The 55202-nt window shown below is 71.3% G+C and carries 58 protein-coding genes and 1 tRNA gene (2 of these 59 cut by a window edge); 12 read left to right on the plus strand and 47 right to left on the minus strand.

Annotated elements, in window-relative coordinates:
* From ACZ37P_RS17020 to ACZ37P_RS17130, 23 genes are all read right to left on the minus strand, one after another.
* On the minus strand, window positions 1-1549 hold the 5' portion of the coding sequence (locus tag ACZ37P_RS17020) for an AAA family ATPase (protein WP_467347084.1). Its footprint begins 80 nt before the window's first position; only the first 1549 of its 1629 coding nucleotides appear in the window; it begins with the start codon at window positions 1547-1549; its stop codon lies off the left edge, out of view.
* Between the two features lie 338 nt (window positions 1550-1887).
* On the minus strand, window positions 1888-2232 hold the full coding sequence (locus tag ACZ37P_RS17025) for a hypothetical protein (RefSeq protein ID WP_467347086.1): 345 nt from the start codon (window positions 2230-2232) through the stop codon (window positions 1888-1890).
* The gene (locus ACZ37P_RS17030) at window positions 2229-2429 is read right to left on the minus strand and encodes a hypothetical protein (protein ID WP_467347088.1); all 201 of its coding nucleotides are present in this window, start codon (window positions 2427-2429) and stop codon (window positions 2229-2231) included. Before ACZ37P_RS17030 ends, ACZ37P_RS17025 begins: the two co-directional genes overlap by 4 nt.
* On the minus strand, window positions 2426-2722 hold the full coding sequence (locus ACZ37P_RS17035) for a WhiB family transcriptional regulator (RefSeq protein WP_467347089.1): 297 nt from the start codon (window positions 2720-2722) through the stop codon (window positions 2426-2428). Before ACZ37P_RS17035 ends, ACZ37P_RS17030 begins: the two co-directional genes overlap by 4 nt.
* The gene (locus ACZ37P_RS17040; RefSeq protein WP_467347091.1) at window positions 2719-4044 is read right to left on the minus strand and encodes a DNA cytosine methyltransferase; all 1326 of its coding nucleotides are present in this window, start codon (window positions 4042-4044) and stop codon (window positions 2719-2721) included. Before ACZ37P_RS17040 ends, ACZ37P_RS17035 begins: the two co-directional genes overlap by 4 nt.
* Window positions 4041-4664: a hypothetical protein gene (locus tag ACZ37P_RS17045; RefSeq protein ID WP_467347093.1), complete on the minus strand. Its 624-nt coding sequence runs from the start codon at window positions 4662-4664 to the stop codon at window positions 4041-4043. The genes ACZ37P_RS17040 and ACZ37P_RS17045 overlap by 4 nt, the downstream gene beginning before the upstream one ends.
* Window positions 4661-4921 (minus strand): hypothetical protein, encoded by a 261-nt coding sequence (locus tag ACZ37P_RS17050; RefSeq protein WP_467347095.1) that lies wholly within the window; start codon window positions 4919-4921, stop codon window positions 4661-4663. Before ACZ37P_RS17050 ends, ACZ37P_RS17045 begins: the two co-directional genes overlap by 4 nt.
* Window positions 4918-5289 carry a hypothetical protein gene (locus ACZ37P_RS17055; protein WP_467347096.1) on the minus strand — a complete coding sequence of 124 codons (372 nt, stop codon included), beginning with the start codon at window positions 5287-5289 and terminating at the stop codon, window positions 4918-4920. The genes ACZ37P_RS17050 and ACZ37P_RS17055 overlap by 4 nt, the downstream gene beginning before the upstream one ends.
* The gene (locus tag ACZ37P_RS17060; protein ID WP_467347098.1) at window positions 5289-5666 is read right to left on the minus strand and encodes a hypothetical protein; all 378 of its coding nucleotides are present in this window, start codon (window positions 5664-5666) and stop codon (window positions 5289-5291) included. Before ACZ37P_RS17060 ends, ACZ37P_RS17055 begins: the two co-directional genes overlap by 1 nt.
* Window positions 5666-6400, minus strand: coding sequence for an exonuclease domain-containing protein (locus ACZ37P_RS17065; protein ID WP_467347100.1), 735 nt, complete (start codon window positions 6398-6400; stop codon window positions 5666-5668). The genes ACZ37P_RS17060 and ACZ37P_RS17065 overlap by 1 nt, the downstream gene beginning before the upstream one ends.
* Window positions 6397-7440, minus strand: a complete 1044-nt coding sequence (locus ACZ37P_RS17070; protein ID WP_467347102.1) for a recombination directionality factor — start codon at window positions 7438-7440, stop codon at window positions 6397-6399. Before ACZ37P_RS17070 ends, ACZ37P_RS17065 begins: the two co-directional genes overlap by 4 nt.
* Before the next feature lies 1 nt (window position 7441).
* The gene (locus tag ACZ37P_RS17075) at window positions 7442-8272 is read right to left on the minus strand and encodes a hypothetical protein (RefSeq protein WP_467347104.1); all 831 of its coding nucleotides are present in this window, start codon (window positions 8270-8272) and stop codon (window positions 7442-7444) included.
* Entirely contained in the window at window positions 8269-9288 is a 1020-nt protein-coding gene (locus ACZ37P_RS17080; protein WP_467347106.1) for a hypothetical protein, read from the minus strand. Before ACZ37P_RS17080 ends, ACZ37P_RS17075 begins: the two co-directional genes overlap by 4 nt.
* The gene (locus ACZ37P_RS17085; protein WP_467347108.1) at window positions 9285-9638 is read right to left on the minus strand and encodes a hypothetical protein; all 354 of its coding nucleotides are present in this window, start codon (window positions 9636-9638) and stop codon (window positions 9285-9287) included. The genes ACZ37P_RS17080 and ACZ37P_RS17085 overlap by 4 nt, the downstream gene beginning before the upstream one ends.
* Window positions 9638-9919 carry a hypothetical protein gene (locus ACZ37P_RS17090; RefSeq protein ID WP_467347110.1) on the minus strand — a complete coding sequence of 94 codons (282 nt, stop codon included), beginning with the start codon at window positions 9917-9919 and terminating at the stop codon, window positions 9638-9640. Before ACZ37P_RS17090 ends, ACZ37P_RS17085 begins: the two co-directional genes overlap by 1 nt.
* Window positions 9919-10047 carry a hypothetical protein gene (locus tag ACZ37P_RS17095; protein WP_467347112.1) on the minus strand — a complete coding sequence of 43 codons (129 nt, stop codon included), beginning with the start codon at window positions 10045-10047 and terminating at the stop codon, window positions 9919-9921. The genes ACZ37P_RS17090 and ACZ37P_RS17095 overlap by 1 nt, the downstream gene beginning before the upstream one ends.
* Window positions 10044-10700: a DNA cytosine methyltransferase gene (locus ACZ37P_RS17100; RefSeq protein ID WP_467347114.1), complete on the minus strand. Its 657-nt coding sequence runs from the start codon at window positions 10698-10700 to the stop codon at window positions 10044-10046. The genes ACZ37P_RS17095 and ACZ37P_RS17100 overlap by 4 nt, the downstream gene beginning before the upstream one ends.
* Complete coding sequence (locus ACZ37P_RS17105) at window positions 10700-10987, minus strand: hypothetical protein (RefSeq protein ID WP_467347116.1); 288 nt, start codon at window positions 10985-10987, stop codon at window positions 10700-10702. The genes ACZ37P_RS17100 and ACZ37P_RS17105 overlap by 1 nt, the downstream gene beginning before the upstream one ends.
* Window positions 10988-11047: 60 nt before the next feature.
* A complete protein-coding gene (locus tag ACZ37P_RS17110; RefSeq protein WP_467347118.1) occupies window positions 11048-11599 on the minus strand; it encodes a hypothetical protein in 552 nt (183 codons plus the stop codon).
* Complete coding sequence (locus tag ACZ37P_RS17115; RefSeq protein WP_467347119.1) at window positions 11596-12042, minus strand: hypothetical protein; 447 nt, start codon at window positions 12040-12042, stop codon at window positions 11596-11598. The genes ACZ37P_RS17110 and ACZ37P_RS17115 overlap by 4 nt, the downstream gene beginning before the upstream one ends.
* On the minus strand, window positions 12039-12602 hold the full coding sequence (locus tag ACZ37P_RS17120) for a DUF6197 family protein (protein ID WP_467347121.1): 564 nt from the start codon (window positions 12600-12602) through the stop codon (window positions 12039-12041). The genes ACZ37P_RS17115 and ACZ37P_RS17120 overlap by 4 nt, the downstream gene beginning before the upstream one ends.
* A 94-nt stretch (window positions 12603-12696) precedes the next feature.
* The gene (locus ACZ37P_RS17125; protein WP_467347123.1) at window positions 12697-12963 is read right to left on the minus strand and encodes a helix-turn-helix domain-containing protein; all 267 of its coding nucleotides are present in this window, start codon (window positions 12961-12963) and stop codon (window positions 12697-12699) included.
* Window positions 12960-13304: a helix-turn-helix domain-containing protein gene (locus ACZ37P_RS17130; RefSeq protein ID WP_467347125.1), complete on the minus strand. Its 345-nt coding sequence runs from the start codon at window positions 13302-13304 to the stop codon at window positions 12960-12962. The genes ACZ37P_RS17125 and ACZ37P_RS17130 overlap by 4 nt, the downstream gene beginning before the upstream one ends.
* A 209-nt stretch (window positions 13305-13513) precedes the next feature.
* Here ACZ37P_RS17130 and ACZ37P_RS17135 point away from each other — a divergent pair, with 209 nt between their 5' ends.
* Both ACZ37P_RS17135 and ACZ37P_RS17140 read left to right on the plus strand, forming a co-directional pair.
* Window positions 13514-13936, plus strand: a complete 423-nt coding sequence (locus ACZ37P_RS17135; protein WP_467347127.1) for an XRE family transcriptional regulator — start codon at window positions 13514-13516, stop codon at window positions 13934-13936.
* Window positions 13937-14098: 162 nt separating this feature from the next.
* Window positions 14099-14344, plus strand: coding sequence for a hypothetical protein (locus ACZ37P_RS17140; RefSeq protein ID WP_467347129.1), 246 nt, complete (start codon window positions 14099-14101; stop codon window positions 14342-14344).
* Here ACZ37P_RS17140 and ACZ37P_RS17145 read toward each other — a convergent pair.
* From ACZ37P_RS17145 to ACZ37P_RS17160, 4 genes are all read right to left on the minus strand, one after another.
* A complete protein-coding gene (locus ACZ37P_RS17145) occupies window positions 14341-15591 on the minus strand; it encodes a tyrosine-type recombinase/integrase (protein ID WP_467347131.1) in 1251 nt (416 codons plus the stop codon). The two genes, ACZ37P_RS17140 and ACZ37P_RS17145, sit on opposite strands and share 4 nt — an antisense overlap.
* A gap of 118 nt (window positions 15592-15709) precedes the next feature.
* A tRNA-His gene (locus tag ACZ37P_RS17150) sits at window positions 15710-15785 on the minus strand.
* 136 nt (window positions 15786-15921) lie between these two features.
* Window positions 15922-16524, minus strand: a complete 603-nt coding sequence (orn, locus tag ACZ37P_RS17155; protein WP_355336979.1) for an oligoribonuclease — start codon at window positions 16522-16524, stop codon at window positions 15922-15924.
* Between the two features lie 5 nt (window positions 16525-16529).
* On the minus strand, window positions 16530-17828 hold the full coding sequence (locus tag ACZ37P_RS17160) for a helix-turn-helix domain-containing protein (RefSeq protein ID WP_355336981.1): 1299 nt from the start codon (window positions 17826-17828) through the stop codon (window positions 16530-16532).
* A gap of 831 nt (window positions 17829-18659) precedes the next feature.
* On the opposite strand from ACZ37P_RS17160, the gene ACZ37P_RS17165 reads away from it, so the two are divergent.
* Window positions 18660-19181: a universal stress protein gene (locus ACZ37P_RS17165; protein ID WP_355336983.1), complete on the plus strand. Its 522-nt coding sequence runs from the start codon at window positions 18660-18662 to the stop codon at window positions 19179-19181.
* A gap of 201 nt (window positions 19182-19382) precedes the next feature.
* Here ACZ37P_RS17165 and glmS read toward each other — a convergent pair whose 3' ends face one another.
* The 10 genes from glmS to ACZ37P_RS17215 all read right to left on the minus strand — a co-directional run bounded on the left by glmS (window position 19383) and on the right by ACZ37P_RS17215 (window position 33224).
* On the minus strand, window positions 19383-21197 hold the full coding sequence (gene glmS / locus ACZ37P_RS17170; RefSeq protein ID WP_391046926.1) for a glutamine--fructose-6-phosphate transaminase (isomerizing): 1815 nt from the start codon (window positions 21195-21197) through the stop codon (window positions 19383-19385).
* Window positions 21198-21365: 168 nt separating this feature from the next.
* A complete protein-coding gene (locus ACZ37P_RS17175) occupies window positions 21366-21641 on the minus strand; it encodes a hypothetical protein (protein WP_188280294.1) in 276 nt (91 codons plus the stop codon).
* 159 nt (window positions 21642-21800) lie between these two features.
* Window positions 21801-23744, minus strand: coding sequence for an IucA/IucC family protein (locus ACZ37P_RS17180; RefSeq protein WP_467347135.1), 1944 nt, complete (start codon window positions 23742-23744; stop codon window positions 21801-21803).
* Window positions 23741-24343, minus strand: a complete 603-nt coding sequence (locus ACZ37P_RS17185; protein WP_467347137.1) for a GNAT family N-acetyltransferase — start codon at window positions 24341-24343, stop codon at window positions 23741-23743. Before ACZ37P_RS17185 ends, ACZ37P_RS17180 begins: the two co-directional genes overlap by 4 nt.
* Complete coding sequence (locus ACZ37P_RS17190; protein ID WP_391046919.1) at window positions 24340-25686, minus strand: lysine N(6)-hydroxylase/L-ornithine N(5)-oxygenase family protein; 1347 nt, start codon at window positions 25684-25686, stop codon at window positions 24340-24342. The genes ACZ37P_RS17185 and ACZ37P_RS17190 overlap by 4 nt, the downstream gene beginning before the upstream one ends.
* The gene (locus ACZ37P_RS17195) at window positions 25670-27118 is read right to left on the minus strand and encodes a pyridoxal phosphate-dependent decarboxylase family protein (RefSeq protein WP_467347139.1); all 1449 of its coding nucleotides are present in this window, start codon (window positions 27116-27118) and stop codon (window positions 25670-25672) included. Before ACZ37P_RS17195 ends, ACZ37P_RS17190 begins: the two co-directional genes overlap by 17 nt.
* Window positions 27119-27230: 112 nt before the next feature.
* Entirely contained in the window at window positions 27231-28397 is a 1167-nt protein-coding gene (locus ACZ37P_RS17200) for an acyl-CoA dehydrogenase family protein (RefSeq protein WP_355336996.1), read from the minus strand.
* Window positions 28398-28399: 2 nt separating this feature from the next.
* A complete protein-coding gene (locus tag ACZ37P_RS17205; protein WP_467347227.1) occupies window positions 28400-29338 on the minus strand; it encodes a hydroxymethylglutaryl-CoA lyase in 939 nt (312 codons plus the stop codon).
* A gap of 101 nt (window positions 29339-29439) precedes the next feature.
* Complete coding sequence (locus tag ACZ37P_RS17210) at window positions 29440-31548, minus strand: acetyl/propionyl/methylcrotonyl-CoA carboxylase subunit alpha (RefSeq protein WP_467347228.1); 2109 nt, start codon at window positions 31546-31548, stop codon at window positions 29440-29442.
* 47 nt (window positions 31549-31595) lie between these two features.
* Window positions 31596-33224 carry a carboxyl transferase domain-containing protein gene (locus tag ACZ37P_RS17215; RefSeq protein WP_355336998.1) on the minus strand — a complete coding sequence of 543 codons (1629 nt, stop codon included), beginning with the start codon at window positions 33222-33224 and terminating at the stop codon, window positions 31596-31598.
* An 84-nt stretch (window positions 33225-33308) separates the two neighbouring features.
* On the opposite strand from ACZ37P_RS17215, the gene ACZ37P_RS17220 reads away from it, so the two are divergent.
* The 3 genes from ACZ37P_RS17220 (at window position 33309) to ACZ37P_RS17230 (ending at window position 36091) form a co-directional block, all read left to right on the plus strand.
* Window positions 33309-33929: an SACE_7040 family transcriptional regulator gene (locus tag ACZ37P_RS17220; protein ID WP_355337000.1), complete on the plus strand. Its 621-nt coding sequence runs from the start codon at window positions 33309-33311 to the stop codon at window positions 33927-33929.
* Window positions 33930-33996: 67 nt separating this feature from the next.
* Window positions 33997-35154: an acyl-CoA dehydrogenase family protein gene (locus ACZ37P_RS17225; RefSeq protein ID WP_355337002.1), complete on the plus strand. Its 1158-nt coding sequence runs from the start codon at window positions 33997-33999 to the stop codon at window positions 35152-35154.
* Window positions 35155-35206: 52 nt separating this feature from the next.
* Window positions 35207-36091, plus strand: coding sequence for an acyl-CoA thioesterase (locus ACZ37P_RS17230; protein ID WP_467347143.1), 885 nt, complete (start codon window positions 35207-35209; stop codon window positions 36089-36091).
* A gap of 111 nt (window positions 36092-36202) precedes the next feature.
* On the opposite strand, the gene ACZ37P_RS17235 is transcribed toward ACZ37P_RS17230, so the two are convergent.
* From ACZ37P_RS17235 to ACZ37P_RS17245, 3 genes are all read right to left on the minus strand, one after another.
* Window positions 36203-37504 carry a sensor histidine kinase gene (locus ACZ37P_RS17235; protein WP_467347145.1) on the minus strand — a complete coding sequence of 434 codons (1302 nt, stop codon included), beginning with the start codon at window positions 37502-37504 and terminating at the stop codon, window positions 36203-36205.
* A 2-nt stretch (window positions 37505-37506) separates the two neighbouring features.
* Window positions 37507-38196, minus strand: coding sequence for a response regulator transcription factor (locus ACZ37P_RS17240; protein ID WP_467347146.1), 690 nt, complete (start codon window positions 38194-38196; stop codon window positions 37507-37509).
* A 90-nt stretch (window positions 38197-38286) separates the two neighbouring features.
* The gene (locus tag ACZ37P_RS17245; RefSeq protein ID WP_355337010.1) at window positions 38287-39105 is read right to left on the minus strand and encodes a phosphatase; all 819 of its coding nucleotides are present in this window, start codon (window positions 39103-39105) and stop codon (window positions 38287-38289) included.
* 172 nt (window positions 39106-39277) lie between these two features.
* On the opposite strand from ACZ37P_RS17245, the gene speB reads away from it, so the two are divergent.
* Both speB and ACZ37P_RS17255 read left to right on the plus strand, forming a co-directional pair.
* Window positions 39278-40237, plus strand: coding sequence for an agmatinase (gene speB / locus ACZ37P_RS17250; RefSeq protein WP_467347148.1), 960 nt, complete (start codon window positions 39278-39280; stop codon window positions 40235-40237).
* A gap of 343 nt (window positions 40238-40580) precedes the next feature.
* Complete coding sequence (locus tag ACZ37P_RS17255) at window positions 40581-44396, plus strand: ABC transporter ATP-binding protein (RefSeq protein ID WP_467347230.1); 3816 nt, start codon at window positions 40581-40583, stop codon at window positions 44394-44396.
* A 105-nt stretch (window positions 44397-44501) separates the two neighbouring features.
* On the opposite strand, the gene ACZ37P_RS17260 is transcribed toward ACZ37P_RS17255, so the two are convergent.
* The 6 genes from ACZ37P_RS17260 to ACZ37P_RS17285 form a co-directional block, all read right to left on the minus strand.
* Window positions 44502-45119: a hypothetical protein gene (locus ACZ37P_RS17260; RefSeq protein WP_467347149.1), complete on the minus strand. Its 618-nt coding sequence runs from the start codon at window positions 45117-45119 to the stop codon at window positions 44502-44504.
* Between the two features lie 112 nt (window positions 45120-45231).
* The gene (locus ACZ37P_RS17265; RefSeq protein WP_467347150.1) at window positions 45232-46155 is read right to left on the minus strand and encodes a LysR family transcriptional regulator; all 924 of its coding nucleotides are present in this window, start codon (window positions 46153-46155) and stop codon (window positions 45232-45234) included.
* A gap of 5 nt (window positions 46156-46160) precedes the next feature.
* The gene (locus ACZ37P_RS17270; RefSeq protein ID WP_391160497.1) at window positions 46161-46958 is read right to left on the minus strand and encodes a sugar phosphate isomerase/epimerase family protein; all 798 of its coding nucleotides are present in this window, start codon (window positions 46956-46958) and stop codon (window positions 46161-46163) included.
* An 85-nt stretch (window positions 46959-47043) separates the two neighbouring features.
* Window positions 47044-47754, minus strand: a complete 711-nt coding sequence (locus tag ACZ37P_RS17275) for a VWA domain-containing protein (RefSeq protein ID WP_401853570.1) — start codon at window positions 47752-47754, stop codon at window positions 47044-47046.
* 54 nt (window positions 47755-47808) lie between these two features.
* Window positions 47809-48774 (minus strand): bifunctional helix-turn-helix transcriptional regulator/GNAT family N-acetyltransferase, encoded by a 966-nt coding sequence (locus tag ACZ37P_RS17280; protein ID WP_467347152.1) that lies wholly within the window; start codon window positions 48772-48774, stop codon window positions 47809-47811.
* 86 nt (window positions 48775-48860) lie between these two features.
* Window positions 48861-49946, minus strand: a complete 1086-nt coding sequence (locus ACZ37P_RS17285) for a LacI family DNA-binding transcriptional regulator (RefSeq protein WP_467347154.1) — start codon at window positions 49944-49946, stop codon at window positions 48861-48863.
* Window positions 49947-50215: 269 nt separating this feature from the next.
* Between ACZ37P_RS17285 and ACZ37P_RS17290 the strand changes: the two genes are divergently transcribed.
* From ACZ37P_RS17290 to ACZ37P_RS17300, 3 genes are all read left to right on the plus strand, one after another.
* On the plus strand, window positions 50216-51367 hold the full coding sequence (locus ACZ37P_RS17290; RefSeq protein WP_355337026.1) for a Gfo/Idh/MocA family protein: 1152 nt from the start codon (window positions 50216-50218) through the stop codon (window positions 51365-51367).
* A complete protein-coding gene (locus ACZ37P_RS17295) occupies window positions 51364-52518 on the plus strand; it encodes a dihydrodipicolinate synthase family protein (RefSeq protein ID WP_467347155.1) in 1155 nt (384 codons plus the stop codon). The genes ACZ37P_RS17290 and ACZ37P_RS17295 overlap by 4 nt, the downstream gene beginning before the upstream one ends.
* A gap of 65 nt (window positions 52519-52583) precedes the next feature.
* Window positions 52584-53417: a sugar phosphate isomerase/epimerase family protein gene (locus ACZ37P_RS17300; RefSeq protein ID WP_467347232.1), complete on the plus strand. Its 834-nt coding sequence runs from the start codon at window positions 52584-52586 to the stop codon at window positions 53415-53417.
* Window positions 53418-53646: 229 nt separating this feature from the next.
* Here ACZ37P_RS17300 and ACZ37P_RS17305 read toward each other — a convergent pair whose 3' ends face one another.
* Window positions 53647-54075 (minus strand): DUF937 domain-containing protein, encoded by a 429-nt coding sequence (locus ACZ37P_RS17305; protein ID WP_467347156.1) that lies wholly within the window; start codon window positions 54073-54075, stop codon window positions 53647-53649.
* 206 nt (window positions 54076-54281) lie between these two features.
* On the opposite strand from ACZ37P_RS17305, the gene recD2 reads away from it, so the two are divergent.
* On the plus strand, window positions 54282-55202 hold the 5' end (the start) of the coding sequence (recD2, locus tag ACZ37P_RS17310) for an SF1B family DNA helicase RecD2 (protein ID WP_467347157.1). 1299 nt of this gene lie beyond the right edge of the window; the window shows 921 of its 2220 coding nt (coding positions 1-921); the start codon lies at window positions 54282-54284; the stop codon falls past the right edge of the window.

Below are 55202 nucleotides of genomic sequence, written 5' to 3' on the forward strand. Positions count from 1 at the left end.
CCTGGGGTTTCTTCCGGGGGTCCCCGGCTTCGGGGGAGGTTTCTGTTACCGGGGAGTAGGGGAGGTGCGGGGGGAGGTCGACGACAGGGCGGTTCTTCCGGATTCGTACCGCTTCTTCGATCTTGGATTTGGCGGCCTTGATCCCGAGGTCGATGCACTTCTTGATCACGCGCGGGGAGCCCCACTCGGAGGGCACAGCAGCGGCGTCGAGCTGCGCCACGATGTTCTCGACCGTCCCCGGAATCGCGGCCAGGCCCGTCCCCGCGGCGGCGCCGAAGCCATAGGGCTCGGGAGCGGCGATCACGTGCTTCGTCGCACCGGGCACCCAGCTGTCGCCGTCGCGGCGCGCCTCGCGGCGGATCGCGAACTCGTCGGGCCCGATGCCGGTACGGGTGTGGGTGCGCTTGAGGGAGAGGATGCCGCCGCCCTGCGCGGACAGGGTCCACACGTGGTCAACGTCCTGGTTCTTCGCCGACGAGCCGCGGGCCCCGCGGTCGCCGTCCTTCCCGAGGTGGTCCAGACGGATGGACGCGACCCGGTCGCGCTTGAGGGGCAGGAGGGTGTGCCGGTACAGCGACAGCCAGGTGTCGGCGTCGTTCTCCGGACCGGAAATGAACCGGGAGACGGTGTCGAGGACGACGAGTTCCGCGCCGGTGGCCTTCACCATCGCCATGAGGTCGGCGCCGCCGCCGGCGGTGTCCAGGGGCCGCACCGGGGGGAAGGAGGCGTAGCGGAGTTCGCCCATGCGGCCGGGGCCGGCGCCGAAGGAGTAGAAGCGTTCCTGGACCTGCTCCTGCCCGTTCTCCGCGTCGAGGTAGAGGATCCGCAGGGGCATGCCGGGTTTGTCGTCGAGGAAGCTGCGGCCGGTCGCGGCCCGCCACATCCACTCCTGCGTGAACAGGGACTTGCCGGCTTTGCCGTCGCCGACGATGGTGATCTGCTGGCCGGGGGCCATGAGTTTGCCGGGGAGGAGGACGACGTTCCCGAAGTCGGTGGCGAAGAACTGGTCCCAGTCGAGGATGCTGCTGACGAGGTGGGCGGGGCCGTGGCCGGTGTTGGCGCGGAGCGTTTCGCGTTGCTGGAATTCGGCGACGAGTTTGTCGAGTTCGTCGCCGCTGGCTTTGCGGATGAGGGCGTTTTTGAGTTCGTTGGCGTGTTCGTCGTAGCGGCGTTCGTGGGCGCGGTCGGCGATGATCTGCGCGAAGTGGCTGACCATGCCGGGGGTGATCGGCTGGGTGCCGAGGCGGTCGATGAGGAGGCCGTTGTCGACGAGGTGGAGTTGGCTCATCTGGCCGATGTGGGCGCGGACGGCGACGGGGTGGACGCCGGTGCCTTCTTCGATGAGCTGGGTGACGACGTCCCAGATGAGGCGGTGTGCGGGCCGGTAGATGTCGGTGCGGTCGATGTGGGCTGCGGCTTCGGCGTAGGCGTCGGGGTAGTGCATGATCGCGCCGATGACGAGCTGTTCGGCCTCGGTGTCGTGGGGGACGGAGGCGCGGTCGTCATCGTCCCCGGGGCTGGTGCTGGGGTGGCGGATGACGTTGTCCACGGGTCTCCTTGGTGCTTAGAACAGGCGGTCGGTGGCGGCCGGTTCGTTGTGGTTGGCGGGCGGTCGCTGGGGGGTGCAGTGGTGGTCTTGGTGGTGGGGGTGGGGGCAGTTGGGTGGGTGTGTGGATTGGTAGATGAAGCGGAGCCGTGGGGTGCCGTAGCGGACTGGTGGGAGGCACCAGGTGAGGTGGTGGGGGTCGTCGTGGGGGTCTGCGCCGGGCGGCCGGGGTGTGGTGTCGGCGGTGACGGTGAGGACTTCGACTTGCTGACGGAGGATCGGGGCGCGGCAGGACGGGCACCGGTGGGTGGTGGCGGCGGTGCCCGTCCTGCGCGCGGCCATCAGACGAGGAGTCCGGAGCCGTTGCGGAGGATGTCCCCGGCGCGATGCTCGCTGGCGACCTCGTCGAGCGTGCCGCCGGACGTCCGCGCGGTGTACAGGGACTGCTGGGCCTCGCGCAGCCGCTCCTCCGCGACCGCTCCGCCCGCGACTTCGACGCCGACGATGCGGATCTTCACGGACGGGTCCTTGTCTTCCTCCGGGCCGGGTTCGGTGCGCTCGGAGTGGGCGAACTCGACGACAGCCATCCAGCGGCCGACGCGGCGCTTGAACATCTCGTCGGCGAAGGGTTCGAGGGCTTCGGCGACGTCGGTGAGCACCTTGGAATCGATCTTGATGTCGGTCATGCGCTGGTCCTTTCGGGGTGGAGTCCGGGGCAGGTAACCCGGTGGTCGGTGCGGATCGAGGCCACGAGGGCTCTGGTGCGCTCGCGGCCCTTCACCGAGGCGGTGTAGGGGCAGACGGCGCAGGCGTAGTACGCGGCGGGGCTCGGGTCAGCGACGATGCGGAGGACCGCGTCAACGACCTGGCGGCGCCCGCTCACGCCGCGTTCCTCACAGCCGTGCGGGCGGCGGCCCGGCGGCGGTTGCGGAGGATGCTGGCGCGCTCGTCCTCGGTGAGGCCGCCCCAGACCCCGTAGGGCTCGCGGACGGCGAGGGCGTGGGTGGCGCATTCGGCCAGGACGGGGCAGCGGTCGCAGACGGCGATGGCCTTGGCGGTGTCGGCCTTGGCGGTGAAGTTCTTGCCGACCGGGTACCACCATTCGTGGGGGTAGGAGCGGGCGCACTCGGCGCGCAGGCGCCAGGAGCGGGGCGGGGTGTCGGGGCGGGCGTTCATGCAGCAGCTCCGATCCGCTCGCGCAGGTCGATGCCGAGTGCGGCGGCAGCGATGTGGGCGGCGAGCAGCGGCGGGACAGCGTTGCCGATCTGCCCGAACTGCTTGGTCTTGGTGCCCTGCCACGGGTAGTCCGCGCGGAACGACTGGAGGACTGCGGCCTCGGCCGGGGAGATCCGGATGCTCTCGGCCACGGAGGCGTTGGCGTTCGTGTTGTTGCGCAGGGACCACGAGTTCAGGTCGGCGCGGCCGGTGATGGTGACGGCCGGTTCGTCCAGGGGGCGTTCGGCACGGCCTTCGCCGGCCACGGACTGGCCAGAGCGCAGCACCCACGACCAGCGGTGGGCTTCTCCGGTGAAGGTGGGGGCGGGTTCGTCTCCGGTGCGGTTGGGCCGTTCGCCATCGCTGGCGACCCATGCCTCGGAGTCCCGGCGGGACTTCAGCACCCACTGCCCACCGGTTTTCGTGGTCACTACGGGCACAGGCTGAACTTGCGGGTTGACGAGCTGCCGTTCGCCGTCGGCACGGACGTTGCCGCGGTTGGTGTGGAGCACCCAGTCACCGCGGTCACGGGAGGCCAACAGCGTGGCTCTGGCCTGGGATGGGAAGGGCTCGGCACCGCCGGTCCTCCCGCCGTCAGCGGTGACGGTCGGGACGGGGCGGTCGGTGACGCCCCAGCCGAGGGCTTCGGCCATGGTCACCCACGGCGTCCCCCAGAGTTGGAGCCCGCCCTTCGGGTCGTAGTGGGTGAGCTCGGGGGCAGCGACATCGCGGACACGTGAGGCGATGAGGATGGCCCGGCGACGGGTCTGCGGGACGCCGAAGTCGGCGGCGCAGAGGATCCCGCACCAAGTGCTGTAGCCCCAGCCGCGGAGAATCTGCGCGTACTGCCGCCACAGTGGGAGGACATCGGCGACCTCCTCCATCAGGATCGTCTCGGGCCGCAGCGCCTGGTGCCACCGCATCGGCTCGGCGGCGAGGATCGAGCGTGGGTCGAGGCAGGCGGCCTTGAGCTGCTCGCGCGTGTCGCGGCCGCGTGCCAGGTCGGCGACGGCCTGGTGCACGAGCGGCTGGTCGGCTTTGCCGAGGCCCTTTCCGGCGCGGGAGTACGGCTGGCACGGCGGGGAGTCGACCTTCACGGTGACCCGCCCGGCGAACGGCGCGGTCGGGTAGGCGGCCACGTCGCAGCGGACCGTCATGCGGTGTCCGGCCGCTACCCGCGTCGCGCAGGCCGCCGCATCCCATTCCAGGCCGACCTCGGACAGGCCGAGCATCCGCAGTCCTTCGGCCCAGCCGCCGGGTCCGGCGAATCCGTCGAGGATCATCGGGCCACCGCCGGTACGGTCTGCGGCCAGGCGACGCCGTCCAGCGCCCGGGCGTGTGTGGCCGGTACCTCGGCGAGGGGGTAGCCGAGCCAGTGCAGGCCCATCGCGGCGAGGACGAACGCGTCGGCCTGGTCGTGGCGGGTGGGCCCCTCGGTGTGGATGCCGTACCGCTCGGCGACCGCTGTACGTACAGCACCTTTGGCCTCTGCGGCGGTGAGTAGCCGCCCGGACTCGGAGTGCCGGGGCCGAGCGGTGCCGGTGGCGTAGATAGTGCGGCTGGACGGCGGGGCGACGGCGAAGGGGATGCCGGCGCGGTGGCAGTCGAGGCGGATGATCCACCGGGCGGCGGCCAGCTCGTCGTGGCCGCCTTGCATGGCGTTGCCGTAGGAGGCGCCTTCGATGACGACGAGGTCGGCGCGGCGGTAGAAGGTCTGGGCGGTGGTGAGGATCATGTCGAGGCGCGCTTCGCCGCGGAGCTGCTTGGTGCGGATGTGGTCGGTCCAGTCGGGGCCGGCTACCCCCGAGTTGACGAGGGCGATGTCGAGGCCGATGACGAGCGGGAGGGGCCGGGGCCCGGCCGTCGGGGAGGTGACGGCCGGGAGCTGGGGTGCGGTGGTCACTGGGGGGCCTCCGTTCGTGCGGTGCCGCAGTACCGGCAGGCGCGGCCGCCGAGCGGGGTGGGGTCGTGTGGGGTGGCCATGTGCCCGCAGGACGGGGAGTGGCACGGGTAGTACGGGCTGCTGCCGATATCCGCGGTCGCGGGCTCGTTGGGGATCTCGCCGCGGCGAAGGAAAGCGGCCAAGAGGGCGAGGCCCCCGAGGAGGAGGCCGCCGATCCCGCCGGTGCGGACGATCAGCCACACGGTGTCGGGGCTCACCGGGTCACCGCCTCGGCGCCGAGCACCAGTTGGCCTGCCGCCTCGACGGCCGCGCGCCGGGTGGCGGCGGCCGTCTCGCGGTGGTGATCGCGGTCGTAGTGCAGGTGACAGCCGTTGCACATCGCGCGCAGGTTGGCGTCGTCACAGTGCTCCGGGGTGTGGTCGAGGTGCGCGACCGTCAGCACGACGCGGCTGCCGGTGCCGTACGCCCGCCCGCCGTTGACGTTGGGGCAGCGGCCGGTGTGGGTGCCGCGCCCGCACTCGCCCAGGCATTCGCAGCGCCCGGCGGCACGGACGGTGCGGATGTTCAGCGAGATCTCCGGCCAGTCGGCGGGGTAGCGGTCGCGGTTCTCGGGGCGGATCGGCATCAGAGCACCGCCTGGGTAGCAAGCGTCCCGGCGCGGGTGACGGCTTCACGCGACAAGTCGTCGTTGCAACGCCGCAACTCCCCGACCTGCTCGACGAGTTGCCCGCGAGCGCGCTCCGACGCGGCGAGCTGCCGCTTCAACGCCGACCGTTCGGCGGCCCACGCGTCAGGCCCGACGGGCGCGGGCAGTTGGGCTGCGAGTTCACGGCGGAGGTCATCGATCTCGTTGCGGGCCTCGGTGAGCTGCTTGGCGAGCCGGGTGGTGGTGAACTGCTGGCTGCCCGCGTCGCCGACGGCGGTGTCACGCTGGTCAACGAGGTCGCGGACTTGGGCGCGTGCTTCGGCGAGTTGGCGGGTCAGGGTGCGCTTGGTGGGCATCACACCTCACCGCCCCGCGGCACCGGAACCAGCGGCCACTCCGGGCGCACCGTGTCGGCAAGGTGCTCCTTGCCGGGCGTCTTCCGGAAGTACGCAGCCAGCCCTTCGGCCTGCTCGCGCGCCCACTCGATCTGCGCGTGATGCAGCGCCTCCACGCCCATCGCGGCCAGTTCGGGCCGGGTCGACCCCAGCCGCCACGCCACTCGGGCCGCGGCGATCGCGTCCGCCGCAGAGTCGTGCGCACCGTCGAGCGCCACCTCGTAGTGCTCACACAGGGCAGTCAGCGTCCGCGAGCCGCGCCGGTACCGGTCGACCTTCTTGTCGATGACGAACGGATCGATGACCGGCCAGATGACGTCGTCGACGTACCGGTCGGCCAGCGTGTGCAGGCCGTTGCGGCGGCACTCGCGGTCCAGGACGGTCAGGTCGTAGCGGGCGTTCATTGCGACGATCGGGATGCCGACCTGGAGTACCTGTCCGAGCGCCGCCGTGATCTCCTCGATCACGTCGACGGCCGGGCGGCCTTCCGCGCGGGCCCGCTCCGTGGTGTAGCCGTGGATCTTCGCAGCTTCCTCGGGGATTTCCATACCGGGGTCGGCGACCCAGTTGCTGACCTGCGGGGGCTTGCTGCCGCCGACGAGCGCGACGCACGCGGTGACGATGCGGGCCTGCTCGGGGTCGGCCGCGGTGGTTTCCAGGTCGAAGGCGCACATGCGCTTCAGGTGCCAGCTCATCGGGTCGCCCCCGTTCCGGGCGCGGTGACCGTCGGCCACGCGGCGGGCGGCTCGGTGCCGTCGTCGATGACTTCGCCCTCGTACACACCGTCGTCGTCCGGACCGTCGCCCTCGACGCCGGTTTCGCCGGTGCGGGTGTCGATGCCCCTGGCGATGTCGTCGGCGATCCGGATCAGCTCGACGGACAGCGGGTCCTTGCCGTCGGCCTGGACGTGCCCGGCCTTGCGGGCGCGGTGCCAGACCTGCCGGGCGTCCTCGACGGTCTTGCAGGCGCGGGCGTCGGCGGCGTAGTCCGGACGCGGCGCCTCGATCGCGGGGCGGTCGATCACCGACGGGTCCAGGGCGGCGGCCGTCGACAGCGGCCCGGACAACGCCTGCCGCAGCCGCGGCACGTTCGGGACGACCATGACCACCGGGAACCGCTTCGTCTTGCCCTCGGCGACCCGGGTGCGCTGCTCGATCCACATGCGGACCGGCATGAACGACCGGCCCTCGGTGGCCTGGAGGACGGTGTCGATGACCCCGGCCAGCACGTCTGCGGCGTAGTAGGAGTGGGTCTCCAGGCGCCACACGCCGACGTCCGGCATGTCGGGGAGCATCACGTTGATGCGAGAGGTCGGGCGGCACACGGTGTCCGGTCCGAGGCGGTGGAAGTCCTCGCCGTACCGGGCGCGGCAGACGCAGGGGGTGCGGCCGATCTGCTCGGTCTGGCCGTCGCAGCGGCGGGCGCAGCCGCCGCCGGTCCACATCTCGTAGGACTGCGACAGCGGATCGCCGGTGGGCAGGACGGCGAGGAGTTCGCTGGTCTTGGTGATGACCCGGTACTGGGCGACCTTCTGATTGTTCGGGGTCCAGGTCTCGACGTCGCCTCCGTAGAGGGCGGCGGCGGCTTCGATGTACGCCTTGGAGTGGGAGGTGAGGATGAAGTGCGCGGAGCGGGCGGGGCGGGTTTTGCCGTTGGCGGTCGGCTCGGTGGTGCCGGTACGGATGCGGCCGAGCTCGGCGGCCTGCCGCTTCATGGTCAGGATGCGGGAGCCCATGTCAGGCTGCCTTTCGGTCGGCGGCCGGGGCCCACGACGGAACGACCGTCGGGCACGCGCTGGCCGCGGGTGCGGAGTGCAGGTAGCGGGAGGTGGCCAGCGCGCCGAGGAAGCCCCGGAACTGGGCGCGGCCGGACGGCACTTCGATGAGCCGGTGCGAGCGCGGCCGGAGGTTGAGCAGCGCGGTGCGGGTCGCCTTCGGCGCGGGCTCCTCGGTGTCGTCGGGGAGGATGATCAGCGGGGCGTGGCGCAGGGCGGCGAGCTGGAGCGGCTGCTCGTCGTAGACGACGCTGTCGGGCTTCTTCGCGCTGCTCTTGTAGTCGACGAGCCAGAGCTGACGCCGGGCGTGCGGGCCGGTGGGAAGCCAGATCCACAGGTCGCCAGTCCCGGCGTACCCGTACTTCCGGTTGAAGACGGTGGACTCGGTGGCGACGATGTCCCGCTCGAAGTCCACCTTCCACAGGCGGAACCACCTGGCCAACTGGACGGCGTACGGCTCGACTTCCGGGTCGTCGGCGTACGGGGTGCCGAGGACGGCGGCCTGCGCGCGGACGTGGATGCGGGTGCCGAGCTTCTTCGCCCGCTCGCTGTTGTTGTACGGCAGGGCCACCAACTCCTTGCGGAGGGCGGTGCGTTCGGTGCGGGCGCGGCGGGCGGTCTCGATCGGTGCGGCGATGATGTGGTCGGCGACGAGCCCGGCGCCCCACGGCACGAGGGCCGGTTTGTGGATCGAGCCGAGGGCGTTGGTGACGGAGATGAGGTCGGGTCCCCCGGCGGGGTCGCGGTAGTAGCGACCCCGCTCGGTGGCGACCGCGAGACGCGGATCGGTCATGCGTCACCGCCGGGTTCGCCGCGGGTGCCCGCGTAGCCGTCGGCGGGGGCGGGCGGGGGCTGCTCGGCGTGGTACTGGCAGTGGGTTCCGCCCGTGACGGCCGGGTAGTCGCAGGACTCGCCGTGGCCTTCGTAGACGCCGCAGCGCTCCGCCTCGGCCGTGGCTTCGCCGTCGCCGTCCGGGTCGACGAGGAGCAGCCCGAGGGCTTCGCGCAGCTCGTCGTCGAGGAGCAGGGCGACGGGGCGGCCGGTGTCGGTGAGGCAGCAGACGATGGTGTCGTCGTCGCTGTCCGCGCCGGGGTGGATGACGGTGCGATCCCAGCGGACGGTGAGCGGCGTGGTGTCGGTGGCCGTGCTGGTGTCGTCCTGCCCGGCGGCGGGGGCGGGTGCGGTGGCCCGGTGGCGGACGACGATATCCGTGCCGCAGACGAGGCGGCCTTCTTCGCCGACCTCCACCAGCGTGTCCCAGACGTCCCACTCGCCGGTCGCAAGCTGCGGGTCGGCGATCCAGTCGGTGTTGTTCTCGGTCTCCCGGTTTGCGCGGAACCACGCCTCGGCGGCGCGCTTCGCCGTCATCTCATCGGTCAGGTGGCCGATCAGGTGCGGGGTGAAGGTGGCGCTGTCGTAGGACGCCACCCACGCGGGGATGGCCTCGGCCTGCTCGGCGCCCGGCGCGGCACGTTCAACGTGATCCCACTTGACGAGGTCCCAGCAGTCCGGGCACGAGCCCGAGTTGACGGGGATGGTGTGCACGCACGTCCTGGTGCCGTCGGTACGCATGTAATGGGTGGGCGGCGTGTACGCCTCGGCTGGCTGGGCCGGGTCGACGTGAGTGAGGGCGATCCACGAGCCGCAGTTGTGGACCATCACGACGGGCGTGCCGTGGAACGTCTGCGCCGGGGTTCGGGTGGTGGTCTCGACGCGCTTGGCGTTGGGGGTCAGTTCCGGTCGGGCGCCGGGGTAGGCGGTGACGCGGGTGCCGACGGGGTACAGGCGGTTGAACTCACTGGCATTCATGCCGCCACCTGCTCGTCGGCCGCCGTGCTGTGGGCCTGCTGCCGGGCGATGCCGGTGAGCGTGGCCCCGAGCGCGGCGGTGGCCTTCCGCTCCAGCCGGACCCCGGTGGGCAGGTGCGCGGCGATCCGCTCGACCAGGTCCTCGGTCGGCATGCTCTGCTCGGGCCGGTACGGGTCCGGCGGCGCCGGGGGGTTGTCAATGAGCGCGGTGAGGTCGTCCCAGAGCACGCCGTTGTTGCGGAGGAGGTTGATCAGGTCGACCAGGCTCTGGTGGATGAAGCCCTCCAGCTCGACGGTGGACCCGTCGGGGCGGGGCGTGGCGTGGATGCGGTGCTGGCGGGGCTCGGGCATCACGCACCCGCCGTCTCGGCGTCGTAGGCGCTGGTGCGCACGTCCGGCGTGTGGGCGGTGGCGCGCCAGGCGTTGTAGTCGGCGATGGGCATATGCCCGGCGGGGCTGGCGGCCAGCGCGGTCGCGGCGGCGAGCGCGAGGATGGCGTGCACCTGCGCCTGGGCGATGTCGTCGGCGGTCGCCGGGTGATAGCTGGCCGGGTCGCCCAGGTCGGGGTCGGCGGGGAAGTGCCGCCCGGCAATCAGGCGTTCAGCTTCGGTGTAGTGCTCGGGTCCGGTCATCAGTTGCCCCCCTTGGGCGGGTGGTTGGTGGGCTGCTGGCGGCGCAGACGGCGACCAAGCCAGCAGGCGGAAGGAATGGCGACGGCGAAGTAGGCCAGGGCGGCGGAGACGACCCACACGGCGGTCACGAAGCCACCCCCGCCCGGTCGTCGCGGTGGTGCGCCAGCCACTGCTCGGCGATCCACTGTGAGTACGCAGGCGGCACCGCCTTCCGGGCCTCGACGTTCGTCATCCACGTGCAGCCCATCGCGTCCGCGTACGCCCGCTCCTGCGAGTGGTCGAACGCGTGCAGCCACGACGGGTGCCAGCACGGCGACAGCAGATCCCCGCCGCCACCCCACGACGTCTCGAAGGCGCGGTGACGCTTGACGTGCAGCCCGAACTGGGTTCCGCACAGCTCGTAGTCGGCGCGAAGCGGCGCCTCGGGCACGTTCTCCACGACGTACGGGCGGCCCGAAGCCACGAGCAGCGGGCGGCCGGGCGTGAGCAGGTCCGGGTGGTTCGCCGGGTTGCCGCGCCACCTGGTGACGGTAGCGAAGCCCTCACACGGAAAGCTGGCGTGGATCATGGCGTAGCGGGCGGCCTCGCCGGACGCAGTGGCCGCAGCCACGTACTCCAGTGCGTCGGCCTGGACGAAGGTGAACGGGTAGCGCGGCTGCGGGCGGATGTCGACGCCGACGACATCGAACCCGGCGAGGTAGTAGCCCATGGACAGGCCGCCCGCGCCGCAGCACAGGTCCAGCACGGTCAGCCCGTTGGGCTCGCGGCCGGGGAGTGACATCACGCCACCCCCGCCCGGTGTCCCCGGTGGTGCCCGTGAGCAGGCCACCGCACCGCGCACAAGGTGCACTTGACCGCGCGGGCCGCGACCAGCACGGCGGCGAGGCACCTGCGGGACAGGCGGACTACCTGCGCCCGCCGTACGGCCAGCCATTCGCACCCGTCCGTCCACGCGGCGGCGATCTGCTCCGTACGGCCCGCCTCGTACCCGACGAGCAGGGAGGCACCAACGGAGCCCAGGACCACGGTCGTGGACACGACCAGCAGCACGTCACTGGTCATCGTCATCACCCGGCTTCGGCGTGCTCGGCGTGCTCGGCGGCCACCAGTTCCAGCACACGGCGGCCATCACGACGCATCCCAAGCAGCCGTCGTGCCCAACGCTTCGGCCAGCTCGTGCGCATCCGGGTCCCCGCCGTGGCAGTAGGCGCGCTCGATGATGTATTCGGCCGTGTTCCACCGGGACGCTGCGGCACGGTGCCGTACGGCGTCCGCCTCCAACTCGGCGACCCGCTCGTCCCGCGCCCGCAGCGCCTTCGCCGCCGTGTCCAGCGACGCGTTCGCCGACGCCAACTCCTGCTCCAGCGCGACGATCCGGGCGTTCGCATCGTCGCGGAGCAGGTTCAGGGCGTTGTGGGTGTCGATGAACGCCTTGTGCTCTCGATCGGCGACGCGCTGAAGGCGGGCGCCGTCCTCCCTAAGCCGCTCGACCTCGGCCAGCAGCGCGGGCACACCGGCACGGACACCGCCCACGAGCTCGGCCAGCGACTCCTCGCCATAGAGACCGAGGGACTCCCGAATGGTGGACCGGCTGCGGGTGCACAGCTCCTCGACGTCCTGCGCCTGCGTGAGCAGCGCCGCGATCTCCGCGAGCCGCTCCGGGCTCAGCGGGGCGCTCACAGGGCACCGCCCGACTGCGCGACCCACTCGGCCTGCATCCGGTCCCGGCACGGCACGCAGATCACCGGCGCCTCGCGGTCGCCCTCTCCCAGCCGCACGAACCGCACGCCGGGGTCACCGAGCTTCGTCGGGCACGTCGCGCACGTCTCCGGCGTGATCCACCGCATGATCGGACGCAGCCACCACACGCGCACCGGGACCTCGTAGTCCGCCTCCACGAAGTCGACCACCATCAGCCGCTCAGTGGCCTCAACGACCTCGCCGCCGACGTCCGCCGCGAGCTTCTTCAGCGTCGCCATCGCGGACATCGACCCCTCTGCGGCCAACTCCCCGTGAGCACCCCAGACACCGTCGGTCTCCGCGATCTCCCACGAGCTGATACGCGGCATCCACGACCGAGCAGCCAGCGGGCCGATCGCGGCCCCCACCGTCCCGGCGCTCACCATGCACTCCCCACGGCAACGGGGCCGAACTGGGCCGACAGATCCGCCGCAGTGGCCTGCGGCGCACCCGGACCACCGCGCACCCCAGCCACCGTGTACAGCGGCTCACCGTCAGCCGGAACCGACCACAACTCCCACGCCGTCCCGTCGCCCAACGTCACCGTGCGCGGCACCACCACGGTCCCGGCCGACGGCGCGGCCTCAGCCGCAGCCAGCAGCACGTCGACCACCTCCGCGACCGTGCGCCCCGCCACGTCACCCCACGCCGCAACGTGGAGCTCCATCCACGTGTCGTCCGGCCAGGACGGCAGCTCGCCGTCGACCTCCAGGCGCTCCGCGAGGAAGCGGATGCCGCCGGTCGACGCCGGACCGAACCGCTGCGGGTGACCGGTCTCCGCGCAACGCAGCGCGGCCACGATCGACATCGGCCGCTCGGCGGGCAGCGCGTGCAGGACCCGGTTGCGCGGGTCGGGGATGTAGTCACCCTGGTGGTGACCGTTGGTCTGGATGATCTCTGCGGCCCTGCGGAACAGGTCCGGCAGCTCGATACGATTCGTCAAGGCGTTCGCCTTCCTTCGTGATGTGCGGTGGGTGGCGCCGAGTGGGGTCGTCGGCCGGACAGGGCAGGCGGCCCCGCGCCACGTGGGGGCGGGATCAGGACGCGCGACTGCGCGACGGAATCGGCTTCAGCCACCCCAGCGGGTGACCGGACGGCGTCTCAGGGACCGACACCGGCCGGGCGACCGGCCCGGACTGCGGCTCGTGGTGGAACAGCTCGTCGATCCGCTCCAGGTCGGCTTCCGTGAAGTACACGAACCGGCCGAGCTTTCCGTGGGGCAGCTTGGTGATGTGCCTCTGGAGCCACGTCACCGTCACGCCGAGCTCGGCGGCAGCCTCGTCGTAGGACAACCGCCGCTTCACGCTGGCACCTGCTCCGGCGCAAAGCCCGCTGCCACAACTGCCGTTGTGCTGCGGCAGACCGGCTCGAAAACGACCAGGAGGTCCACGCCCAACCGGTGGGCAAGGGCGTGAGCGGTCTGCTCGTCGACCTCTTCCTTGACCCCGGTGATGAGGTTCCCGATGGTGCCGTGGGCGACTCCGGCCGCTTCGGCGAGCTTGCGGGTGGTGACGGGGGCACCGGTGCCGGTGCGCCGCATGAGCTGTCTGAACAGGCCGATGTCGACCGGGCGGTACATGGGTGCGTCTGGAGTCACGTTCGCCTCGTGGAATGTTTCGTTCATCGAGTTGAATGAGAAGAGCATTGCATGAGATGAACGATCCGTCCATCCCGTGAAATGCCTGTTACCAAAACCAGACATTGACTCGGTGCGCCCTGGCGTCCGCGTTCCTCTTGCTGGACACTGCGTTCAACACGCGAAACGTGGAACGGCCGCGAGCAGGGCAAATGCCCCGCTGGGGTCGTCCGCCAGATGGACACCCCACGGCCCATTGCGCGCACAGGAGTGGCAAGATGAAGGTCATGGCCGAACAGCGGACGTCGTACGCCCTGTCCGACCTCGTCATCGACAGACGGGCGAGGCTGAGGATCAGCCTCGCCACGCTCGCGCAGCGGTCCGTCGATCCTGATCCGGACGGCCACGAGGTGAAAACCGGGTGGCTCCACCGCCTGGAGAAGCGCCTGTCCGTGACGCCGCCCACCGCGTCTCAGCTACGCGCGCTGGCTGCCGGGCTCCAGGTCCCGCTCCGGGAGCTTCAGGATGCGGCCGGCGAGCAGTTCTTCGGGATCGAGGCCGCCGACGTGGATGCCGAAGGCAAGGTTCGACTCCTTGCGCATCGGGCGAGCAGCATGTCTCCGGACGATCTTGAACGGCTGCTTGCCATCGCGGAGACCTTCCCTATCAACTCCAGGGATTCGGGAGAAAGTTCGAGCTAGTACGACTTTTACCTGCGGGGTAGTCGGAACGTGACCGAAGTGGCATCCTTTGTGATCCGCCTGGGGGGCGCACAGTCCGAACACCGTCTGCGCACTGTCCGAACACATGCATTCGAACGCATGCTCGGATAGCGTGGGTAGGTGCCTGCGCGAGGGGGTTCCATGGCCACACCAGTGGACGAGATCTTCAGGATCATTCCCGAAGGTGACATGCCCCCCGGCCACACCGTCGTCATCCTCGAAGTCCACGGTCAGCAGCGCTTCCTCATCCGTGACGGAGCCTCCATGACCGAAGTTGTCGCAGAACTCAACCGCCTCGGCACTCACCTGACCAGAAGCGGGATCTGGACGCTCCGGCGGGACGACGTGGCCACGACACCGCCCCACCACGTGAAGCACGCCAGCTAGTTCACGATCCCCAGGTGCCGGTCCTGCGACAGGGCCGTCGCCGCCATCGCGGCCTGCACCGCCGCGCTGATCTCGTCGTCCATCGCCCGCACCAGGTGCCCATACCGGTCGATCGTCGTCGTGATGCTCTCGTGCCCCAACCGCGCCTGGATCGCCGGGAGCGGGATGTTCGCCGCTATCAGCCACGCGACATGCGTGTGCCGCAGATCGTGCAGCCGCGGGCGCTTCGTCAACCCCTTCTCCGCCGCGGCATCGAGCGCTCTCAGCCATTTCCGCTTGTAGTAGTTCGAGTGCCGCCACGCCGACCCCATGCCGCCCCGGAACACGAACTGCTCCGGGGCCTGCCCCGCCATGTGGCGGCGCAGCATCGACATCTGGTCAGGCGACATCACCAGGATGCGGCGGGCCTTCCGCGTCTTCGGCGGCCCCAGTTGGAAGGTGTTGTCGTCCATCCGCTTCCACGCCCGCTGGACGTTGATCGTGCCCTCGCGGAGATTCACGTCCCGCGTCTGGAGCGCGGTCGCCTCACCCCACCGCAGACCGGTACCGACAAGGAAGTCCGCGAGGTCCCCGGCGTCAGGGTCGGTGAACTCCATCCGGATCCGCGCCCACTCGTCGTGTTCGAGGAAGCACATCTCCTCGGCGATGCCGTCGTCCGCCCGCGGCAGCCTCGTCTTCGCGCAGGGATTGTCGGCGCGCAGCGGAGGCTTGGCATCGACGGCGGCCTGGAAGATGCACCACAACAACCCGTGCCTGTTGGCGATGCTCTTGGGGCGGGCCACCGCCCGCAGCCACTTCGTCGGGTCGTCCGGGTCGCGTACGCCGTCCTCCTGGTCGCGGACCCAGCCGGTGACGTCGTCCTGGACGACGTTGCAGATCGTGGCCGGCACCGTGACGCCGTCGGCGCGGATGTGGGCGATGCCGGTGAAGTGGTTGTCGATGTCCCGCTTGTAGTCCTTGCGGGTCCGGGCGTCGATGCCGGTGAGCTTGTCGGCGTAGCGGTGGGCGTAGTCGAGGAGCGGGACGTCGTGGGGGCTGCTGTCGGGCTCGACGAACCCGGCGCCTTTGACCCAGCCCGGTGGCCAGTGCTGGCCGTGCAGGTTGACGAGCTGCTTGAAGGTTTCGGCGGCGTCGGGGCCGTCGAAGTTCTCCGACTGCCCGGGCGCACTGCGGCCCCCGCCTTCGCGCCACTTCACCTGGTACGTGATCGATCCGTCCCTCTTGGGGCGTTCCACGATGCTTGCCATGGCGGGACGGTAGACCCATTTGGGCGGTTCCGGGAGGGGGTTGTGCTCCCGCCGTGTTCCCAAGGTTCAGGGCATGAAGAAGGCCCGGCCTGTTTTCGCAGGTCGGGCCTTGATCACATGGGGTGAGTGACGGGACTTGAACCCGCGGCCACCTGGACCACAACCAGGTGCTCTACCAACTGAGCTACACCCACCATGTCCGGCGCTTTCAGGCGCCGACCTGAAGAAGTGTACAGGGTGCGGGGGCGTGCTCGCGCATCCCTTTTGGCGAGCTTTCGCGGCCGCTTCCCGCGGCCTTTCCTGGCCGCTCAGCAGGGCCTTCCGGCCGCGCTACTCCGCCGGCAGGACGTGCTTGGCCGCGATGGCCCGCACGGTGTCGGTGTCCGGCCCCGGCTGGGGGACGAAGACGGCCTCGCGGTAGTAGCGCAGCTCCGCGATCGACTCGCGGATGTCGGCCAGCGCCCGGTGGTTGCCGTTCTTCTCCGGGCTGTTGAAGTACGCGCGCGGGTACCAGCGGCGGGCCAGCTCCTTGATCGAGGAGACGTCCACGATCCGGTAGTGCAGGTGCTGCTCCAGGGTCCCCATGTCGCGCGCGAGGAAGCCGCGGTCGGTGGAGACCGAATTCCCGCACAGCGGCGCCTTGCGCGGCTCGGCCACGTGCTCGCGCACGTACCCCAGCACGATCTTCTCGGCCTCTTCGAGCGTGATCCCGCCGGGCAGCTCCTCCAGCAGACCGGAGGAGGTGTGCATCTCCCGCACGATGTCCGGCATGGTCACGAGCGCCTCGTCGGGCGGCCGGATGACCACGTCCACCCCGTCCCCGAGCACATTCAGCTCGGAGTCCGTGACGAGCGCGGCCACCTCGATCAGCGCGTCGTGGGCCAGCGACAGCCCGGTCATCTCACAGTCGATCCACACCATCCGGTCGTTCATACGCCTCACCCTACGGGGCGATCCCGTGAGCCGGGCAGTGCGGCGCCCAGGCTGCGTGGGGCGCGCAGCCGCCCCCGGGACGCGCTCTCGGCCGCCTCGGCCCTGCTGCCGGGCTGCTCGGGCACACGGGCGGCGACGTAGGCGTCACTGTCCGTCTTGCCGGGCGCGGCCAGGATCTGGGAGACCGGGCCGCGCCGGGGCGGCGGCAGGTCGGGTGCGGGCGGCGTGCGGTCCGGCTCGTCCTGCGGCCTGCGGGCGCGGTAGGCCGCCCGGTAGGACGCGGGGGAGGAGCCGAGCTGCCGCCGGAAGTGCCCGCGCAGCGCGACGGGCGAGCGGAAGCCGCAGCGGCCCGCCACCTCGTCGACCGAGTAGTCCGACGTCTCCAGCAGCCGCTGCGCCTGGAGCACCCGTTGGGTGATCAGCCACTGCAACGGCGCGCTGCCGGTGAGCGAGCGGAACCGCCGGTCGAACGTCCGACGGCTCATGTACGCGCGCGCGGCCAGCGCCTCGACGTCGAACTGCTCGTGAAGATGCTCCAGCGCCCAGGCGACGACCTCGGCCAGCGGGTCGGCGCCGATCTCCTCGGGTAAAGACCGGTCGAGGTGTCGCTGACCGGTCTGCCAGTCCGCCCGGCGGGGCGGTACGACCAGGCGTCTGGCCAGCGCCGCCGCGGCCTCGCCGCCGTGGTCGGTGCGCACCACGTGCAGGCACAGGTCGATCCCGGCGGCGGTCCCCGCGGAGGTGAGGACGTCGCCGTCGTCCACGAACAGTTCCCTGGGGTCCACGTGCACCGAGGGATACCGTTTGGCGAGCGTGGGCGCGTACATCCAGTGTGTGGTGGCCGGGCGGCCGTCCAGCAGCCCGGCGGCGGCCAGCACGAAGGCGCCGGTGCACAGTCCGATGATCCGGGCACCCTCCTCGTGGGCGCGGCGGATCGCGTCCAGCGCCTCGGGTGGCGGCGCCTGGGAGATCGAGCGCCAGGTGGGCACGACGACCGTGCCGGCCCTGGAGAGTGCCTCCAGGCCGTAGGGCGCGGTCAGTTCGAGTCCGCCGGTGGTCCGCAGCGGGCCGTCCTCCCCGGCGCAGACCAGCAGCCGGTAGCGGGGCACGCCCGCGTCCTGCCGGTCTATGCCGAAGACCGAGAGCGGTATGGAGCTCTCGAAGATCGGTCCGCCGCTGAAGAGCAGCACGGCGACGACTTCCGGTCGGCGTCGCGCGGAAAGTTTACGAATGGCGCGAGGCGATGCCGATGGTGCTTGCGACGGACTGTCCGCCGCCGTAACGGAACTGGACTCCTGGCTCATGGAGCTCAAGCCCCCCTCGAATCGACGCGTCGTCCCCTCGGTCCTGCATGTTTTCCCCCATGAGGCCACCCATGATCAAATCTACTGTGTCAGGTGGGGCGTTAGTGACTAGTTCACCATCTGACGCTAAGTCGACAAGACAACGTGGCGTAAAGCATTCGATCACGAAGCGTTTCACTCGCTGAGCCCGCTGGGAAGTACGCCTCCCGCCACACGGGCCACCAAACGCCCCCTCCGCGTCTTTGGGCATCGTAGAACCGCAGGTGGTGGGGGTGTTAATGATCCGGAAGCCCAATCGGCGCGCAGGGAAGAGAAGTTGGCCGAAAAACGTCGTTCGGCGGGCCGGTGTGCGTAAAGGGCGCCGGGTGGTGCGCCCACCGCGTGCGGGGAGCGGTGCGCGGCGCGCGGCCGGCCGGCGCGCCTGCCGGAGCCCGAACACGTCGTTCACGTGCGCCGGAGGTGTCCTGCGCACCGGTCCGAGGTCCCTGCGGCGGGGTTCCGAGGCGTTCCGGAAGAGCCACGGACGGGTGATCCCGATGCGCCCCCACGGTGCGCCGGTGCGCTGAACCGTGCCGCCGGTTGGCGTGATGGCGTTGCACTCTGGGCCCGGCTCCGGCATTCTTCCGGAAACTCCGGGTACCTGCCGGGTACGACAGGGCTGTGGAGCCCCGGCAAGCCTGTGCAGGCGGTCTCCGCGGCCGTACTCTGGAGTCAGTGGGACGGGAAGTGGCGAACTGGCCGAAACCGGCTGGTTCCGGCGGCCCGCCCCGCGCGCACCGTCCTTGTCCGCCGCTCGGCGCGTCAGCGCCGCCCTCGCCGAGAATCCGCATCATGGCCGGTCATGAGTTTCCCGAGCCCGCCGACGGCAGGCCGCTCGCCGAGTCGGCGGCGCTGCCCGAGCAGGCTCCAGCGCTGCGGCACGCCTGCGATCCTGCCTTCCGGCACGGGGTCGTGGTGGGCTTCGACGGTTCCCTCTCCAGCGAGCGCGCCCTGTCCTACGCCATCGGCATGGCCCGCAGGACGCACTCCGCGCTGATCATCGTGCACGTCGCCAACCGGCTTCCGGCCACCGTGTGGGCGGGCTGCGAACCGCCGGTCTTCGTGGACGTGCCCGACCACCGCACCGAAGTCCTCGGCCTCGAACTGGCCTGCGCGGACCACCTCGCCGAGATCTCCTGGGTGTTGGTGGAGCGCGGCGGCGACATCTGCCACGAGTTGGAGGAGGTCGGCCGGGAGTACGAGGCCGACGCCATCGTGGTGGGCGGGACGCACGGCCTGGTCGGCCGGATCTTCGGCTCGGTCGCCGGGCGGCTCGCGCGGCGGGCGCAGCGGCCCGTGGTGGTCATTCCGTAGGGCGCGGAGGGTCGCGGCGGCTCACGGAGGGTCGTGGCGGGTCGCGGTGGCTCGCGGAGGGTCGCGGAGGGTCGCGGAGGGTCGTGGCGGGCGGTCGCACGTTCCGTGCGGGATCGTCCCGTACGGACATTTACGAAGGCCCCCGCCGGGCTGGCGGGGGCCTTCGCCGTATGCGCGACCGGCGACGAGCCGATCGCTCGGCTACTCGACGGTCACGGACTTCGCCAGGTTACGCGGCTTGTCGATGTCCCGGCCCAGCGCGAGGGCCGTGTGGTACGCGAAGAGCTGGAGCGGGATGCCCATCAGGATCGGGTCCAGCTCGTTCTCGTTCTTCGGTACGACGATGGTGTCGTCGGCCTTCTCCTGCGGCTGGTGCGCCACCGCGAGGATGCGCCCGCTGCGGGCCTTGATCTCCTCGAGGGCCGCCCGGTTCTTCTCCAGCAGGTCGTCGTCCGGCACGATCGCGACCGTCGGCATGGACGGGTCGATCAGGGCCAGCGGCCCGTGCTTCAGCTCCGAGGCCGGGTACGCCTCCGCGTGGATGTACGAGACCTCCTTGAGCTTCAGCGACGCCTCGCGGGCCACCGGGTAGCCGCGTACCCGCCCGATGAACAGCATCGACTTGGCGTCCGCGTACCGCCTGGCCAGCGCCTTGATCTCCGGCTCGGTCTTCAGGATCTCGTCGATCTGGCCGGGCAGCCGGCGCAGGCCCTCGATGATCCGCTTGCCGTCGGCCACCGACAGGTCGCGGATCCGGCCCAGGTGCAGGGCGAGCAGTGCGAAGGCGACCACGGTGTTGGTGAAGCACTTGGTGGACACCACGCAGACCTCGGGCCCGGCGTGCACATAGGTGCCGCCGTCCGCCTCGCGGGCGATGGCCGAACCGACCACGTTGACCACGCCCAGCACCCGCGCGCCCTTGCGCTTGAGCTCCTGGACGGCGGCCAGCACGTCGTACGTCTCGCCGGACTGGGAGACCGCGACATAGAGGGTGTCGGGGTCGACCACCGGGTTGCGGTAGCGGAATTCCGAGGCGGGCTCGGCGTCCGCGGGGATACGGGCCAGCTCCTCGATCAGTCCGGCGCCGATCTGCCCCGCGTGGTAGCTGGTGCCGCAGCCGAGGATCTTGATCCGGCGCACCCGGCGGGCCTCGCCCGGCTCCAGGTTCAGGCCGCCCAGGTGCACGGTGGAGAACCGGTCGTCGATCCGGCCGCGCAGCACGCGGTCGACCGCCTCCGCCTGCTCGGAGATCTCCTTGTGCATGTACGTGTCGTGGCCGCCCATGTCGTACGACTCGGCCTCCCACTCCACGGTGGTCGGCGTCGCCGTGGTTAGCGAGCCCTCGGTGGTGTACGTGCGGAAGTCGTCGGCCTTGAGGGTGGCCATCTCGCCGTCCTGCAAGGTGACGACCTGGCGGGTGTGGGCGACGAGCGCGGCGACGTCGGAGGCGACGAACATCTCCTTCTCGCCGATGCCGAGGACGACGGGGGAGCCGTTGCGGGCCACGACGATGCGGTCGGCGAAGTCGCGGTGCAGGACGGCGAGGCCGTAGGTGCCCTCGACCGAGCGCAGCGCCTCGCGGACCTTCTCCTCCAGGGTCTCCGCCTGGGCCCGGCCGATCAGGTGGGCCAGCACCTCGGTGTCGGTCTCCGAGGCGAAGGTGACGCCGTCGGCGGAGAGCTTGGCGCGCAGCTCGGACGCGTTGTCGATGATCCCATTGTGGACGATCGCGACCTTGTTGTCCCCGTCGAGGTGCGGGTGCGCGTTGTGGTCGCTCGGGGCGCCGTGGGTGGCCCAGCGGGTGTGCGCGATGCCGGTGGTGCCCGCGAAGCGCTTGGGGATGCGGGCTTCCAGCTCGCGCACCCGGCCCTTGGCCTTCACGGTCCTCAGCTCGCCGGACTTTCCGGTGATCACGACGCCCGCGGAGTCGTAACCCCGGTACTCCAGCCGCTGCAACCCTTCGAGAAGCAGCGGTGCCACGTCACGCCTGCCGATGTATCCGACGATTCCGCACATATGGTCGTCCCTCGTCCCTGTGTCTGTCCGTGTTCTGTTCTGTTCTTTTCGGCCCCCGGGTGCCCTGTCCCGGTGGCCGACGGTGCTCGGCCGGTCAGCCGCTCAGCCGCTCGACCGCATTGTCGGCTCGGTCGCTCGGTCGCTCGGCCGCATCGTTGGCTCGGTCGCTCAGCCGTAGACGATGCGGCGGAGCTGGCGCTGCGAGAGGGCCGAGGGGGCCACCGCGCGGTGCGGCAGCTCCTCGGCGATCCGCTCGAAGATGTCCGCGTTGACCAGGCCCTTGGCCTGGAGTTCGCGGTGTCTCCTGCGGACGAACTCCTCCGTCGTCTCGTCGAAGTACGCCAGCACGTCCAGCACCACCCGGCTCGCCTCGCCGCGGTGCAGCGGCGTGGAGCGCACCAGGTGGTCGATCAGGTCCTCGTAGGACGTCCGGCGTTCGAGCACCCGTCGATACTGATGTGATCATCTGCGCTTTGCAAGAATCCTGCCCGAATTCGGGCAGGGAAAGCGGCCAAGGGGGTGAAAATTCGGCCGTTACGGACGAAGACGGCACTGCTGCGGGCGCGGACGGCCCGGTCGGCCCGGTTGGCCCGGTTGGCCCGGTTACGGGTGCGGCCGGTGGGCCGCCAGGGGGTTGGGGAGGGTGCCCGCGAATTGGAGGGCGGCCGACGGGTCGGCGAGGTCGATCATCTGCTGGTTGTCACGGAGCTGGAGCCGGTTGAGGCAGGACAGGGTGAATTCCGGCGCGAAGAGGTCGTACCGCTTGAACCGGTCGGCGAGGTCGGGGTGGGCGGCCTGGTAGTCGGCGACGCACTCGGCGACCGTCCGCCAGAACACCGTTTCGTCCAGGATCTTCCCGGTGTGGAGGATCGCGCTGAGGAAGCGGAAGAAGCAGTCGAAGACGTCGGTGAAGACGGCGAGCACCCGCTCGTCCTCCGGGACCTCGGCCCTGATCCGCTCCACCTCGGGCGGCAGCGGCGTCTCCGGGTCCATGATCACGATCTCCTCCGCGATGTCCTTGAACACCGCCCGCCGCACCGTCCCGGTCTCGTCCAGCACCAGGATCACGTTCTCGCCGTGCGGCATGAAGGCCAGTCCGTAGGCGTAGAGGCTGTGCAGCACCGGGACGAGATACGCGTCCAGGTAGCGCCGCAGCCAGGTCTCGGCGGGGAGGCCGGAACGGGCGATGAGGGCGCCCGCGAAGGAGGTGCCCGCGTCCGTGCCGGTGCCGGTGCCTGTGTCCGTACCTGTACCCGTACCCGTGCCTGTGTCCGTACCCGTGCTCGTGTCGGCGTCGGTGTGCAGCAGCGACGCCATCGTGGCCAGGTGGTGGCCCGGCTCCAGGTCCGCGACCGGGCTCTCCCGCCACAGCGCGGCCAGCATCTTCCGGTACGGGGAGCCGTACGCCGTGGCCGCCTCGTACTGCCGGTGGTGGTAACCGATCGCCGCCCGCTCGCGGATGATCGAGAAGCGGGCGGCCGTGAAGGTGGGGTCGGCGGCGATCAGCTCGGCGAGCCAGTCGTTGATCGCCGGGGTGGCCGCCATGTACGCGGCGGACAGGCCGCGCATGAAGCCCATGTTGAGGACGGACAGCGCCGTCTTCACATAGTGCCTGGTCGGGACGGTGGTGTTGAAGAACGTACGGACCGACTGCTGCGCCAGATACGCGTCGTCGCCGGGGCCGAGGCAGACCAGGTGCTGCCGGGCGACCTCGCCCGCGAAGGTGACCGAGAGCTTGTTCCACCACTGCCAGGGGTGGACCGGGATCAGCAGATACGCGGCCGGGTCGAGGCCCCGGCCGGTCAGCGCGGCGGCGAAGCGCCGGAGCTGTTCGCGGCCCAGTTCGGCGGTGAGGAAGTCCTCGTAGTCGATGCCCGCGCCCGCGCTGAAGGTGGTGCGGTCGCGGCGCGCGGCCAGCCAGATCAGCCGGACGGGGGAGGCGGCCTCGGGCGCGTACCGCGGGTGGTCGTCCGCGCCGAAGCCGAGCCGGCCGCTGTTGGCGACGAAGCAGGGGTGGCCCTCGGTCATCCCGGTCTCGATGGCCTGGAATCCGGCGCGGGTCAGCTCCGCCGCGCTCACCGGCGCGCGGTCGCGGGCGGCGAGCCTGAAGGCGGCGGCGGAGAGGGTCGCGCTGATCTCCTCCAGGTAGACCGGCAGGACGCTGTCGCTGATGGCGAGGGTGGTGCGCAGCTCGGTGATGAAGTCGAGCGCGTCGAGGGGGAGTTCGGCCTCCTGCCGGTGGCGGGTGACGCTCGCCGGGTCGATCCGCCAGTGGTCGAGGGCCAGGCGGCGGGCGGCGAAACGGTACGTCGTGGCGCCGTCGTCGCTGCGGACGAGGTAGCTGTCGTGGTCCTTCTGACCGTGCCGGGCGTCCGGGGCGTGCTGACGGTCCTGGCCGTGCTGGCCGTGCTGGCCGTGCTGGCCGTCCTGGCTCGCGGGCTCCGGGGTGAGCAGGCGTTCGTGGGCGAATTCGGCGAGGGCCTTGGCCACCAGGTGGCGGGTGGCCCGCTCCCACAGCTCCGGGGTGAGGTGGTCGATGTCGGTCATCGGGTGGCCTCGAAGCGCTCGCGGGTGCAGATGCTCAAGAAGGCGTCCTTCTCCGGCTTCTTGATCCGCTCGATGATCTCGAAGCCGACCGTCTCGTTGAGTACGTGCACCGCCGTGTTGCGGACGTCGGGCTCCACGATCACCCTGCGGGTCGCGGGATCGGCGAAGAGTTCGGCCATCACCGCCCTGATCACCGCGCGGGTGAAGCCGTGCACGGGGGTGTCGCAGGGCGCGACCAGGAAGTGCATGCCGACGTCACCGGGCCGCGCCGGGTAGAGCCCGACGAGTTCGACCCGCGCGGGGTCGTACCGTTCCATCAGGAAGACGGGCCGTCCGTCCTGGAGGCCGAGGAACGCCGCCTCGTACGGGGCCTGCGCGATCTCGGTGTACGCGCGCTCGACGTCGTAACGGCTCGCGTCGCCCATCAGCCAGAAACCGGCTTTCGGGTGCGTCACCCAGGTGTGCAGCAGGTCGGCGTCGGCGAGGGGGTCGACCGGGCGGAAGGTGAAGTCGAGGTCTGTGCTGGTGCTGCCCGCGCTGTGCGCGGTGCTTGCGGTCCTCGCGGTGCTTGCGCCGCTCATGCTGTTCGTGCTGCTCATGCGGTGAACTCCTGGAAGGCGATGGCCTTTTCCACGCGGTAGTGCTCGCGGCCGAGCAGCTCCCGGATGATGCGGGAGTTGCGGTAGGCGGCCATGCCGAGGTCGGGGGAGACGAAGCCGTGCGTGTGCAGTTCGGCGTTCTGCACGTAGATCGCGCGCTCGGTGACGTCGATGGCGTAGTCGCGGGTGACGTCGTAACGGCCCTGCTCGTCCCAGCGGATGCGGTCCCGGACGGGGGCGAGGAATTCCGGCACCTGGTAGCGGTAGCCGGTGGCGAGGACCAGGCCCTCGGTGTCGATCGTGAACTCCCCGCCCTGCTCGCGTTGGCACAGTCCGAGGGTGTACGTGCCGCTGTCGGCGTCGTACCGCGCGCTGTCGAGCGAGGTGTTGGTGAGCAGCCGGGTCGGGACCTTGCCGCGCCGGTTCTTCAGATAGAGCAGGTCGAAGATGTCATTGATCAGCTCCGAATTGATCCCCTTGTAGAGGTTCTTCTGCGAGACGTTCAGCGAGTCGCGGACCGGGGACGGCAGGGAATGGAAGTAGTCGACGTATTCGGGCGACGTCATTTCCAGCGTGAGCTTGGTGTATTCGAGCGGGAAGAAGCGCGGCGAGCGGGTCACCCAGTTCAGCGCGTAACCGTGCGCGTCGATGTCCTGGAGCAGGTCGTGGTAGATCTCGGCGGCGCTCTGCCCGCTGCCGACGATCGTGATGCTGCGCTTGCGCTGGAGGTCGCTCTTGGCCGCCAGATAGCGGGAGTTGTGGATGAGGTCGCCGCCGAGCCCTTCGCAGGCGGCGGGGACGTACGGCGGTGTGCCGGTGCCGAGGACCAGTCGGCGCGTACGGTGCGCCGCGCCGCTCGCGGTCCGTACGACGTAGGTCCCGCCGTGCGTGCCCTCGTGCGTGCCGTCGTGCGTTGCGCCGTCCTCGTAGGTCACCTCGGTGACCGTCTGTCCGAAGCGGATCGACGGGATGCGGGCCGCGGCCCAGCGGCAGTAGTCGTTGTACTCCTCGCGCAGCGGATAGAAGCTCTCGCGTATGTAGAAGGAGTACAACCGCCCCGATTCCTTGAGGTAGTTGAGGAAGCTGAAGGGCGAGGTGGGATCGGCGAGGGTCACCAGGTCCGACATGAACGGCGTCTGGAGGGTGCTGCCCTCCAGGAACATGCCGGAGTGCCAGTCGAAGTCCGGTTTGGCTTCCAGGAAGAGGCCGTTGAGGTCGTCGATCGGCTCGGTCAGGCAGGCCAGGCCCAGATTGAACGGGCCGAGGCCGATCGCGATGAAGTCGAACTCCGGTTCCGGCGCGGCGGGTTCGGATGCCGAGTCCGGGTCACGAGGCGTGGACAAGTGCGTCTCCCAGGTACTGGTCCGCGTGCTCGGCGAGCAGGTCGAGGACGGTGGCGATGTCGGCGGGGGTGGTGCGGGGGTTGAGCAGGGTGAACTTCAGGTAGTGGCTGCCGCGTACCTTCGTGCCCGCCACGACGGCCTCGCCCGAGGCGAACAGCGCCTTGCGGGCGTGCAGGTTGGCGCGGTCGATCAGCGCCGGGCTGGTGACGGCGGCCGGGATCCAGCGGAAGACCAGCGTGGACAGGGTCGGCGGGGCGACCACTTCGAAGCGCGGGTCGGCGTCGAGCAGCTTCCAGCCCTCGGCGGCCAGGTCCACGACCTCGTCGAAGAGCTGGCCGACGCCGTCGGCGCCCATCACGCGCAGCGTCATCCACAGCTTGAGGGCGTCGAACCGCCGTGTGGTCTGGAGCGACTTGTCCACCTGGTTGGGGATGCGCTCGGTGGTGGTGCGGCGCGGGTTGAGGTAGTCGGCGTAGTACGTGGCGTGCCGCAGCGTGGTGCGGTCGCGGACCAGGAGGGCGCTCGAACTGACGGGCTGGAAGAAGGACTTGTGGTAGTCGACGGTCACCGAGTCGGCGCGCTCGATGCCGTCGAGCAGGTGGCGGCGGGTGGGGGAGACCAGCAGGCCGCAGCCGTACGCGGCGTCCACGTGCAGCCACACGCCGTGGCGCTCGCACAGGTCGGCGATGGCGGGCAGCGGGTCGATGGAGCCGAAGTCGGTGGTGCCCGCGGTGGCGACGACGGCCATCGGGGTCAGGCCCTCGCGGGCGCAGCGGTCCAACTCGCGGGCGAGCGCGAGGCTCTGCATCCGCTTGTTCTGGTCGCAGGGGACGGCGATGACGGCGTCGGCGCCGAGGCCGAGCAGCTTCGCGGACTTCTGGACGCTGAAGTGGCCGCACTCGGAGGCGAGGATGCGCAGCCGCGAGGAGGCGGCGCCGCGGGTGACGGCTTCCTCACGGGCGAGCAGCAGCGCCTGGAGGTTGGACTGGGTGCCGCCGCTGGTGAAGACGCCGTCGGCCGCCGGGCCGAGGCCCGCGCGCTCGGCCGTCCAGTCGATCATGCGGCGCTCGATGAGGGTGGCGCCGGCGCTCTGGTCCCAGGTGTCGAGGGAGGAGTTGACGGCGCTGAGCACGGCCTCGGCGGCGACGGCCGGTATGGCGACCGGGCAGTTGAGGTGCGCGAGGTAGCGGGGGTGGTGGAAGTAGACGGCGTCGCGCAGATAGACCGCTTCGAGTTCGTCCAGCGCGGCGGCGGTGTCGCCGAGCGGCTGGGCGAGGTCGATCGCGTCGATCCGGGGCGCGAGGGCTTCCGGGGTGATACCGGTGAAAGGCCGGTCGGTCGCGGCGAGGGTGGCCGCCACCCGCTCGACTCCCTGGGAGACGGAGCGCAGATAGTGCTCCGTCGTGGCGTCGTTGAGCAGGTGTGAGCGCATGGGCAGACCTCTCGTTGAGCGGCTGAGTTAGGTTAGCCTAACCTAACTCACCGCTTCAACGGTCCTGTGTCCCAGTTGTCTCAGGGATCACTCTTCCCCGCAGGCGGGTGTTCTAGCCCACCAGCCCCAACTCCCTTGCGATCAGCATGCGCTGCACCTCGCTGGTGCCTTCGCCGATCTCCAGGATTTTGGAGTCCCGCCACATACGGGCCACCGGGTATTCGTTCATGAAGCCGTAGCCGCCGTGGATCTGCGTGGCCTCACGGGCGTTGGTGACCGCGATCTCGGAGGAGTAGAGCTTGGCCAGCGCCGCCTCCTTCTTGAACTCGTCGCCGTGCACCAGCCGCGACGCCGCGTCCCGCCACGCCAGCCGCGCCGTGTGGGCCCGCATCTCCATGTCCGCGATCTTGAACTGGATCGCCTGATTGTCACCGATCGGACGCCCGAAGGCGTGCCGGGTCTTGGCGTACGACAGCGACTCGTCCACACAGCCCTGCGCCAGACCGGTGGACAGCGCCGAGATCGCGATCCGCCCCTCGTCCAGGATGCGCAGGAACTGCGCGTAGCCCCGGCCCTCCTCGCCCAGCAGATTCGCCGCGGGCACCCGGCAGTCGGCGAAGGACAGCTCGCGGGTGTCCGACGCGTTCCACCCGACCTTGCTGTACTTCTTCGACACCGTGAAGCCGGGCGTCCCCGACGGCACGATGATCGAGGAGATCCGCGGCCTGCCGTCGTCCTTGCGGCCGGTCACCGCCGTCACCGTGACCAGCCCGGTGATGTCGGTGCCCGAGTTGGTGATGAAGCACTTGGTGCCGTTGATCACCCACTCGTCGGTCGCCTCGTCCAGCCGCGCGGTGGTACGGGTGCCGCCCGCGTCGGAACCGCACTCCGGCTCCGTCAGCCCGAACGCGCCCAGCATCTCGCCCGAGCAGAGCTTCGGCAGCCAAGTGCGCTTCTGCTCCTCGGTGCCGAACCTGAACACCGGCATCGCGCCCAGCGACACCCCGGCCTCCAGGGTGATCGCCACCGAGGAGTCCACGCGGGCCAGCTCCTCCAGCGCGATGCACAGCGCGAAGTAGTCACCGCCCATCCCGCCGTACTCCTCGGGGAACGGCAGCCCGAACAGGCCCATCCGCCCCATCTCCCGCACGATCTCGTACGGGAACTCCTGCTGCTCGTAGAACTCGCCGATCTTCGGCGCGATCACGTCCTTGGCGAACTCCGCGACCGTGGCGCGCAGTTCCTCGTACTCGGCGGACAGACGGTGGTCGATCGACATGGCTACTGCTCCTGGTGGGTCAGGGCGCGGACGGTACGGGACGGGCTCGGCCGTCCCAGGTGCTCCGCCATCCACACGCTTGTGGCGCTGAGGCGGTCCAGATCGACCCCGGTACGGATGCCGAGGCCGTGCAGCATCCAGACGAGGTCTTCGGTGGCGAGGTTTCCGGTGGCGCTCTTGGCGTACGGGCAGCCGCCGAGGCCGCCAGCGGAGGCGTCCACGACGGTGACGCCCCGCTGGAGCGCGGCCAGCGTGTTGGACAGCGCCTGGCCGTAGGTGTCGTGGAAGTGCACGGCGAGCTTGTCGACCGGGACGCCGGTGCCGCCGGAGCCGCCGGTCAGTTCGTCCAGCAGCGCCGTGACATGGCCGGGCGTCGCCACTCCGATCGTGTCGCCGAGGCTCAGCTCGGTGCAGCCCAGCTCGTACAGCCGCCGGGCCGCGGCGGCGACCTGCCCGATCGGGACCGGGCCCTCCCAGGGGTCGCCGAAGCACATCGACAGATAGCCGCGGACGGTGGCGCCCGCGTCCCTGGCCCTGGTCACCACCGGGGCGAACATCGCCAGCGACTCCTCCACCGTCCGGTTGAGGTTGGCGCGGGCGAAGGACTCGGTGGCGCTGCCGAAGACCGCGATCTCCCGGACGCCCAGCTCCAGCGCCCGCTCCAGACCCCGCTCGTTCGGCACCAGCACCGGCAGCCGCACCGCCGGGTCCAGGTCCGCGAGCAGCGGCATCAGCTCGGCCGCGTCGGCCAGTTGGGGCACCCACTTGGGGTGGACGAAGCTGGTCGCCTCGATCGTGCCGAGCCCGGCCGCGGCGAGCCGGTGCACGAATTCCGCCTTCACGGCGGTCGGCACGGTCGCCTTCTCGTTCTGCAATCCGTCCCGCGCGCCGACCTCGTGGATCCGCACGGCCGTCGGCAGCCCGGCCGCGGGTACGGCCATCGGCAGTCCGGCGGGCAGCGCGCCGCCGGTCGCGTCCGTCGTCGTACCCGCGGCGGCGCTGGTGGGTGTCCCGGACGCGGCCGGGCTCCGGTCGGCGGTGCTCATGACGCCTCCCCGGCAGTCGGCGCGGTGGTCTGTGCGGCGTCGGATGCGGTGGTCCGCGCGGCGGTCGGTCCGGCGGGCGGCTCGGGCGCTGTTCCGGCGGCTGCCGCGGGTGTTGCCGCCTCGGCCGGGTCCTGCGCGGCCGACGGGGCGACCACCGCCAGCACCTGGTCCATCGCCACGGTGCTGCCCGCGGTGACGTCGATCTCGGACACCGTCCCGTCGTGCGGGGCGGTGATCACGTGCTCCATCTTCATGGCCTCCACCACCAGCAGGCTCTGGCCCGCCACGACCTCGTCCCCCTTGCCGGCCTTCACCACCGTGACCGTGCCGGGCATCGGCGCGGTCAGCGCGCCGCCCCCGCCCCCGCCCGCGGCGCCGCGCAGGGCCGCGGCCACCGGGTCGTACGCCCGTACCCACCAGCCGTCGCCGTCCCGGCCCAGCCACTCGCCCGCGTGCCGGAAAGCGGTCACCGTGCCCTCGCGGTGGAGCAGCGCGCGCGGTCCGTCCAGCGTCAACCGGGCCGCCGTGGCCGGTCCTTCGCCGATCCGCACCAGGCCGTCGCGGACCCGTACCGTCACCGGCTCCCGGCCGGGAACCCGCAGGTGGTGCACCGTCCAGGCCGCCTCGCCTCCCAGCCGCCAGCCGCTCGGCACCGAGAACGGGTCGGTCCAGCCGCCCGCGTCCGGGGCCGGGGCCAGCGCGGCCTGCCGCAGCAGCGCCGCCGCCGCGTACACCTCGTCCGGCACGCCAGGCGGCAGCAGTTCGGCGGCGTCCCGGTCGATCAGCCCGGTGTCCAGCTCGCCCGCGACCACCGCCGGGTGGGCCAGCAGCCTGCGCAGGAAACCGGTGTTGGTGTCCAGGCCCAGCACGACGGTGTCCGCCAGCGCGGCCCGCAGCCGACGCAGCGCCGTGGCCCGGTCGGGGCCGTAGGCGATCACCTTGGCCAGCATCGGGTCGTAGGCCGTGCCCACCTCCGTGCCGACCGCGAGACCCGAATCGACGCGCACTCCGGGGCCGGTCGGTTCGGCCAGCGCCACGACGGTGCCCGCGGACGGCAGGAAGTCCACCCGGCCGTCGCCCGCTCTGGCGGTCTCCGCGCAGATCCGCGCCTCCATGGCGTGGCCGGTCATGGCGATGGCCCGCTGTCCGAAGCCCAGCCGCTCGCCGCACGCCACCCGGAGCTGCCACTCGACCAGGTCGAGCCCGGTGACCAGCTCCGTCACCGGGTGCTCCACCTGGAGGCGGGTGTTCATCTCCATGAAGAAGTACGCGCCGGGGTCGGCTCCGGGGACGATGAACTCCACCGTGCCCGCGCCCGTGTAGCCGCACGAGCGGGCGGCCTGCACCGCGGCCTCGCCCATCGCCTGCCGGGTCGCCTCGTCGAGCAGGACCGAGGGGGCCTCCTCGATCACCTTCTGGTGCCGTCGTTGCAGCGAGCACTCGCGCTCGCCGAGGTGCACCACCGAGCCGTGGCCGTCGGCCAGGACCTGGATCTCGATGTGCCGCGGGCGGTCGATCCACCGCTCCACCAGCAGCGTGTCGTCGCCGAAGGAGCCGCGCGCCTCGCGCCGGGCCGCCGCGATCTCCTCGGCCAGCAGGGCCTCGTCGCGCACCAGCCGCATGCCCTTGCCGCCGCCGCCCGCCGAGGGCTTGAGCAGCACCGGCAGGCCGATCTCCCGTGCCGCGTCGGCCAGTTGGTCGTCGGTGAGCCCGCTGCCCGTGCTGCCGGGCACGACCGGGACGCCCGCGGCCCGGACCGTCTCCTTGGCGCGGATCTTGTCGCCCATCAGCTCGATGGCCTCGGCGGGCGGTCCGATGAAGACCAGGCCCGCCTCGGCGCAGGCGCGGGCGAAGGCCGCGTTCTCCGCCAGGAAGCCGTAGCCGGGGTGGACCGCCTGGGCACCCGCCTCGACGGCCGCCCGTACCTGCTCGGCGGCCGACAGGTAGTTCTCGATCCGTACCGCGGTGTCCGCCTCGCGTACGTGCCGGGCGTCGGCGTCGGCGTCGGTGAAGACGGCGGCCGAGCGGACGCCCAGCTCCCGCAGGGTCCGCAGCACGCGGACGGCGATCTCGCCGCGGTTGGCGACCAAGACGGTGTCGAACATGGGGCTCGCGCTCCCGGCGGTTGCGGTGTTCATGGTCGGCACGCCCCTCACATCCGGAAGACGCCGTAGCCGGGCGCACCCGGATCGGCGGTCGGAAGGGGGGCGTTGGCGCAGGCGGTGAGGGCCAGGCCGAGGACGGTACGGGTCTCCAGCGGGTCGATCACACCGTCGTCCCAGAGCCTGGCGGTGGCGTAGTAGGCGTTGCCCTGCGTCTCGTACTGCTCGCGGACCGGGGCCTTGAACGCCTCCTCCGCCTCCTCGCTCCACTTCTCGCCCGCAGCGGCGAGCTGGTCGCGCTTGACGGTGGCCAGCACGGACGCGGCCTGCTCGCCGCCCATCACCGAGATCTTGGCGTTGGGCCACATCCACAGGAAGCGCGGGCTGTAGGCCCGGCCGCACATCGAGTAGTTGCCCGCGCCGTAGGAGCCGCCGATCACCACGGTCAGCTTGGGCACGCGCGCGCAGGCGACCGCCGTGACCATCTTCGCGCCGTGCTTGGCGATGCCGCCCGCCTCGTACTGGCGGCCGACCATGAAGCCGGAGATGTTCTGGAGGAACAGCAGCGGGATGCCGCGCTGGTCGCAAAGCTCGATGAAGTGCGCGCCCTTGAGGGCGGATTCGGCGAACAGGATGCCGTTGTTGGCCACGATGCCGACCGGATGGCCCTGGATGTGGGCGAAGCCGGTGACCAGCGTGGTGCCGTACTCCGCCTTGAACTCGGCGAAGCGGCTGCCGTCCACCAGCCGCGCGATGACCTCGCGGACGTCGTACGGGGTGCGGGAGTCGACCGGTACCGCGCCGGTCAGCCCGGCCGGGTCCACGGCGGGCGGCTCCGCGGGCCGTACCGTCCACGGCGGCGCGCCGCGCGCGGGCAGGGTGGCGACGATGTCGCGGACGATGTCCAGCGCGTGGGCGTCGTCCTCGGCGAGGTGGTCGGTGACGCCGGAGACCCGGGAGTGCACCTCGCCGCCGCCCAGTTCCTCCGCGGTGACGACCTCGCCGGTGGCCGCCTTCACCAGCGGCGGGCCGCCGAGGAAGATCGTGCCCTGATTCCGTACGATCACCGCCTCGTCGCTCATCGCCGGGACGTAGGCGCCGCCCGCGGTGCACGAGCCCATGACGGCGGCGATCTGCGGGATGCCGCGCGCGGACATGGTGGCCTGGTTGTAGAAGATCCGGCCGAAGTGGTCGCGGTCGGGGAAGACCTCGTCCTGCCGGGGGAGGAAGGCGCCGCCGGAGTCGACCAGGTAGACGCACGGCAGCCGGTTGTCCAGGGCGATCTCCTGGGCGCGCAGATGCTTCTTGACCGTCATCGGGTAATAGGTGCCGCCCTTGACCGTGGCGTCATTGGCGACGACCACGACCTCGCGCCCCGCGACCCGGCCGATCCCGGCGATCACCCCGGCGGCCGGTGCCTGCCCGTCGTACATCCCGTCCGCGGCCAGCGGCGCCAGCTCCAGGAAGGGTGAGCCGGGGTCGAGCAGCCCGTCCACCCGGTCTCTGGGCAGCAGCTTTCCGCGCGCGGTGTGGCGGGCGCGGGCTCTCTCGCCGCCGCCGAGCCGCGCGGCGGCCAGCTTGTCGCGCAGGTCCGCGGTCAATGCGGCATGAGCCTGCGCATTGGCCTGATACGCCTCTGACGCCGGATCTGCGGCGCTGGACAGGGCGGGTGCTGCCATGGTTCGGCCCCCCGGATGTTAGCGAGCGTTAACGTGATGACTCCACGTTAACGCTCGCTAACTCGGTTGTCTAGACTCGATCTCATGAACCCGACGAAGACGGCGGAGAACCGTCGCGAGCAGATTCTCCGAGAGGCCGCCCGGCTCTTCGCCGAGCGCGGCTTCCACGGGGTCGGTGTCGACGAGATAGGCGCCGCGGTCGGCATCAGCGGCCCCGGTCTCTACCGGCATTTCGCGGGCAAGGACGCCATGCTCGCCGAGCTGCTGGTGGGCATCAGCGGCCGGCTGCTGACCGCGGGCAAGATGCGGGTCGCCGAGGCGACCGGGCCCGTCGAGGCGCTGGACGCGCTGGTCCGCGGTCACATCGACTTCGCGATCGACGACCGGCCGCTGATCACACTGCACGACCGCGAGCTGGACCGGCTGCGCGACTCCGACCGCAAGCTGGTCCGCCAGCTCCAGCGGCAGTACGTCGAGGAGTGGGTCGCGGTCGTGCGGCTGGTGCATCCGGGCGCCACCGAGCTGGAGGTGCGCGCGGCCGTGCACGCCGTCTTCGGTCTGCTCAACTCCACTCCGCACCTCGGCGAGCGCGGCGGACTGCCCGGCAGGACCGCGATGGCGGCCCTGCTGCACCGGCTCGCCCTCGGGGCGCTGGACGCGCTTGACGGTCTGGACAGCACGGCCGACTGGCGGGTAACTTACTGAGCGCTTGCTTAATGCTCGATTGTCGACCGTCCCGGCAGCGGACCCGGTCGCGGATGGGAGGCGCGCTGTGCGTCGTACGGTGTTCAACGAGGACCACGAAGCGTTCCGCGAGACGATACGTGCCTTCATCGAGGCCGAGGTCGTCCCCGTCCACGACGAGTGGCTGGCGGCTGGCCTGGTCCCGCGCGACTTCTACTACAAGCTCGGCGAGCTGGGCGTCTTCGGCATCGAGGTGCCCGAGGAGTTCGGCGGCGCGGGCGAGCACAGCTTCAAATTCCAGGCCGTCATCAGCGAGGAGTGCGCCCGCGCGGGCGTCAGCTTCGGCGGCAGCGGGGTCCACGTCGGCCTCTGCCTGCCCTACGTGATGGCCTACGCCACCGACGAGCAGAAGAAGCGCTGGCTGCCCGGCTTCGTCAGCGGCGAGACGATGTTCGCCATCGCCATGACAGAACCCGGCACCGGCTCCGACCTCGCGGGCATGAAGACGACGGCCAAGCTCTCCGCCGACGGCACGCACTACGTGCTCAACGGCGCCAAGACCTTCATCACCGGCGGCGTCCACGCCGACCGCGTCATCGTCTGCGCCCGCACCGCCCCCGCCACGCCCGAGGACCGCCGCGCGGGCATCTCCCTGTTCGTCGTGGACACCAAGGCCGACGGATACGCGGTCGGCCGCAAGCTCGACAAGCTCGGCCTGCGCACCTCCGACACCGCGGAACTCTCCTTCTCCGACGTCAAGGTCCCGCTCGAGGACCTGCTCGGCGAGGAGGGCAAGGGCTTCTCCTACCTCGGACAGAATCTCCCGCAGGAGCGGCTGGGCATCGCCGTCGGCGCGTACGCCCAGGCCGCCGCCGCGATCCGCTTCGCCCAGGCGTACGTCCAGGACCGGACCGTCTTCGGCCAGACCGTCGCGTCCTTCCAGAACACCAAGTTCGAACTCGCCGCCTGCAAGGCCGAGGTGGACGCCGCGCAGGCCGTCGTCGACCGCGCCCTCGAAGCGCACGACAAGAAGGAGCTGTCGGCCGCGGACGCCGCCTCCGCCAAGCTCTTCTGCACCGAGGTCGCCGCCCGCGTCATCGACCGCTGCCTCCAGCTCCACGGCGGCTACGGCTACATGAACGAGTACCCGATCGCCCGCCTGTACGCCGACAACCGCGTCAACCGGATCTACGGCGGCACGAGCGAGGTCATGAAGTCCATCATCGCCAAGTCGATGGGCCTGTGACCGTAGACCCATCCGTGAGAAAGCCGGCGGACGCGTGAATGCCGAAAGACCCGTGAACGACTCCCGGGATCCGCTCCAGTCCCTGCTCGATCTGCTCGACCTGGAGCGGATCGAGCGGGACATCTTCCGCGGTGTCAGCCGGTCGGCCGTGGTGCCCCGGGTCTTCGGCGGCCAGGTCGCCGCACAGGCCCTGGTCGCCGCGGGCCGCACGGTGCCCGAGGACCGCGGCGCGCACTCGCTGCACGCCTATTTCCTGCGGCCCGGCGACCCCGGCGCGCCGATCGTCTACCAGGTCGACCGGATCCGCGACGGCCGCTCCTTCACCACCCGGCGGGTCGTCGCGATCCAGCACGGCCAGCCGATCTTCCACCTCTCGGCGTCCTTCCAGGTCCACGAGGAGGGCCTGGAACACCAGGAGCCGATGCCGTACGCGCCCGACCCGGAGACGCTGCCGACGGCCGAGGAGATGCTGCCCGTACACGCCGCGCGGTTCCCCGACCCCACGGTGGTCGACCGGATACTCGAGACCCGTGCGGCCGTCGACCTGCGTTACGTCGAGGACCCGCCGTTCCTCACCGCGGGTGTCATCCGCGAACCGCGCTCCCAGGTCTGGTTCCGCGCCCGCGGCAAACTGGCCGACGACCCGCTGCTCCACGTCTGCCTCGCCACCTATGTGTCGGACATGACGCTGCTCGACTCGGTCCTGCTCGCCCACGGCCGCGGCGGCTGGGCCGTCGGCGACGTGGTCGGCGCGAGCCTGGACCACGCCATGTGGTTCCACCGGCCCTTCCGGGCCGACGAATGGCTGCTCTACGACCAGCAGAGCCCGTCCGCCTCCGGCGGTCGCGGCCTCGGCACCGCCCGGATCTACACCCGCGACGGGCAGCTCGCCGTCTCGGTGATCCAGGAGGGCCTGGTGCGGGTGCCGCGCGACTGACGCTCACCCTTTCGGGTGAGCGCGGATTTCCGCTCCCGGAAACCAGACACGCGGGGCATTCCGGCGCGGTGGCTCCCGAGGCGCGCCCCGGCTCTGATCGGGCGGCTCCGCCTACGCCGCCTCGACCGCCGGTCCGACCGGCAGCGTCGCCCGTACGAGAAAGCCCCCGGTCGCCGCGGGCGACGCGATGAATTCGCCGCCGAGCTGCACCGCCCGCTCGCGCAGCCCGGCGAGACCGTGGCCGCCCGAGGGCAGGGCCGGTCCCGGCGCCGCCGACGCGGGTCCGTTGCGCACCTCCACCACCAGCACGTCGCCGCTGTGCCGCACCAGGACGCGGGTTTCCGCGCCGGGCGCGTGCTTGCGGATGTTGGTGAGCGCTTCCTGCACGATGCGGTACGCGGCGTGCTGGACGTCCGACGGCAGGCGGGCGGCGTCGGCCGGGGCCGTGGCGCCGGGCAGTTCGCCATGCGTGCCGGGTCCCGCGGCGGCGACCAGCGCGGGGATGCCCGCGAGGCCGGGGCCCGCGTCCAGCGGCTGCCCCGACGTCACCGGCAGCCGCAGCAGCCCCACCATCCGGCGCAGCTCGTCCAGCGCGTCCCGGCTCAGCTCGCGCACCGCCCCGGCCGCCGCCCGCGCCTGCGGTCCCCGCGCGGTCGCCTCCAGGGCGCCGGACTGCACGGCGATCAGGCTGATGTGGTGCGCCACGGTGTCGTGCATCTCGCGGGCGAGCCGGGCCCGCTCCCGTACCACCGCCTGTTCCGCGGCCAGCTCTCGCTCCCGTTCCCTGCTGGCCGCCAGCTCCTCCAGCCGCCCGGCCAGCTCGCGCCGCGAGGCGGCGAACAGGCCCAGCGCGGTCGGCGCCAGGGCCAGCAGCGAGGACAGCATCACCGCGAGGATCGTGTCCGACAGCCCCCAGGGTGCCGGGGCGCGGAACGGCCAGGGCACGCAGGAGACCGTCGCCGCGAGCAGCGCGCAGCCACCGATCAGCAGGGCGCGGCGAGATATCACGCGCTCACCCGAACGGGTGAGCGTGGCCGATGAGGTAGCGGCCGTCGTCCCGGGTGGTAGGAGAGCCGCCGAGGCGAAGGACGTGGCGGGCGGCGTACCGGAAGGCGCGCTCTTCGAGGGCCCGGCCGGAGAAAACGGCCACCCTTGTGCGCGGTGACGGTCGGGGCCGCCCGCGGCGATCTCGTAGAGCGCGCCCATCGGCGAGAACCAGATGTAGCCGAGCGAGAGGGCGGGCAGGGTCGCGGCGAAGGCGATCAGCGGGAAGCGGTGCCGGAACAGCAGCGCCAGCGTGCCCAGGGCCGCGAAGGCGAACGAGACCGGGCCGCCGAAGGAGCGCGTGGCCCACACCTCGGTGGCGGAGAGGGCGAACAGCGCGGCGTCCGGCAGGGCGACACGTGGCTTCACGATCACTTCGGCACCCGTACCAGCCCGGCCTGGTGCGCGACGACGGCGGCGGCCACCCGGTTGGGCGCGGCGAGCTTCCGCAGCACCGCGCGCACATGGTCCTTGACGGTGCCGACCGAGATCCCCAGCTCCGCGGCTATCCGGGCGTTCGGCAGCCCGGCCGCCAGCAGCCGCAGCACCTCGGTCTCGCGGTCGGTCAGCGGCGCCAGGGCCGCGGCGTGGGCGGACGCCTCGGGCGTACCGGGCCCCTCCGCGCCGTCGGAGCCGAGCGGACCGCCCAGGAAGCCGTCGACGACCGCGCGGCCCACGGTGGGGGTGAAGACGGTGCCGCCGCGCGCCATGACGCGTACCGCGTCGATCAGGGTGCCGACCGCGGTGTCCTTGAGCAGGAAGCCGGTGGCGCCCGCCGCCATCGCCGCGCGCAGATGGGCGCTGGTGTCGAAGGCGGTCAGCATGGCGACGGCGGGCGGCGAGGGCAGTGCCCGCAGGGCGCGCAGGACGGTCAGTCCGTCGTCGGGCGGCGGCATCACCGCGTCCAGCAGGACGAGGCCGGGACGCGTCGCGGTCACCGTCTCGACGGCGTCGTGCCCGTCGCAGTCCGCGACCACCCGGATGTCGCCGGAGGATTCGAGGATGCTTCGCAGGGCGGCCCTGACCAGTGCTTCGTCATCGACGATCACGACCTGGACCACTGCGCCTGCCTTCCTCGCCCCCTCTTGACCCTCATGTTCCTTTTGTTCCCTCAACGATGGTAGCGAGCAAAGCGACGGACCGGGACCGCGTCAGTTCCGCGCGGCCTGACCTGCGGCTGTCAGATCGGCGGTCGCCAGCAGATACGCGGTCAGCGGCGCGTAGTGCTGCGGCGGCACATTGTCGTCCAGCGGGACGGTCACCAGCAGGCTGCCCTCCGCCTCGCCGACGAAAAGCGCCGGGTCGTTGCAGTCCGCGAAGCCGACCGTGTCGATGCCGCGCTCGCCCGCGTACCCCGCCCAGCCGTGGTCGGCGATCACCAGATCGGGCAGCGGCTCGCCGTCGCGCTCCAGCGCGTCCAGGATCTCCCGCATCGGGTCGGGCGAGTGGGTGTGCACCAGACCGCCCGCCCGGTGGACCATGGAAACGGACGCCAGGTGCCGGATCTCACCGCCGTCCGCGTACAGGCGCTCCGACGGGGTGATCAGCGTGCAGCCCGCCTCGCGCAGCGCGGCGGCCAGCTCCCAGTGGACGGCGAACAGACCCGCCGGGTGACCGGTCGCCACCAGCACCCTGGAGCCGTTTTCCGCCGCCTTGTGCAGCACATCGGCCATCCGGTCGAGCGCGTCGATCGTCAGCTCGGGATCGATGGTGTCCTGCCCGTGCCGGTGCCCGGGATCGGCGACGACACCGCACCGCTCGGCCATCAGCTCCAGCACCGCCGCCTGGTCGTCCCAGCGGTCACCCAGCTCCAGGCCGAACCAGTAGTAGCGATTTCCCTCGGCCAGCGCCCGGAAGTGGTCGAGGTTGTTCTCGCGGCTGGTCGCCACGTCGCCGGCTATCCGGGTGCTGGTCAGATGGGCGACGAGGGCCTGGCGGGTGGGTGCTGCGGCAGCTGGATCCATGGGCATGCGCACATTGTCCCGCTCCGCCGCTCGGACGTGCGTCCGGCCGGGGATCGACGCCGAGGCGTAATCGGAACCCCCGATTGGAGGAAACGTACATTCCGGTGGCTTCCGGCGGCCACGTAGGGTCGGCCTCGCCCCTCAGGCGGGCGATCCCCAACGAAAGAGGCAGCCACCCATGAGCAGCGCAGAGCCGCGCGGCCCCGTCGACTCCTCGCGTGTCCCGCGCTATGCGGGACCGGCCACCTTCGCGCGCCTGCCGCGCCTGGACGAGGTCGGCGCCGCCGACGTCGCGGTCGTCGGCGTGCCCTTCGACTCCGGCGTCTCCTACCGGCCCGGCGCGAGGTTCGGCGGCAACGCGATCCGCGAGGCGTCACGGCTGCTGCGCCCGTACAACCCGGCGCAGGACGCGTCGCCCTTCGCGCTCGCCCAGGTCGCGGACGCGGGCGACATCGCCGCCAACCCGTTCGACATCAACGGGGCCGTGGAGACCGTCCAGGCCGCGGCGGACGACCTGCTGGACACCGGTGCCCGGCTGATGACGCTCGGCGGCGACCACACCATCGCGCTGCCCCTGCTGCGCGCCGTCGCGCGCAAGCACGGCCCGGTGGCGCTGCTGCACTTCGACGCGCACCTGGACACCTGGGACACCTACTTCGGCGCCGAGTACACCCACGGCACGCCCTTCCGGCGCGCGGTCGAGGAGGGCATTCTCGACACGTCGGCGCTGTCGCACGTCGGCACGCGCGGCCCGCTGTACGGCAGGAAGGACCTGGACGACGACGAGAAGATGGGCTTCGGGATCGTGACGTCCGCCGACGTCATGCGGCGCGGTGTCGACGAGGTCGCGCAGCAGCTCAGGGAGCGTGTCGGGAACCGTCCGCTGTACATCTCGGTCGACATCGACGTGCTCGACCCGGCACACGCGCCCGGCACCGGCACCCCGGAGGCCGGCGGGCTCACCTCCCGCGAACTGCTGGAGATCCTGCGGGGCCTGGCCGACTGCCACCTGGTGTCGGCCGATGTCGTCGAGGTCGCCCCGGCCTACGACCACGCCGAGATCACCTCGGTCGCGGCCTCGCACACCGCCTACGAGCTGACGACGATCATGTCCCGGCAGGTCGCCGCGGCCCGCTGACGGCCCCTCCAGGGCCGCCCCGCGGGCCTGTTCGCGGCCCCTCGGCGGCCTGGCCGGCGTCGCCCCGGGGACTACGACCAAGGTCGCACCGCCCCGCGACCTTGGTCTCCCATTTGTTGCGGGAGGATGAAACGCGCACGCCGGAGCGTTGCAGCCTCCGGCGGCAACGGGTGGACGGACGGGCTGGAGGACGCGGGTGGCAAGGTCGTTGACCAGGGCGAGGACGACGAAGGAAGGTCCTGTCCCCGGTGAGGGGGCGGCGGCGCGGACGCCGAAGGAGCGGGGCTGGCTGTGGCGGCTGACCACGTACTGCTGGCGCTACCGCCGCAATGTGCTGCTCGCGATGGGCGCGTCACTCGGCGGCATGGCGGTGACCGCGCTGGTCCCGCTGGTGCCGAAGCTGATCATCGACGACGTGATCGTCAAGCACGACAAGCCGCTCGCGCCCTGGGCGTTCACCTTGATCGCGGCGGCCGTCGTCGTCTATGTGCTCACCTATGTGCGGCGCTACTACGGCGGACGGCTCGCCCTGGACGTCCAGTACGACCTGCGCAATGAGATGTTCCGCTCGATCATGCGCCTGGACGGCCGCCGCCAGGACGAGTTGAGCACCGGCCAGGTCGTCGGCCGCGCCACCAGCGACCTTCAGCTCATCCAGGGTCTGCTCTTCATGCTGCCGATGATGATCGGCAATCTGCTGCTGTTCGTGCTCTCGCTCGTGGTGATGCTCACGCTGTCGCCGCTGCTCACCCTGGTCGCGCTCGCGGTCGCCCCTGCTCTGTGGTTTATCGCCGACCGGTCGCGTAAGCGGCTGTTTCCCGCGACCTGGTACGCGCAAGGTCAGGCGGCGGCCGTCGCGGGCATCGTCGACGGCTCGGTCACCGGTGTGCGCGTGGTGAAGGGCTTCGGCCAGGAGCAGCAGGAGATGGACAAGCTGGAGACGGTCAGCCGCAAGCTGTTCGCCGGCCGCCTCCGTACCATCCGCCTCACCGCCCGCTACAGCCCCGCGCTCCAGGCGGTGCCCTCCCTCGGCCAGATCGGCATGCTGGCGCTCGGCGGCTGGATGGCGACCCGCGGCCAGATCACCCTCGGCACCTTCGTGGCCTTCTCCACCTACCTGGCGCAGCTCACCGGCCCGGTCCGGATGCTGACGATGATGCTCACCGTCGGCCAGCAGGCGCGGGCCGGGGTCGAGCGGGTCTACGAACTGATCGACACCGAGCCCACGCTGACCGACGGCACCAGGACGCTGCCCGCGGACGCCCCCGCCACCGTCGACTTCGACCACGTCACCTTCGGCTACACCGAGGACCGGCCGGTCCTCGACGGCTTCGACCTGCGCGTCGAGCCCGGCGAGACCGTCGCCGTCGTCGGCTCCTCGGGCTCCGGCAAGTCCACGGTCTCGCTGCTGCTGCCGCGGCTGTACGACGTGACCGGCGGCGCCGTACGCGTCGGCGGCGTGGACGTACGGGAGCTGACCTTCGAATCGCTGCGGTCCGCGATCGGCATGGTCCCCGAGGACAGCTTCCTGTTCTCCGACAGCGTGCGGGCGAACATCCTCTACGGCCACCCGGACGCCACCGAGGAGGAGATGCTCGCCGCCACCCGCGCCGCGCAGGCGGACGGCTTCATCTCCGACCTGCCCGACGGCTACGACACGGTCGTCGGCGAGCAGGGCCTGACCCTGTCCGGCGGCCAGCGCCAGCGCGTCGCCCTGGCCCGCGCGATCCTCACCGACCCCCGGCTGCTGCTGCTCGACGACGCCACCTCGGCGGTCGACGCCCGGGTGGAGGCGGAGATCTTCGACGCGCTGCGCGAGGTGATGCGCGGCCGTACGACGCTGCTGATCGCCCACCGCCGCTCCACGCTGGCGCTCGCCGACCGGATCGCCGTACTGGACGCGGGACGCCTGGCGGACGTCGGCACGCACGAGGAGTTGCAGGAGCGCTGCCCGCTCTACCGCGCGCTGCTCACCGACCCGGACGCGCTCGGCGCCGACGTGGTCGACCTCGACCCGGCGGGGCGGATCGAGTGGGAGGCGGCGCAGACGGACATGGCCGCGGCGCAGGCCGAACTGGCGGGGGCGCGGACCGAGGGCTGTACGGACGGCTTCGAGTGCCCGCTCGACGAGGACGGCCCGGCGCGGGGCGACGGCGCTTGTCCCGACGCTCTGACTCCGGAGGCTCTGACTCCGGAGCTGTGGCCTGCCGACCGGCGGGCCGCGGCCGAGGACGACGACCGGCGGAGCGCCGGCGCGGGCGCCTCCGGGCCGGCGCGGGTCGCCCCCGTCCAGGGCGGCATGGCGGGCGCGCTGGCGGGCATGCCCGCCACTCCCGACCTGCTCGCCAAGGTCGCCGCGCTGCCGCCCGCCCTGGACACCCCGGAGGTCGACGAGGACCGGGCGCGGACCGCCGAGGAGAAGTTCGGCCTCGGCAGCCTGCTGCGCGGCTTCCGCACCCCGCTGCTGCTCAGCCTGGCGCTGGTGGCCGTGGACGCCATCGCGGGACTGCTGCTGCCGGTGCTGATCCGGCACGGCATCGACGCGGGAGTCCGGCAGGCGGCGCTCGGCGCGGTCTGGGTGGCGTCGCTGCTCGGCCTGGTCCTGGTGATCGCGCAGTGGGCGGCGGAGTGGGGCTCGACCCGGCTCACCGGCCGCACCGGCGAACGCGTCCTCTACACCCTGCGCGTGAAGATCTTCGCGCACCTGCACCGGCTCGGCCTCGACTACTACGAGCGCGAGCTGACCGGCCGCATCATGACGCGGATGACCACGGACGTGGACGCGCTGTCGACGTTCCTCCAGACCGGGCTGGTCACGGCGCTGGTCAGCGTCCTCACTTTCCTCGGCATCCTGGTGGCGCTGCTCGCCATCGACGTCCAGCTCGCCCTGATGGTCTTCGCCACGCTGCCGATCCTGATCGTCGCCACCTGGGTCTTCCGCCGTAAGTCGGTGAAGGCGTACGAGCTGGCGCGCGAGCGGATCGCCGTCGTCAACGCCGACCTCCAAGAGCACGTCGCGGGTCTGCGGATCGTGCAGGCGTTCCGGGGGGAGCGGCGCGGGGCGGAACGATTCGCCGAACGCGGTGACGACTACCGGACGGCGCGGGTGCGCGGCCAGTTCCTGATCTCCGTCTATTTCCCCTTCGTTCAGCTGCTGTCCAGCGTGGCGGCGGCGCTCGTCCTGATCGTGGGCGCGCACCGGATCAGCGCGGGGACGCTCACGGCGGGCGCGCTGGTGGCGTATCTGCTCTACATCGACCTGTTCTTCTCGCCCGTGCAGCAGCTCTCGCAGGTCTTCGACGGCTACCAGCAGGCGTCGGTGTCGCTCGGCCGGATCCGTGAGCTGCTGCACGAGCCGACCGCCACCCCGGCCGCCGCCCGGCCGCGTGAGGTCGGAAGGCTGCGCGGCGAGATCGCCTTCCGCGACCTGCACTTCAGGTACGGCGGCGAGGGGGCCGAGGGCGCGGAGGCGCTCAGCGGCGTGAATCTGCGCATCCCCGCCGGACAGACCGTCGCCTTCGTCGGCGAGACCGGCGCGGGCAAGTCCACCCTGGTCAAGATGGTCGCGCGGTTCTACGACCCGACCGACGGCGCGGTGCTGGTCGACGGCACCGACATCCGCGAACTCGACCTCACCGCCTACCGGCAGCGCCTCGGCGTCGTCCCCCAGGAGCCGTACCTCTTCGCGGGCACGGTGCGCGACGCCATCGCGTACGGACGGATGGGCGCGACCGACGCGGAGGTCGAGGCGGCGGCGCGGGCCGTCGGCGCGCACGCGATGATCGCGACGCTGGAGGGCGGCTATCTCCACCAGGTCGCCGAGCGGGGCCGCAATCTGTCGGCCGGACAGCGGCAGTTGATCGCCCTGGCCCGCGCCGAACTGGTCGACCCCGCCGTCCTGCTTCTCGACGAGGCGACCGCGGCCCTCGACCTGGCCACCGAAGCCCTCGTCAACCAGGCCGCCGACCGGCTCGCCACCCGGCGTACGACGCTGGTCGTCGCGCACCGGCTGAGCACGGCGGCCCGTGCGGACCGGGTCGTCGTCCTCGACCACGGGCGGGTCATCGAGGACGGCACCCACGCGGCGCTGCTGGCCCGCGACGGCCGCTACGCCGAGCTGTGGCGCACCTTCACGGGCGAGGTGCGCGCGGTGGCGTGACGGGAGGACCCGTCGCCCGTGCGACGGAACCGGCGGGTCCCGCCTTCCTGGCCTGCCGCCCTTCTGCCCTTCTGGCCTTCTGGGCTCCTGGCGTCCCGCCTTCGGTCAGCCGAAGGCGGGTCGCGCCGGGATCCGGTCCTTCGGCACCTCGAACACCACCGTCACGCGGAAGTCCGTCAGGCACTCCGCCGTCGGCGTCGGCTGCTCGACGCGCAGCTTCAGCGAGTTGCCCGCCACGCCGAGCGTCGCCGACGTGGCCGCGCTGCACCCGGTCGACTCGGTCCAGCCGACCAGCACGTACCGCCCGAAGTCCGTCGCCGCCCCGCCCGCCGAGATCTCCGCCGCCGTCTTCCCGTCGTTGTGCGCCACGGTGGTGGCGAAACGGTCCAACTCGCCCCGGTCGCGCAGCACCTCGTGCGTCCCCGCGACGGCCCGCACCGACGACGAGAAGTACACGACGCGACTGGCGATCGACCCCGTCCCCGGCGTCACCCCACCCGTGGTGGGGCCACCGGTCGTCGGCGTCGCGGTCGTCGGCTCGGTGGTCGTCGGCGGCGCGGTGGCCGTGTCGCCGCTCGGCGTCACGGGCCCGGTCGTGCTGGACGGCGCGCCGTCCGCCGCGTCCGAGGTGCCGCTCCCGCAGGCGACGGCACCCAAGGTCAGCGAAACGGCCAGTGCCACGGCCCAGGCCGCTCCGCGCTGATTCACCTTCACGGTCAGCATGCCGGTGTGACGGTCCCCGACCCCGCACGGTTCCGCGATGGCCTCAGGGGCATGGTCACCGCCCGGCTGCGGGCGCGGCGGACGGTGCGGAAATCGTGGGCGCATGCCCCGATCATCCGTCCTCGGCGGCCGATCCGGGCCCAGCCGCCCAATGCGACCTCAACGTGTCGACCGCCGCGACGATCGAGGGCCTGCGCGCGGCCCCCGTCCGCCACAGCGCGTACAGCCGCCGCACCGGAGCGGGCTCCAGCGGTACGACCGCGACGCCCTCGGGCCCCGGTCCCCGCCCCAGCCTCGGCACCAACGCGATACCGAGCCCTGCCCCCACCAGCGCCAACTGCGTCCCGTACTCGCCGACCTGGAAGGCCATGTCCGGCTCCGTCCCGGCCTCCCGCAACGTCCGCACCAGCCAGTCGTGGCACACCGACCCCGGCGGCTGGCAGATCCACCGCTCGTGCGCCACATCCGCCCGCGTCAGCGACGCCCGCTCGGCCAACCGGTGCCCGGCAGGGACCAGTACGTCGCACCGGTCGTCCCCGATGACCGCCCGCTCCAAGCCAGGCGGCGCGGGCAGGGGCGCGATGTCCCAGTCGTGCGCCACGGCCAGGTCCACCGCCCCGCGCGCCACCAGGTCCACCGACAGATGCGCGTCCGCCTCCAGCAGCCGGAGCTCCAACGCGGGGTGCGCCGCGGTCAGTTCCGCCAGCACTCCGGGCAGCAGCCCGCAGGCCGCAGTCGGGAACGCCGCCAGCGTCAGTCGTCCCGTGGGCCGTCCGCGCTGCTCCTCCAGCGTGACCTCGGCCGCCTCCACGATCGACATCAGCCGTTGCGCGGTCTCCACCAGCAGATGCGCCGCGTCCGTGAGCGTCACCCCGCGCCCGTGCCGCTCCAGCAGCACGGACCTGGTCTCCCGCTCCAGCTTGGAGATCTGCTGCGAGACCGCCGACGGCGTGTAGCCGAGCGCTTCGGCCGCCGCGCCCACCGACCCGTGGACGTGCACCGCGTGCAGCGCCCTCAGCCGCGCCAGATCGAGCATGCCGTTCAGGCCGAGTCGGCCAGCAACCGGGACAGGTGCTCGCGCGCTGGGCCGAGCAGCCCCGCCAACTCCGGCACCTGCGGATACCAGCGCTTCTCGTACTCCCAGCACAGCCAGCCGTCCCAGTCCGCCCGGCTCAGCACCTCGACGGTCTCCGCCAGCGGCAGCACCCCGGCCCCCAGCGCCAGCGGTGTGGTGTCCGCCGCCGAGGCGATGTCCTTGACCTGGACATAGCCCAGGTACGGGGCCAGTGCCGGATAGGTCGTGGACGGCTGCTCTCCCGCCAGCCAGGTGTGCATCACGTCCCAGATCGTGCCGACCCCCTGGTGTCCGACCAGGCCCAGGATCCGCGCCACATCGGCGCCGCCGCGGTGCGAGTCATGGGTCTCCAGCAGCACCCGCACCCCGAGGTCGGCGGCGACCGGCGCCACCGCTGCGAGCCGGCGCGCGGCGACCGTGTCCGCCTCCTGCGACTCGGTGTCACCTCCGCCGGGGAACACCCGCACGTAGGAGGCCCCCAGATCGGCCGCGAGGGTCATCGCCGCGCCGATCTCGTCGAGCACCGGCTGGTCGTCCCCGGGCGCGGCCACCTTGGCGTAGGCGGCCACGGTGAGGATCTCGACCCCGGCCTTGCCGAACTGCTCCACCACGTCGGCGCGTTCACCGGCCGAGAGACCGGGGTGGACCGGTTCCTCGTCGCTGGCGCGCAATTCGACGCCGTGGAAGCCGTTTTCCGTCGCGAGCCGCACCACCTGCTCGATGGGCAGGGCCGGGACGCCGAGAGTGGAGAAGGCGAGTTTCATTCGCCGGACACTAGGCACCGCTTCCTGCCGGGTCAACCGCGTTCGGCCCCGCCCGACCCGTGTTCAGCCCCTGCTCGGCACCTGTTCAGCCGCGAACGATGCCCTGCGCGCGGGCCGCCGCCAGCCAGTCGGGGAACTCCGCCATGAGCTGGTCGTACAGCACCGCGTCCGATATCGATCGCGGGTCCTTGCCCGCGGGGAAGAACCCCGCGTTGTCCACCACCCGTTTGGCGGGTACCGGCAGTTCGTCCAGCCGCCGCAGGAAGCGGAATTCGTCGTCCCCGAATCCCACGAACTGCCAGAAGATCGGCAGCTTCGCCGCCTTGCACAGCACCTCGATGGTCGCGCCCTTGTTGATCGGCCCGCCGTCGGTCTGGAACACCACGAACGCGGGCGCCGTCGACCCCGACCGCTGATAGTGCTCGATGACCGCTTCCATGGCAGCCGCGTAATTGGTGCGACCCATATGGCCGTACGCCTCATTGAGCTTGTTGATCCGGCCGCCGTACCGCGTCAGCGACACCTCGTCCACACCGTCGACCTCGGTGGAGAAGAACACGACGGGGACGATGCCGTCGTCGTCGAAATGCGCGGCCAGGCCGAGTGTCTGCTCGGCGAGATGCTGGACGGTGCCGTCGTTGTAGAACTCCCGCATGCTGCCCGAGCGGTCGAGCACCAGATAGACCGCGGCGCTTTCGCCCGACAGCCGGTGCTTGTCCAGGCTGACGGCCGCCTGCTTGTAGAGGCTGACCAGACCGGGCGCGGTCTGCTCCACCTTCTGCATCGAAATCGCCATGGAATCCCCCTGTACCGTGTCTGCGATGTCGTGTCGGCCCTGCGGCGCTGTCCCCTACAGCGCCAAGTGCCAGTCCTGCCCCATGAGTTCGCGGCCGAAGCTGTGATGCCGCTGCTCCGCGACGAGTTCGAATCCCGCGCGCTGATAGATCGTTCGGGCGCCGGCCAGTATGCCATTGGTCCACAGGACCAGATCGGTGTAGCCGGCGGAGCGGGCGAAGGCGATGCATTCGTCCACCAACAACTTGCCTATGCCGTGCCCCCGGGCGGCCGGATCGACCAGCAGCAGCCGTAGCCGCGCGGTGCCCGGCTCCTTGTCGCGTACACAGAAGACGCAGCCCGCCCGCCGTCCGTCGAGTTCGGCGATCCACACCGCGTCGCGCTCCGGATCGCGATGGGCGGCGAAGTCCGCGACGATCTGGGCGACCAGCGCCTCGTACTCCTCGTTCCACCCGAACTCCGTCGCGTAGACCTCCGCGTTGCGCTCGATGGACCACCCCAGATCGCCGGGGCGCGCGCCGCGCAGCACGACCCGCGACGCGGACGGCTCGCCGCCGGTGGCCGGGGCACGGCCGTCGCCACCGCTGTCGCCGCTGACGGTGTTGTCGCGCAGTATTTCCCGAACCGTCCGCATCGCCTCGGACAGCCGCGGCCGGTCCTGCAGACGTATGCGGTCCACCAGCGAGCCGACGGCTTCCTCCGACCGCTCCTCCAGCAGCGACGCGGCCTGCCTCCCGTGCGTGGTCAGCTCTATCCGCTGCCGCCTGGCGTCCTGTTCTGACGGGCCGCGGGTGACCAGTTGCCGCTCCTCGAATTTGGCCAGCATCCGGCTGAGATGGCCCGCGTCCAGCGACAACTCCACCCGCAGGTCGGCCGCGTCGGTCCGCGGGGCGTGCGCCAGCTCGTACAGCACGCGCGCCTCGGTGAGGGTGAACGGTGTGTGCAGGTGGCGGCTGTAGTCGAGCGCACCGATCAGGTTGGTGTAGAAGCGGTTGAATTCGCGGATCTCCCGGACGGCCATGATCAATCCCCCATTTCCTTTGCCTGAGTCAAAGGTAGGCGGATGCGGGGCCGGGCGGAAGACCCCTCCGAAACCTGTGGATAACTTCAGTCGGACCGGTCCGACGGCGGCGCCGTCGACCCGCGGACCATGAGTTCCGTACGGATCGTGGCGACCCCGCCCGGCGGCGGGGACAGCCGCCCCATCACCAACCGCCCGGCTCGCGCGCCCGCCTCCTGCAAGGGAATGCGGACCGTCGTCAGGGCCGGGGAGACATCGGCGCTGAACGGCAGATCGTCGAATCCGGCGACCGACACGTCACCGGGAATGCTCAGCCCCTGGTCCCGCAGCGCCGCGCACACGCCGAGCGCGACCGTGTCGTTCGCGGCCACGATCGCGGTCAGACCCGCGTCCCGCCGCAGCAGTTCGAGCGCGGCGTCGTAACCCGACGCCCGGTCGTACGTCCCGTGCACCGTCAGCCGCTCCGCGTACGCCTCCGGATCCGAGGTGATCCGGGTGCCGCTCGCGGCCAGGGCCGCACGGTGGCCCTCCAGCCGGTGCCGGGAGGTGCTGCGCTCGACCGGCCCCGTCACGTAACCGATTCTGCGGTGGCCCAGGGACAGCAGGTGCTCGGTCAGCCGCCGCGCGCCGCCGCGGTTGTCGAAGGCGACGGTGGCCGCGACGAGCCCGCTGTCCGGCAGGGTCAGCGGGGGACGGCCGCACAGCACGACATTGGCGCCGGACGCGGCGAGCCGGGTGAGCCGCGCGGTGACCGCCGCCGTGTGCTCCCCGCTCTCCACGGCGCCCCCGGTGAGGACCACGCCCGCCGCGCGCTGGCGTTCGAGCAGCGTGAGATAGGTGAGTTCGGCCTCGGGGGATCCACCGGTGTTGCACACGACGGCGAGCTTGCCGCCGCCCGGCGCCGCGCCCGCGCTGATCTCGGCCTGGACGGCGCTCGCGATGAGCCCGAAGAAGGGGTCGGCGACATCGTTGACGAGGACGCCGACCAGGTCGGAGGTGGCGGCGGCGAGGGCCCGCGCCTGGCCGTTGACGACATAGTCCAGTTCGGCGACGGCGCGCCTGACCCGCTCCCGAGTGCTTCCCGCGACCGGGTAGTTGCCGTTCAGAACACGGGACACGGTCGCCGACGACACTCCGGCGCGCGCCGCCACATCGGCCAGAGTCACTGCCATCTCGGTCTGGTCCTTCTGCAGGGGGCGGTGGGCGCGAGGGGCGCCGTGAGGTGCGCGTTCCCGCTCGCAGGGGCACATGGTCTCACTTCGTGGACGCGAGGGGGAGCGGTGGCGCATGTGAGAGAAAGCGCTTCCATTCACCACCAGGAGACTCTTGTCGAACGCAAGCAGTGGCGGCTAGCGTGAACGAGCAGAAAGCGCTTGCTATTGCCTTGCTGGTGACCGTGGGCGCGTTCCCTGCATCCGGCAGCGATGAGAGGACTTGTCACGTGACACGCAGGACAGTGCGGATCGCCATGAACGGCGTCACCGGGCGGATGGGATACCGGCAGCACCTGGTCCGCTCCATCCTGAGCCTGCGTGAGCAGGGCGGACTCGACCTCGGCGACGGCACCACACTGTGGCCCGAGCCGATCCTGCTGGGCCGGCGCGAGCACGCGCTGCGGGCCATGGCCGAGCGGCACGGCATCGAGCACTGGTCGACCGACCTCGACGCCGTCCTCGCCGACCCCTCCGTCGACATCTACTTCGACTCGCAGGTGACCGCGGCACGCGAGACCGCGCTGAAGGCGGCCATCGCCGCGGGCAAGCACATCTACTGCGAGAAGCCCACCGCCACCTCACTCGACGGAGCGCTGGAACTCGCCCGGCTCGCCACATCCGCGGGCGTCAAGCACGGCGTCGTGCAGGACAAGCTCTTCCTGCCGGGCCTGCTGAAGCTCAAGCGGCTCATCGACGGCGGCTTCTTCGGCCGGATCCTGTCCATCCGCGGCGAATTCGGCTACTGGGTCTTCGAAGGCGACTGGCAGAGCGCCCAACGCCCCTCCTGGAACTACCGCTCGGAGGACGGCGGCGGCATCGTGGCCGACATGTTCCCGCACTGGGAGTACCTGCTGCACGAGCTGTTCGGCCGGGTCCGTACCGTCCAGGCGCTCGCCACCACCCACATCCCGCAGCGCTGGGACGAGAAGGACAAGCCGTACGACGCCACCGCGGACGACGCCGCCTACGGTGTCTTCGAACTCGAGGGCGGCGCCGTCGCACAGATCAACTCCTCCTGGGCGGTGCGCGTCAACCGCGACGAATTGGTGGAGTTCCAGGTCGACGGCACGCACGGCTCCGCGGTCGCCGGGCTGCGCAACTGCCGCGTCCAGCACCGTTCCGCCACGCCGAAGCCGGTGTGGAATCCGGACCTGCCCGCCACCGAGTCCTTCAGGGACCAGTGGCAGGAGGTCCCGGACAACGGCGACTTCGACAACGGATTCAAGGTCCAGTGGGAGCTGTTCCTGCGGCACGTCGCGCTCGACGAGCCCTGGCAGTGGGACCTGCTGGCCGGTGCCCGGGGCGTCCAGCTCGCCGAACTCGGCCTGGCCTCCTCCGCGCAGGGCCGCCGCTTCGAGGTTCCGGAGCTGGCCCTGTGAGCATCCTGCTGCCGGACGCGTCCGGTGAAACGCGCACCTATGTGCCGCGTTCGGAATCCGTCACCTATAGAGCGGATCTTCCGCTGCGCAGCCGTGTCGTGTACTCCGCCGCCCATGTCGTGGCCGACCCGCTGCGGACGGCGGCGGACGAGCCCGCGGCCGTCGACTGGGACGCCACTCTCGCCTTCCGCCGCCATCTGTGGTCGCACGGGCTGGGCGTGGCCGAGGCCATGGACACCGCGCAGCGCGGCATGGGGCTCGACTGGGCGGGCGCGGCGGAGCTGATCCGCAGGTCGGCGGCCGAGGCGCGCGCCGTCGGCGGCCGGATCGCCTGCGGTGTCGGCACCGACCAGCTCACCGGTCCCGCCGCCACACTGGACGAGGTCGCCGCCGCCTACGAGGAGCAGTTGGCGCTCGTCGAGGCGACCGGTGCGCAGGCCGTCCTCATGGCGTCCCGCGCCCTCGCCGCGGTCGCGAAGGGCCCTGAGGACTATCTGGAGGTGTACGGGCGGCTGCTGCGTCAGGCCGGCGACCCGGTGATCCTGCACTGGCTCGGCCCGATGTTCGACCCGGCGCTCGCCGGGTACTGGGGCAGCGATGATCTGGACGTGGCGACCGACACCTTCCTCGACGTCATCAAGGCCCACCCGGACAAGATCGACGGCGTGAAGATCTCGCTGCTCGACGCGCGGCGCGAGGTCGAACTGCGCCGCCGCCTGCCGCAGGGCGTGCGCTGCTACACCGGCGACGACTTCAACTACCCCGAGCTGATCGAGGGCGACGAACAGGGCTTCAGCCACGCGCTGCTCGGCATCTTCGACCCGCTCGCGCCCCTGGCGTCGGCTGCCGTCAGCGCCCTCGACACCGGGGACGCCGCCGGTTTCCGCCGCGTTCTCGACCCCACCGTCGAGTTGTCCCGGCACCTGTTCCAGACACCGACACGCTTCTACAAGACCGGTGTCGTCCTGCTCGCCTGGCTGGCCGGGCACCAGTCGCACTTCAGCATGGTCGGCGGTCTCCAGTCGGCCCGTTCCCTGCCGCATCTCGCCCGCGCCTACGAACTGGCCGACCGGATCGGCCTGTTCCCAGACCCCGGACTCGCCGAGGCTCGGATGCGCGGCCTGCTCGCCGTATACGGAGTGGACGCATGACCGTACCGACGTCGCCCGACCCCGAGTCCTCCGCATCCGCCTCTCACGACGACGTGCACAGCGACGTGACCGGCGACCTCTCGCGGCTGAGCATCAACCAGGAGACCGTCAAGCAGTGGTCGCTGCCCGAGCTGGCCAAGGGCTGCGTGGCGGCCGGGATCGGCTCGGTGGGGCTGTGGCGGGCGCCGGTGCGGGAGTACGGCGTCGAGCGTGCAGCGGACCTGATGCGGGACAGCGGGCTCACCGTGACATCGCTGTGCCGCGGCGGATTCTTCACCGCGACCGACCCGGCGGAGCGGGCGACCGCGCTGGACGACAACCGCGCGGCGATCGACGAGGCGGCGACGCTGGGAACGGCCACCTTGGTGCTGGTTTCCGGCGGCCTGCCCGCGGGCGACCGCGACATCGCCGCCGCCAGGGAGCGGGTCGCCGACGCGATCGGCGAGCTGGCGCCCTACGCGGCGGAGCGCGGGGTACGGCTCGCGATCGAGCCCCTGCACCCGATGTACGCCTCCGACCGGTGTGTGGTCTCCACGCTCGGCCAGGCGCTGGACATCGCCGAGCGCTTCCCCGCGGACCAGGTGGGTGTCGTGGTCGACACCTATCACCTGTGGTGGGACGACATGGTGCCTACGCAGATCGTCCGGGCCGGAGCGGCAGGCAGGATCGCCTCCTTCCAGGTCGCCGACTGGGTGACACCGCTGCCGGAGGGGGTGCTGCTGGGGCGGGGACAGCTCGGCGACGGATGCGTCGACCTGCGGGGACTGCGTGAGCAGGTGGACGCGACGGGCTTTCGCGGGCCGGTCGAGGTGGAGATCTTCAACCCCGCGCTGTGGGCCAGGGACGGCGCTGAACTGGTCGCCGAGATCGCCGATCGGTACCTCCGGCACGTTCTCTGAAAAAAACTTGAGAGATTACGCATCCGTCGTACAACCCTTCCGGGGGGTCGGTGGTCTTACTGGGCATCAAGGCTCCTGGGAGGGGTTTCACGGAGCCGAGAGGGAAATGCGCCCGAGGGGGGCTTCGGGGGTAGCAGGGGGGAAACGAAAGAGGTCCGGCCTTGTGCCGGACCTCTTTCGTATCTCTGTGCGGACGCTGTGACCGCCGGGGCGGCTCGCCGCGTCCGCCTCACTTCGCCCGGCGGGCCCGCTTGGCCAGCACCGTCGCCACCACGGGAATGAGCGTCTCCAGCGCCATCGTGACCGCCGCCACCGGAAGACCCGTCCGCTTCGACACCGCGCGGGCCGTCGGCGCGGTCGCCTTGCGCAGCACCGTGGTGAGCAGACCGCCGCCCACGCCCGTGCCGAGCCCCGCGAAACCGGCGACCCCGGTGAGCGGCTCCGGTTCCGAGGCGGCCTGCTCCAGCGCCTGGCTCAACTCCGCGGTCCCGCCCGGTGTCACCGCCTCGTCCGTGACCACACCGGTCAGCGAACCGACCGAGGCGCCCACGACCTGCCGAGCCGCGTCCGTGTCCGTGCCGAGCCGATCGGCCATCTCCTGAAGCCGCTCGTCACCCAGCTCGGTCAGCACTTCGTCCTGCAGCGGTCGGTCGCTCATGTGTCGCACGCTACGCGGGCGCGCGAGCGGCGGCCCCCGGAGTTCGGCCGAACGCGTGAAGGGCCGCAGCCGGGTGGCCCGAGCGGCGTTGTCCACAGGGGGAGTTGCCGCCGGAGAGTTATCCACAGGGCGGCAACGGGGTGTCCGAGCCAACCGGTACCTTCGGAACAGATCACCAACGGGAGGGCCGGGAAGGGAGGCCGGGCATGGGCGAGTCGGGGCTGGCCGTGCTGGACGGCGTCCTGGAACGGATCACGTACGCCAACGAGGACACCGGGTACACGGTCGCGCGGGTGGACACCGGCCGTGGCTCGGGGGATCTGCTGACGGTCGTCGGCGCGCTGCTGGGGGCGCAGCCGGGGGAGTCGCTGCGGATGCACGGCCGCTGGGGCTCGCATCCGCAGTACGGCAAGCAGTTCAGTGTCGAGAACTACACGACGGTGCTGCCGGCCACGATCCAGGGGATACGCCGCTACCTGGGATCGGGGCTGATCAAGGGCATCGGGCCGAGGATCGCGGAGCGGATCGTCGACCACTTCGGCACCGGCACGCTGGAGATCATCGAGGGCGAGCCGAAGCGGCTGATCGAGGTGCCAGGACTTGGCCCCAAGCGCACCAAGCTGATCGCCGCCGCGTGGGAGGAGCAGAAGGCGATCAAGGAGGTGATGGTCTTCCTCCAGGGAGTGGGGGTGTCCACTTCCATCGCCGTGCGGATCTACAAGGGCTACGGGGACGCGTCGATCTCCGTGGTGAAGAACCAGCCGTACCGGCTGGCCGCCGAGGTCTGGGGGATCGGCTTCCTGACCGCGGACCGGATCGCGCAGGCGGTCGGGATACCCCACGACAGCCCGGAGCGGGTCAAGGCGGGATTGCAGTACGCCCTGTCGCAGGCCACTGACGGCGGCAACTGCTATCTGCCCGAGGAACGGCTGATCGCGGACTCGGTGAAGCTGCTCCAGGTCGACACGGGCCTAGTGATCGACTGCCTGGGCGAGCTGGCCGAGGAGGAGGGCGTCGTCCGGGAGAGCGTGCCCTCGCCGGACGGGCACGAGGAACAGGCGAAGGCCGTCTACCTGGTCCCCTTCCACCGGGCCGAGATATCGCTCGCCGCCCAGTTGCTGCGGCTG

The sequence above is a fragment of the Streptomyces sp. NPDC024632 genome (genome assembly GCF_055559175.1).

Bases quoted from the DNA above. Each gene is read 5' to 3' on its own strand.
- ACZ37P_RS17025 (WP_467347086.1), bottom strand. From the start codon at position 2,232: ATGACCGACATCAAGATCGATTCCAAGGTGCTCACCGACGTCGCCGAA.
- ACZ37P_RS17035 (WP_467347089.1), bottom strand. From the start codon at position 2,722: ATGAACGCCCGCCCCGACACCCCGCCCCGCTCCTGGCGCCTGCGCGCC.
- ACZ37P_RS17040 (WP_467347091.1), bottom strand. From the start codon at position 4,044: ATGATCCTCGACGGATTCGCCGGACCCGGCGGCTGGGCCGAAGGACTG.
- ACZ37P_RS17055 (WP_467347096.1), bottom strand. From the start codon at position 5,289: ATGCCGATCCGCCCCGAGAACCGCGACCGCTACCCCGCCGACTGGCCG.
- ACZ37P_RS17060 (WP_467347098.1), bottom strand. From the start codon at position 5,666: ATGCCCACCAAGCGCACCCTGACCCGCCAACTCGCCGAAGCACGCGCC.
- ACZ37P_RS17065 (WP_467347100.1), bottom strand. From the start codon at position 6,400: ATGAGCTGGCACCTGAAGCGCATGTGCGCCTTCGACCTGGAAACCACC.
- ACZ37P_RS17070 (WP_467347102.1), bottom strand. From the start codon at position 7,440: ATGGGCTCCCGCATCCTGACCATGAAGCGGCAGGCCGCCGAGCTCGGC.
- ACZ37P_RS17075 (WP_467347104.1), bottom strand. From the start codon at position 8,272: ATGACCGATCCGCGTCTCGCGGTCGCCACCGAGCGGGGTCGCTACTAC.
- ACZ37P_RS17080 (WP_467347106.1), bottom strand. From the start codon at position 9,288: ATGAATGCCAGTGAGTTCAACCGCCTGTACCCCGTCGGCACCCGCGTC.
- ACZ37P_RS17085 (WP_467347108.1), bottom strand. From the start codon at position 9,638: ATGCCCGAGCCCCGCCAGCACCGCATCCACGCCACGCCCCGCCCCGAC.
- ACZ37P_RS17090 (WP_467347110.1), bottom strand. From the start codon at position 9,919: ATGACCGGACCCGAGCACTACACCGAAGCTGAACGCCTGATTGCCGGG.
- ACZ37P_RS17100 (WP_467347114.1), bottom strand. From the start codon at position 10,700: ATGTCACTCCCCGGCCGCGAGCCCAACGGGCTGACCGTGCTGGACCTG.
- ACZ37P_RS17105 (WP_467347116.1), bottom strand. From the start codon at position 10,987: ATGACGATGACCAGTGACGTGCTGCTGGTCGTGTCCACGACCGTGGTC.
- ACZ37P_RS17130 (WP_467347125.1), bottom strand. From the start codon at position 13,304: ATGCTCTTCTCATTCAACTCGATGAACGAAACATTCCACGAGGCGAAC.
- ACZ37P_RS17135 (WP_467347127.1), top strand. From the start codon at position 13,514: ATGAAGGTCATGGCCGAACAGCGGACGTCGTACGCCCTGTCCGACCTC.
- ACZ37P_RS17140 (WP_467347129.1), top strand. From the start codon at position 14,099: ATGGCCACACCAGTGGACGAGATCTTCAGGATCATTCCCGAAGGTGAC.
- ACZ37P_RS17145 (WP_467347131.1), bottom strand. From the start codon at position 15,591: ATGGCAAGCATCGTGGAACGCCCCAAGAGGGACGGATCGATCACGTAC.
- orn (WP_355336979.1), bottom strand. From the start codon at position 16,524: ATGAACGACCGGATGGTGTGGATCGACTGTGAGATGACCGGGCTGTCG.
- ACZ37P_RS17160 (WP_355336981.1), bottom strand. From the start codon at position 17,828: ATGAGCCAGGAGTCCAGTTCCGTTACGGCGGCGGACAGTCCGTCGCAA.
- ACZ37P_RS17165 (WP_355336983.1), top strand. From the start codon at position 18,660: ATGGCCGGTCATGAGTTTCCCGAGCCCGCCGACGGCAGGCCGCTCGCC.
- glmS (WP_391046926.1), bottom strand. From the start codon at position 21,197: ATGTGCGGAATCGTCGGATACATCGGCAGGCGTGACGTGGCACCGCTG.
- ACZ37P_RS17180 (WP_467347135.1), bottom strand. From the start codon at position 23,744: ATGACCGACATCGACCACCTCACCCCGGAGCTGTGGGAGCGGGCCACC.
- ACZ37P_RS17185 (WP_467347137.1), bottom strand. From the start codon at position 24,343: ATGAGCAGCACGAACAGCATGAGCGGCGCAAGCACCGCGAGGACCGCA.
- ACZ37P_RS17195 (WP_467347139.1), bottom strand. From the start codon at position 27,118: ATGCGCTCACACCTGCTCAACGACGCCACGACGGAGCACTATCTGCGC.
- ACZ37P_RS17200 (WP_355336996.1), bottom strand. From the start codon at position 28,397: ATGTCGATCGACCACCGTCTGTCCGCCGAGTACGAGGAACTGCGCGCC.
- ACZ37P_RS17205 (WP_467347227.1), bottom strand. From the start codon at position 29,338: ATGGCCGTACCCGCGGCCGGGCTGCCGACGGCCGTGCGGATCCACGAG.
- ACZ37P_RS17210 (WP_467347228.1), bottom strand. From the start codon at position 31,548: ATGTTCGACACCGTCTTGGTCGCCAACCGCGGCGAGATCGCCGTCCGC.
- ACZ37P_RS17215 (WP_355336998.1), bottom strand. From the start codon at position 33,224: ATGGCAGCACCCGCCCTGTCCAGCGCCGCAGATCCGGCGTCAGAGGCG.
- ACZ37P_RS17220 (WP_355337000.1), top strand. From the start codon at position 33,309: ATGAACCCGACGAAGACGGCGGAGAACCGTCGCGAGCAGATTCTCCGA.
- ACZ37P_RS17245 (WP_355337010.1), bottom strand. From the start codon at position 39,105: ATGCCCATGGATCCAGCTGCCGCAGCACCCACCCGCCAGGCCCTCGTC.
- speB (WP_467347148.1), top strand. From the start codon at position 39,278: ATGAGCAGCGCAGAGCCGCGCGGCCCCGTCGACTCCTCGCGTGTCCCG.
- ACZ37P_RS17255 (WP_467347230.1), top strand. From the start codon at position 40,581: ATGGGCGCGTCACTCGGCGGCATGGCGGTGACCGCGCTGGTCCCGCTG.
- ACZ37P_RS17260 (WP_467347149.1), bottom strand. From the start codon at position 45,119: ATGCTGACCGTGAAGGTGAATCAGCGCGGAGCGGCCTGGGCCGTGGCA.
- ACZ37P_RS17265 (WP_467347150.1), bottom strand. From the start codon at position 46,155: ATGCTCGATCTGGCGCGGCTGAGGGCGCTGCACGCGGTGCACGTCCAC.
- ACZ37P_RS17270 (WP_391160497.1), bottom strand. From the start codon at position 46,958: ATGAAACTCGCCTTCTCCACTCTCGGCGTCCCGGCCCTGCCCATCGAG.
- ACZ37P_RS17275 (WP_401853570.1), bottom strand. From the start codon at position 47,754: ATGGCGATTTCGATGCAGAAGGTGGAGCAGACCGCGCCCGGTCTGGTC.
- ACZ37P_RS17280 (WP_467347152.1), bottom strand. From the start codon at position 48,774: ATGGCCGTCCGGGAGATCCGCGAATTCAACCGCTTCTACACCAACCTG.
- ACZ37P_RS17285 (WP_467347154.1), bottom strand. From the start codon at position 49,946: ATGGCAGTGACTCTGGCCGATGTGGCGGCGCGCGCCGGAGTGTCGTCG.
- ACZ37P_RS17305 (WP_467347156.1), bottom strand. From the start codon at position 54,075: ATGAGCGACCGACCGCTGCAGGACGAAGTGCTGACCGAGCTGGGTGAC.